Source organism: Fictibacillus aquaticus (assembly GCF_002245695.1).
In the GTDB taxonomy this organism is placed as follows: Bacteria; Bacillota; Bacilli; order Bacillales; family Fictibacillaceae; genus Fictibacillus; species Fictibacillus aquaticus.
In genome coordinates this window covers 1315180-1372850 of record NZ_NOII01000001.1, presented here as the reverse complement: position 1 = coordinate 1372850, position 57671 = coordinate 1315180, and the positions used below count along the sequence as shown (strand labels likewise).

Genomic DNA, 57671 nt, shown 5'->3' with positions numbered 1-57671 from the left:
GACCATTATTCATTATTTTAGGATTGATCCTGTTAGTGGCTGCGGCAGTCTTGGTGTCAGGGAAAGAAACGGATCTATCAAACGGGACAGAAAAGAACGTTAAGGATGATTCGTTTAAGATATCTCCAAAGACGGGGAAGACAGGGCTTGGTCCAGGTGACACAGCTCCTGATTTCTTGCTGGAAAACCTTGAAGGACAAACTGTAAGCTTGAAAGATTATCGCGGAAAGAAAGTGATTTTGAACTTCTGGGCAACATGGTGTCCGCCATGCAGGAAGGAAATGCCGGACATGCAGAAGTTCTACAATAAAAACCAAGACAGCGATATTGAAATATTGGCCGTCAACCTTACGCATTCCGAAAAGAATAAGAGCGACATTTCGGAGTTTACGGACGAATACGGAGTAACGTTTCCTATACTTCTTGACGAAAAAGGGGAAACAGTGAAACAATTCAAAGCTGCTGCGATCCCGACCACTTATTTTATAGACACAGAAGGAACGGTTCAAAAAGTGTATGTCGGACCGGTCAGTGAATCGTACTTAGAGCACATTGGCAGCAAATTGAAATAGCCCCAAGCCTTATACAGGCTTAGGGGCTTTTTTATGTAGATAGTACCTTTGTACTAAATGTTTTGTTATAAAAATAGGAAATTTTTAGATAGGAAAATGAATAAAGCCGCAGAATATTATCAGTATCGAATAAAGGAGTCTATTTCATATGCCGGCTACTACTTTTAATGGGGAATTAATGGAACTCAAGCGTGAAAATGAAATGCTGAGAAGAATTCTGATGCAGAGCGAAAAAGAGCTGTCTGACCGCCACTTTTACTTTTTGGAACAGACTCCCATCCATCTATTCAGATTGTGCCGTTTGAAGTACGGAGAGTACATATATACCTATTCGCATGGTAAGAGGACTGATTTAAGCGAAATTCAAACGGGCGATTACTTTATGGACAGTCTATCCACCATTTTTTCTGAGGATAAGCTCGATGACTGCACGATTTCACTGGAGCAGGCATTTAAAGGAAAAAAATGCACCGTCGATTTTCGGTCCCACGGGAGCTTATACACGGTCACTTTGATGCCGCTGCCTGGACTGAACGGCAGAATTTCAGAAGTCATCGGCAGTACGGTAGAGTTCAGCAGCAGAGAATATAAGAACAGCACAACAGAAGACCAGCATTCTGGACAGTTTCAGGAACTGTTCATGCATGCGATGGATGCTCTTGTTCTTTGCAATGAGAAGATGGAAATCATGGACGTCAATCCAGCGGGGTGCATCTTGCTGGGACTTGATAAAGAAGAGCTTTTATACGAGCGCGCTGACCGTTTTTTGTATGCATCTGAGGAATTTCGAGAATCGTTCAACTGGAATTCCTTTTTAGGGCTGCCCAAACACCATGGAGAAGTGAAAATTCTTTGCGGTCAGGGAGAAATCAAGGACATTTCGTATTTCTGCAAGCCAGATCTCCTGCCAGGACTTCATCTTGTCGTGCTTCAGGATGTGACAGAACGCCGTGTCACTGAACAGAAGCTGATTAAAGCGGAAACGCTGAACGTAGTCGGAGAGCTAGCTGCTGGCATCGCACACGAAATCCGAAACCCGCTTACTTCTTTAAAGGGCTTCATCCAGCTGATTCAAACAGATAAAAACCAGCGACCCGAATATTTTAAGATCATTCTTAATGAAGTGGACAGGATTGAATATATTATTAAAGAATTCTTGCTGCTTGCGAAAAATGATACTCAACAGATGAAGGTTCAGAACATTTCTGCGATGCTCTGGGATACGGTCGCGCTTTTGCAGACACAGTCCTTGTTAAAAGGAGTAGAGCTGAAGATGAAGCTGCAGGAAGGGCTGCCAGATATTTTTTGCGATCTGCACCAATTAAAGCAAGTATTTATTAATTATATAAAAAATGCGATTGAGGCAACGAATGCTGGCGGTACAGTCAGCGTAGAAGCTTATGTAATAGAGGGAACTCTCAAGGTGAAGATTTCAGATACGGGAGCAGGAATGGACCCAGAAACGCTCGCAAAGATCGGCAGCCCATTCTTTACAACCAAAGAAGAAGGGACAGGGCTTGGTCTGATGGTAAGCCACAAGATCATTAAAAATCATAACGGGACTTTTGTGGTTGAAAGTGAGAAGGGGACAGGGACAGTGTTCTGTTTGAGTTTTCCTGTTAATTAAGGGCTGTTTTCACATTCCATTTGAATTTATGTATTCAAAGAGGTTGTTGATCTCCGTTTCAGGCGCACGCTTCCCGCTCGTCCCGCTGGAGTCGGCGCCTTACACTCCGATCAACGTTAACAATGACGTATTCAAGATGATTAAGTGTATATGATTAGCATATCAGCCCCAGGCAATTGAGCCTAAACTCGCAACACCCGCCATGGATTAGGCACTGAAGGTTATACTCCAGCTGCAACTTCGCTGAACTTATAAAAACCATCCGTTCGAAACAATAACCTTTTTGATTAGAAAAGAAATTAGGACACAAAAAAAGCGCAGGAAGCCTGCGCTTTTTTGCGTTCTATAGTGAACGATTACCCTTTGAACATTTGTACGAACATCTTGCCATACTGGCCGCCGTCAACTACAGCGATACCTACAGAAGTGTACTCTGACTTAAGGATGTTCTCACGGTGACCTTGAGAGTTCATAAGGCTAGTGTGAGCACCTTCAACAGAAGAGTTACCTGCGATGTTTTCACCAGCAGTCTTGTACTCAATGCCATACTTGTTCATCATATCAAACGGAGAACCGTAAGTTGGCGAGTTGTGATCGAAATAGTTGTTGTCGATCATGTCTTTTGCTTTAACACGTGCTACTTTTGTAAGCTCTGCGTCTGCTTTAAGTGCAGGAACGCCAGCTTTCTCACGCTCTTGGTTTACAAGATCAAGCATTTGCTGCTCGTCTGCTGTAAGTCCAGCATCAGATTCAGTCTTTGGTGCTGCTTCTTGCTGCTCTGGAGCTGGTGCTGCCGGAGCTGCATTTTGTTGTGGTGCAGGTGCTGGAGCTGGTGCCTCAGCTTGTGGTGCTTGTTGCTGCTTATTCATAAAGTCCGTGATGCACGGAGCTGAGTTAGATTGCTGAGGTGTTGCTGCTTCAGATACTCCCGCGAATGAGCTAAAGATACAAGCTCCCAATACAGATGCTACAGCTAGTTTTTTCATAATGTAAAAACCTCCCCAATAATTTGTGCTACGTAAACAGGTTTCGGGACTTTTGTAGGAGAGGTGGGGGTCTGGATATAATTGGAATGTATTAGGCCCACAATCGGCGGACACGCTTTTCGGTCAAGTCGATCTCATAAACATCCGGGTTGGTCAGTGCCTGCCAAGTATGAAAGCCTGCAGAAGGATCAAACGCTTTTAATAATAGAGCTAAAAGATTTCCGTGAGTGACGAGTGCAATATGGTTTTCTTTGCGCTGCAGTAAATCATCAACTAGAGATAGTGCTCTTTTAGAAGCTTCATAAGAGGATTCACCACCAGGCAGAACAGCGTGCTCATCTTCAAACGACCTTTTCAGATGCTCGAGCCAGTCAGGCAGATCAGTACCTGCGAGGCGCCGTTCGCCAAGCCGGGCATCGACCTCAATCTTTAGTTTTTTTGATTCTGCGAGATGCCTGACCGTCTGTTTTGCCCTTACATATGGGCTTGATATTATGACATCGATTTCGAGTTCCTTCATATATAGGAAGAGATCAAGAGCCTGTTTTTCACCATCAGCTGTCAGAGCAGCATCAGGATGCTGTCCTTCTGCCGAGCAATGACGGATGCAGTATAATTTTTTCATTAAGATCCACCTGCTTTATGTGTTTTCTTATTAATTCGGGTCGATAAATCTTTATCCCTTCTCGAAAGGTATAAGGAAGCAAAAGAAAGGAGATTTAACGTGTACCCTGAATTACGACACTTTACCTCCATGCAGGAGATGTATAAAGAAAAAATAAAAGCAGCTGAACAGGCCTGGAGCCAATTACATAGACAAAAAGAACAGTCATCTGCCGTTTATGAGGATTTGCTGAACCAATACGGCAAGCGAAATTCAAAGGTTACGATGGAGAGGCTGACAGAAGCAAAAGATGTGTATTTGCGTAATCTTTCTAAAGAGAGAGATGCACTGGAAATACTGGACGACTTGAAAGAAAGCAGGCAGGACAGGCTTCAGGAATATTTGAAAACTCTCTATATGGCGAGAGACCGTGAAATGAACATGGCGAGCCAGCAGATGGAAACGAAGATACAGCAGCTGGAGCGGATGAAAGCAGAATATTTGATGATGATCCAGCAAATTCATCAGATCAATGAATATAGGAATACGACAGAACGGGAGACAATGGATGCCATTACTGACTTCGGACAGCAATACCGGACATTTTCGAATGACAGCTCCATTTATCCAAAACTAGGCATGCTTGAGATTTCATCGCGTGACATTCAACACGTCTTTACGAAGGGCGAACTGCCGCATCATCTTCAGCATTACATCTCTGGCGGCCAGCAAAAAACATTAAAAAGACCATAATCCACAAGGGATTATGGTAAAAACCGAACGCATGATGAAGAAATGGGGGGTAGGGAATTGCTTGACTGCCGGTGGGCCGGCAGGCGAGATATCTATCTCACACTTCTACTATATGCGTTCTTTTTATATTGGTATGGACAAGTGCCATAGGCATTCATGTATTTTTGTTAAAGAATGCCTAATTTTGAATATAAGTTTGAGCAGCTGCCCACTTTTCAAGCACTTGTTTTTCTTTTTGGGGATGCAGTCCAGCTTTCCAGTCTTCAGGTGAAAGATTGCGAAAATCAGACCAGGCAAGAGTATCGCGGATCGTTTCCGAAATTGGACGGTATGTCAGGCCATGTGCTTGAGCCTTAGTGTCTTCTGACCCTGTAAGCCCTTTGTATTGCGGACTTGCAATCCAAAGCGGGAGCTCCACCCACTCACCAACCTCGTTCTTCTTCAAAAATTCTGCATTCGCCCATACGAATTCAGCGTTGCTGCCAGATTCAGTACGGCACGCTCTAAATATCTCACCGATTGTAGTAGTAGCTCCTCCTGCCTGAAAGATTCCTGCTGTCCGGAGTTCTGTCATTTTCACGATCCATAAAGCCAGATCTCTTGCATCGATTATTTGTGCACGTTCAGATGGCGAGACAGGGGATAATACCTTGCCTCCGCGGGCGATACGATGAGGCCAGTACGTGAAACGGTCAGAGTAGTCATGCGGACCAACAATAAGCCCTGGCCGGATGATGAGCGATGCATTACTTCCATATACATCTAAAACCGAGCGTTCACAAGCTGCCTTCATTGGTCCATAGTGCTCCCCATTTGTTTGGTCGTCCTCATGAATATGCTCCCATTGTGCAACGGCGGATTCTTCGGTCAATCCTATTTGAGACTGGTCAGCATAAACCGATTTAGAAGATATGAACACGTAAAACGGAGTCTGGGGTTTAAGTGTCTGAGCCAGCATCGACACATGCTTTGGCAGGTAACCGCATGTGTCGATAACAGCATCATATTTCTTCCCTCGAAGCAAATGCAGATCTTTTGTACGGTCACCGTGAATTTTTTCGCACTGAGGAAACAGTTCAGGAGCAAACTGTCCTCTGTTAAACAGTGTTACCGTATGCCCTTTCTGCAGCAATGCTTCAGTAATATGCCTTCCAATAAACCGCGAACCGCCAATCATCAAAATCTTCATCCCTTGCACGCCCTTTCCGTTTTTATTATGGGGTACGGTACGATCTTTCAGGAAGTCCTGATTTTTGTAGGTTTTTCATGCGTGGTACCGTACCCCAAGCATGAAAAACTTACATCTTTCTGAGTGCGGGCAGCTTCCAGGCAATCATGAAGTTGACGAGAAGAAGGAAGCAGGCGCCGGCTGCCATGATGTGCTGTATCTGAACTCCAGATGATATGAGGAGTGATGTAACCGCAAAGGATACAGGAGCAAGGCCGAGGCTTGCCATCGTTAGAAGACTCATCAATCGGCCGATCAGCTTTTTATCGACTTTCTCCTGAACCGCTGAAATAAGCGGGATATTGGTTGCTGGAAACGTAATGCCCATCAGGAAGGCAAGAGCCATACTGGCAGCCATTGTTGTACTTTGGCTTAGCATAAAGAAGAATATATTCATTGCAAACAACGAAACAGTGACCATCATGCCTTTTCCTTTTTTGATGTTCATAATGCCGATCGCCACAGAGCTCATAAGCATGCCGGCAGCCATGGAGCCTTCAACATAACTGAATTCAAGCGCACTGCCGTTAAGGACGTTTTTTACGAAAACAGGAAGACCCATCATGAGCGGTCCGTTTACAAACAAGTTCAGGAAAATAGTGCTTAAGAAGAGGGCGATAAGAAAAGATGATTCTTTCACTACAGCAAGCCCTTCTTTTATAGACTGCCAGATGCCTTTTCGGTCTTTCTTTTTATCTGCAGAAGGAGGAAGGTTCAGTAGGTAGGCAAGAATAGCCGAGATCAATAGCATCACAGCAGGGACGCCAAAAGATAAATAATATCCTCCCTGGTGAACGAGGATGCCGCCGATCATTGGACCAAGAATGAGCGAAGATTGCTGAGTCATTTGTACGACCGAGTTCGCTCTTGTCAGCTGAGAGGAATCCACCACGTTTGGAAGCAGTGAACCGTTAGCAGGCCAGACAAATGCATCCATGATCCCGAACAAAAGACCGAAAAGGATGAAAGACGAAAGCGATAAATGTTCTGTCCAGAGCATGAGCAGCAGCCCTGAAAGAAGAATGGCTCTGAGGATGTTAGAAATGAATAAGATTTTTGTCCGGCTGACCCGGTCTGCGAGTACGCCGCCAAGTGCCATGAAAAGAAGGCGTGGAATGTTCGTCGCGATCAGCACAGCACCGAGGGCAGCCTCCTGATTGAGTGTTTTTACGACATACCAGGATTGCGAGAACAAAAAGATCGCAATAGAAAATGAGGCACAGAATGTCATGGCCCAAATATAAAGGAAAGACCTTTGCTTAAATAATGAGGCAGGCTGTTCTTGCTGCTGAGTGAACGCTGGCTCTGTCATACCGTGTTAACTCCCTTCGTTTTCAGAGTCTCCTACAGGAAATGCAACCATAAAGAGGTGATGCAATTCTCCATCAGGGTGGCTGCTGTTTTTGAAGCTTTGAATGAGATCAGACAGTTCTTTTGATTTTGACTGCAGCTGTTCCTGCTGCTCCTTGGAAAGCCTGACTTGGTTAAAGCCAAACTTCACCTGAGGCATTTCAGTGAAAATATGAGAATCCATCTTTTTAATCATCGATTTTGTTTTATCGAGCGAAATTAAAATGTTTTCCTTTAAAGCATCCGAAAGTTCCTCTTTGACTTCATCTTTATGGTGAAGGAGGATTTCGGCAGTAGAGAACACGCGGGCTATAGGGCGGTAAAATTTCTGTACGATCCCATTTTTTTCTTCTGTCCGCTCTACTTTTACCAATCCGACTCGCTCAAGCTCTTTAAGATGGTAGTGAATCTTAGGAGCAGGCGCCTCTAAAATATCTGCCACCATCTTACCCGTTTTCGCTTCATCAATGATTTCCCATATGACTTTTAGGCGCAGAGGATCACTGATCACCCGTAATTGTTCAAGTTCTTCAAGTTTATAAACATCTTGCATGTTTCACACTCCTTTAACGTTCAAATATTCCTGAACATAGTATATGAAAAATATGGAAATTAGTCAATTGATTAATATTTGCAGCTTCCTCTATGAAAGGGACTCTCTATTAATTCTGGAAAATGTATTCTACTTTCTCTATCAGATGAATACGTTGTAATAGAGAATGTAAAAGAAGGAGAGGGTCTTACATGTTCATCCCGCAGTTTTTATTGAGGAAGCTTCCTCTCTATATTATCGGTGCTATGGTTTTCATCGTGCTGTCCACCAGCTTTGTGACTTCCTTTGAAAGCAAATACAGGCTGTCATCTTCGTCACTGCATCACTGGCTGACAGAGTTTTCAGGAGAAGCACTCGTTTATGTTCTGGGATTTGAAAACCGCTACTTTTCTCAAGCGCTTCCAGAGAAGAGTGAGCCGCCATCTGTGTCTGCCGTGATGCTTGAGCTTGCGACAAGCATCAAGCCTGGGGACATAAGAAGCCTTCTTGGCAACGAACTTCCTGGGTTTGCACAGTTCGATTCCACGATCGTTGTTGCTGGGGAAGGGACAGACTATACAAACATCGCTCACGAATCCCCGCCGCCAATTGAATTTTTAATGGATGGAAAAGAGGCAGATGTACAGAACGTTGAACGGCTTCAAGATCCTGGCCAGACAGATGACCCTGGTAATCCACCGCCTTCTGCCGGGAAAAAAGTAGCGTACATTTACCACTCGCACAGCTGGGAATCATTCATTCCTCATCTAAAAGGAGTTAAGAATCCTGATGACGCCGTTCATTCAAAGGTGAACATTACTATGGTTGGAAAGAAGCTAGGGCAGGAACTGGAGAAAAGGGGTATTGGCACAGTTGTCGACACAACGAACATGACAGATCTTCTAAGAAAGAACAACACGGATTATAAAAAAAGCTATCCGATGGCAAGGACTCTCGTGCAGGAAGCTATGGCGGAAAACAATGGCATGAAACTGTTATTCGATCTTCACAGAGATTCACTCGGGAGAGCCAAAACAACGAGGGAAATTAACGGTAAATCGTATGCGAAAATATTGTTTGTTGTTGGAGCGAGCAATCCGAATTATGAGAAAAATGAACAGATGGCAAGAGAGCTTCACAGCTTGCTCGAAAAGAAGTATCCAGGTCTCAGCCGCGGAGTTATTAAGAAAAATAAACAAAAAGGAAACGGTGTATATAATCAAGATCTATCAAGCCAGGCCATGCTTATCGAGTTTGGAGGAGTAGGAAACAGCTTTGAAGAACTGGACCGTTCCGCTGAAGCAGTAGCTGACGCAATCGCCGAATATTATTTTAAAGATGCAAAGCAATAAAAGGATAGCCAAGGGGTGTCTCGTCAATTATTGGGGCACTCTTTTTCTTATGGTATCTGTTAAAAATGCTCGAAAGCGAAAGCATGAAACGGAATCGCTTTTTGTTTTCCTTTTATTAAAAACGTTCCTGCTATTTATGTTTTAGCTGAATGAATGGAATAAACGCTGTCGTTCATACTAACATCATCATCATAAAGGAGGAATGAAAATGCTGAAAAGAGAAGGACTGATTCCTGTTGTCTTAGGTGCTGTTGTTTCACTCAGTGCACTTCCGTTTCTAGGAATGGGAAGGAAGAAAAGCAGCAGCTCGCTGACGAGTCTTATCCTCGGATTTGGGCTAGCACATATCGTACTTGGCACGATAGACCTGTTTGAACATAGCATGGATGATGAAACGGACAACTGGTAAGAGACGGCATAGTCGTCTCTTATTTCTGTCATTGCGTTTTCCTGTAACGAAAGAGAGTTGAATGTTCGGCTTCAAGTCAAGTTCTTGGAGGAAACAGCAACTGGAAATAAAGCCAGCCGTTTAGATAGCGCAGTTTTGGGGAAAAATCGGGGAAATGAAAAGAGGGGAGCAAGTAAATGAAGCGGGTTTATGAGTTTTTATTGTCGCTGTTCTTAATTGGATCTTTATATGCTGTTTTGTTCGCTCACTATCCGTTTTATCTTAAAGTTGTGTTTGCGGTTTTGTATTTTGCTATTATCTTTCATACGATGTTTTCACTCATGCTTGAAAACCGCACGGCACAGCATACACTGCTCTGGATGTACGTCCTGCTGTTCTTCCCTGTGATCGGCTACATTTTTTATCTGTACTCGGGACAGCTTTATTTGAAGGGACATCTCTTTAAATCAAAGAGGAAAAATGACCGTGAAGAATGGATTCGTGTCACGAAGGAAGATGAAAAACCTGATTTTTCACATATGCAGGATCATCAAAAGTGTTTCGCCACCTATGCCCATCATGTGGCGCTGACTAGGATGAACAGCTATACAAAGACAAAGATATTAAAAAACGGCGATGAAAAATTTACAGAGCTGAAGAAACGTCTTCTTGAGGCACAGAAATATATTCATATTCAATATTACATATTTAGGTCTGACCGCCTCGGAAAAGAAATCATGGATATTTTAAAAGAAAAAGCAAAAGAGGGAGTAGAGGTGCGTTTTCTGTTTGATGGAATAGGAAGTCTTTCCCTGCAGCAGAGCGATATTGATGAAATGAAGCATGCAGGCGTAAAAGTACATGCTTTCCTGCCAGTCCGTTATGGATTTTTCAATCAAAAGCTGAATTTCAGGAATCACCGGAAAATTGTCGTGATCGACGGCAAAATCGGATTCACGGGCGGATTGAACGTTGGTGTTGAATATCTGGGGGAAGACGATTCTATTGGATTTTGGCGGGACACGCATATGATACTAGAAGGTGAAGCTGTACAGACACTGCACGCAATATTTCTCCTTGACTGGGAATACGTCTGTCATGAAGATCTTCTGGAAAATTCAGCGTATACGGCACCGGAAAAAGTGGAAGGTGACGGGAAAGTGCATGTAGTGGCCAGTGGACCAGACACACAGCAGGGGATCATGAGCGACTTTTATTATACGATGATCATGTGCGCTCAGAAATCCATTTGGATCGCGACCCCTTATTTTGTTCCTAACGAGGCGATACGCACCGCACTGAAAATAGCTAATCAAAAAGGTGTGCAAGTAAGAATCATGGTACCTGAAATAAATGACGGTTTTCTTACACAGTACGCCACGCGTTCCTACTTTCCTGAGCTGCTGAGGTGCGGTACGGAGATTTATTCGTATCAAAAAGGCTTCCTGCATCAAAAGGTTATCATCGTTGACGGTGATATGGCCTCAATTGGAACAGCTAACATGGATATGAGAAGCTTCCATTTGAATTTTGAAGTAAATGCGTTCTTGTTTGATTGTACTTCTGTACAGGACTTAATAAGACAGTACGAAGAGGATATGGAAGAATCGGTGCGAGTCGGTCCTGTTGAATTTTATAAAAGAGGCCTTTGGGAACGCACTAAAGAGTCGTTTTCCCGTCTGTTTTCCGGCGTACTGTAAAAGATTTCAAATTGTACTAACTGCTGCACCTTCAGAATAGTCTTTAACAAGACAAGCGTTCTGGAGGGAGAGCGGCATGGATATCATAGAAGCGCTCATTTTAGGGATAGTACAAGGGCTTACGGAGTTTCTTCCAATCAGTTCAACCGGCCACCTGCTGATCGGACGAAAGGTTTTTGGACTGGAAGAAGCAGGCCTTTTCTTGGATAGCATGCTGCATTTTGGCACATTAATTGCTGTTCTGACTGTTTATTGGAAAGAAGTCGCCTGCCTTTTGAAGAACCCATTCAGCCGTACTGGAATTTTAATTATCGCAGGTACTATTCCGACTGCAGCGATCGGACTGCTTTTTAAAGATTTTTTTGAGGAAATATCCAAAACGGGTGTAACGGCAGGGTGGGAGTTTCTTGCAACAGGCTGTCTTCTCTGGTGGGCAGAAATGTATAAAAAGCATGGCCGAAAGTCGCTAGAAGACATTACAATTGCAGATGCTGTTGTAATCGGTACTTTTCAGGGAGCTGCGATTCTTCCTGCTGTTTCGCGATCAGGACTTACGATTGCTGCAGCATTGTTCAGGAAAATTGATCCAAGAGCGGCAGCTTATTTTTCGTTCCTGCTGTCTATTCCATCAATTGCAGGAGGAATTGTCCTTCAATCAAAAGATTTATGGACAGCAGGAAGCCAGCATATCTCGTTCGGTGCATTGGCTGCGGGAACGGCAGCATCTGCTTTGTTCGGCTATCTGGCTGTCAAATGGATGATCAGTCTTTTGCAAAGAGGGACTTTGAAAGGTTTCGCCATCTATGTATGGGTAATTGGTGCGGCGGTCATTTTAGCACAGCTCACTAACAAATTTTAATGGATTGTAAATCCATCAGAAAATCCATTGACATTTTATAAAGAGAGGATTACATTAAATGTAATCTTAATAAGAATGACTTTAATCGCTGAATCTGCATGTGTTTTTCGTGCAGGGCGGGGGACCCAATTTTTCATGGGGTGAGTCTTGTACATTACGTACAAGAGGGGATACTCCAGTCCCTAATCCGTCAGCTAACCCCGTAAGCGTAGAAGTATTTAGGAGAGGTCGCAGACATTTTTGCGGACCATTTTTTGGTGGTCTTTTTTTGTTTGCTAAAAACAGCAAGTTAGGAGAGCGAAATTACATGAACAAGCAATATGCAGTTATTGGACTAGGCCGATTTGGGGGCAGCATTGTTAGAGAATTCTCTCAAATGGGGCACGATGTACTTGCGATCGACCGTGACATGGAAAAGGTTAACGAGTTTGCAAACATTGCAACACAGGCAGTACAGGCAAATTCAACAGATGAAAAAGTTCTTCAGTCACTTGGTATCCGAAACTTTAACCACGTTATCGTTTCAATCGGGGAGGATATTCAATCCAGCATTTTGACCACGCTTCTTTTAAAGGAATCTGGAGTAAAGAAAGTGTGGGTGAAAGCGCAAAATGATTATCACCATAAAGTATTGGAGAAACTAGGCGCAGACCGCATCATCCACCCAGAACGTGATATGGCACTGCGAGTAGCGCAGCTTATCACCTCTGAAAAAATTATTGACTTTATTGAACTTTCTCATGAACACAGCATTGTCGAGGTGGAAGTTACAGATAAAGTCATCGGGCGTACGCTTACAGAATTGGATGTACGGGCAAGGTTCGGGTGCAATATCGTAGCCATAAAGCGCGGTGATGATATTCATGTATCACCAATTGCCGATGTGACATTGCAAAGAAACGATATCCTTGTTGTTATCGGCAGAAATGAGGACCTGAACCGCTTTGAAGAAGAAGGAGTGTAAGAGGCGTGTTAAAAACCTCACAAAGGAAATCCTTTCTGTATAAGCCGATTAAATTAAACCCTCCTCAAATATTAGCGATTATCTTTTTGGTACTCGTCGCAATAGGCGGGCTGCTTCTTAAACTTCCAGCCGCTTCAGTTAATGGAGTGAGCTGGATTGATGCTTTTTTTACGGCTATTTCTGCTGCAACAGTAACCGGTCTTGTCACCATTGATCCAGGATCTACTTATACGCTTTTTGGCGAGATAGTTATACTGGTGCTTATACAAGTGGGCGGTCTTGGTATCATGTCATTTGCCGTACTCGTAGTTATTATGCTGAGAAAGCAGATCGGCATAAAACAGAGGCTTATCATGCAGGAAGCTTTAAATCAGCCTTCGATTGGCGGGGTTATCAGACTGGTCAGGAACTTGTTTGTTTTTTCAATCGTGATCGAGATTTTGGCTGTTTTTTTATTGTCGCTGCGATGGGTTCCAGATATGGGCTTCTCTAAAGGGGTGTATTACAGCATCTTTCACACGATCGCTGCCTATAACAACGCAGGATTTGGTTTATGGCCGGATAACCTCGTCCGCTATGTGGGAGATCCAGTCGTCAACTTGGTCATTACTATGCTTATTGTCATGGGCGGTCTCGGATTTACGGTTATCGTAGATTTGTGGATATCAAAAGAATGGCGCAACCTCTCGCTTCATTCGCGTATCATGATTTTTGGAACAATTGTCGTTAATATGATCGCGATTATTCTTTTTTACTTGTTTGAGCAAAACAATCCAGCAACGCTTGGCTCGCTTTCTGGCTCGGACAAGCTATGGGCTGCATATTTTCAAGGTATCACGCCAAGAACTGCGGGTTTTAATACAGTCAGTATCGGGGATATGGAAGACGGATCTCTGCTGTTGACTATTTTGCTCATGTTTATCGGAGCAGGAAGTGCTTCTACAGGCGGAGGAATTAAGCTTACAACGTTCCTGGTCATTGTTTTTGCCGTTATTACCTTCATAAAAGGTAAGGAAGAGACGGTCATGATGAAAAGGACGATCCGCAACGCCATCATCTACAGAGCTCTAGCCATCACAACCATCAGCATTTCATTTGTATTCTTAGGTGTTATGCTCCTGACTCTGACAGAGAAGGCTCCCTTTTTGGAAGTATTGTTTGAAGTAGTTTCTGCCTTTGGAACTGTAGGTCTTACAATGGGACTGACGTTTGAACTCACATTCCTTGGCAAGATCATCATCATGTTCATCATGTTCTTTGGCAAGCTGGGACCGCTGACGATGGCATTTACTCTGGCACGCCAATCAAAAGAAAATATACGTTATCCTGAAGGCGATGTTTTTACAGGGTAACTCAGAAGAAGAACCCTGGCAGGCAGCCAGGGTTCTTTTGTTTTATCTATTGGAGTTACTTTCTTGGGGCTCTTCTTGGGGGGTACGGTACTCAACACAAAAAAGACTTTGATATCAAGTGATTCAGTTGTGAGTACCGTACCCCAAAACCTCCAGATGGATAATTCTCTCACCAGCGGGAGAAAATAGGGGAGATATTAAAAGGGTGAGGTGGGAAAAGTGATGAAAATTAAAGAAAACTTCCTTGTATCGCCTTATCTGGTTTTTTTTCTTGTCCACTCGATTCAGGTTGGGGTGGGGGTGCTTGGCTATCAGCGCGTAGTTGCAAAGTTTGCAGGATATGACTCATGGATTTCAGTATTGTTTGCCGGGATGATTATTCATATTCTGATATACATGATCTATTATGTACTAAATACAGGCGGCGGTGACATTACGTCCATTCACACAAAGCTGTTTGGAAAATACATCGGCACTGTGTTTAATCTAGTATTGATTTTATACTTTGCTGTATGGACTATCACTGTCCTCAGGACTTATATAGAAGTGGTACAGGTCTGGATGTTTCCCACTTTGGAAACGTGGAAGATTGCATCCGTCTTTTTATTATTGACTTATTATGTGGTTTCAGCTGGTTTCAGGACGGTTACAGGAGTTTGCTTCTTAGGAGTCGTGCTCCCCTTCGGTCTAATTGTATTGCTTGTTTTTCCGCTCCAATATTCACATTTTACAAACCTGCTTCCTGTATTCGACGAATCCATCAAAGATTATATTATTTCGACAAAAAGCATGATGCTTAGTTATCTTGGATTTGAATCTCTGCTAGTGTTTTATCCTTTTGTAAAAAATGCTAAAACATCCGAAAAATATGCCCACTTCGGAAATTTTCTCACCGTTTTGATCTACTTGACTATAACCATCATTACCTTTTCATTTTTCAGCGAGGAGCAGTTAGCAAGAAATGTGTGGGCTACGCTGTCCATGGTAAAGGTTGTGCAAGTATCTTTTGTTGAACGGTTTGATTATTTTTTTGTATCCTTTTGGTGCCTTGTCATCCTGACAAATATCGCGCTGTCGATATGGGCTTCCAGCCGGTTAGCTAAGGTGGTTTTCAAGGTAAGGCACCACCAGATGCTCATTCTCATTTCAGGAGTTGTCCTTGTTGTCTGCGTTCTGCTGAAAACACGATTTTTGATTAACTTGCTGAACAATTATACGAACATACTCGGGTTTTATATGGCCGCGATTTACATTCCCTTGCTTTTTATCGCATCAGTCATAAAAAACAAAAAGAAGAAGCATGACCAAATGGAAAACAGCTCTGCGCAATGACAGAGCTGTTTTTTGTCTTTCAAGTTGTTATTGTCTTATTCATTTAAAAGCATCGTCAGCTGTTCTTTACACTTTTTCTTTTCTGTTTCATCCTCAGATTGATGCCATTTTTCAAGCGCCATCTTGATCAGCTCCTGCAGCATGCTCTGCGTCCAGGAAACATACGAAATGTAAGCATCGCTTTTTAAGAATCGAGCGAGCATATTATGATCTGGCCCAAAAAAGAATTCAAGCTGATCATGAAAAAGAAGAAAATCGTCAAGCCGTCTTGGTTGGATTACACTGCTTAAAGAAAATGCATAAGCATTTTCCTGCTTTGCTTCAAAGGGGATGGTGAACAGTGCCCCTTCATGCAGGAGTCCTTTCGCTGTAGGCAATAGAAGATGAGGAGTATGAGTGCTATCATAGGCTACAAAAAAATCTAGTGGGGCGTTCTCTTCCGTCAAAGGAGTCCGAAGCATCGACGCCAAAATAATTTCCCTCTGAACATCTAGCATTCTATCACTCTTTTCTGATTTTAATATTTACAGGATGGACAGCAAGGCCGATAAATATACTCTTAAAAGAGTGTTCTGAAGTTTTCTAAAAGATTGTTGCTTTTGAACAGTTTGTTTTAATAGGAAGTTCAGCGAAGTTGTCGCTGAGGCGTAATTTAATCTTCAAAGCCTATACGTAAAGAGTGTTTCCATTCTTCGTTTCAATTGCTTTGATTTCACTATTACTCGGTCATCTTGAATCCAGCATTGATAAGTTGATCGGAGTGTAAGGTGCCGACTCCTCGAAAATGAACTTCACATTTTCTTCGTGCGATGTCTTGCTGCGTAGCCTTCCTTATCCAGCGGGACGAGTGGGACAGGTGAGACCCATTAGGGCGCGTAGCGGCAAAGGGGCTCACCTGTCCAGCAGAAAACGGCTAGCCCCTCGAGGTCAAAAGGGCAAGTGTCCAATAAGTCAAAGACCGACTTACCGGCCCCTTTCCCTTTTGCTTGTCGGGGCTGAACGAGCCGTTTCTGCTTTTCGCCACGCCCCGCGGAAAGCGTGCGCCTGAAACGGAGATCAACGACTTCTCTGAATTCTGTCAATCTCTTATGTGACAGGGGAGCTTTACATTCTTTATTTAAGCACCGTGATAAGTTGTTGAAAGGGAATTGACGGACCATTTGTAAACGCATACACTTAAGGTAGTTGATAAGTCGTTAGCAGAAAGTGAGCAATAACATGAGTCTTGCGAATGAGAAACTGCTTGGCAAGATTGCCATGCTGAGCTGTTTAGATGACAGCTATGTACAGAAAATAGAAGATCTGGGCTGGCGTTTTTGCAAAGGGAAAGTCGGTTCGATGGAGTCCAATAAAGTGGTGGCCGCGATTGAAACAGCGGCTAAGAAAGAAGGAGTCATCAACGGCAGTATCTACCGTGAAACGCACGCTTTGTATCATGCCATCATGGAAGCGATATATGGCGTGACACGCGGGCATGTCCAGCTTGGCACCGTATTGCGGACAGTTGGCTTGAGATTTATTGTCGTACGCGGGAATCCATATGACCAGGCAGAAGAAGGCGACTGGATCGCTGTTGCCTTGTATGGAACGATCGGCGCTCCTGTAAAAGGACTGGAGCATGAGGCGGTCGGTTTAGGAATCAATCATATATAATAGCCCATAGTCATGAGCTGTGAGGGGGCTGTGTTCAAAAGCGTTTGCTTTTGGATGCGGCCCCCTTTTGCTTTTTTTAGGGCTTATTAGAAAAGAGGAGCATAAAAATGGTGACGTTAACAGGCCATAGTTTAACGATCGAGCAAGTAAAACAAATTCTATGGAAACAAGAGAGAGTGGAAGCGAGTCCGGAGGCCATGGCGAAAGTGGCGGAAAGCCGCCGTGCGGTTGAGGAAATCGTAGCTTCTGAAAAAGTGGTGTACGGCATCACGACAGGCTTCGGAAAATTCAGCGATGTTCTTATCGCACAGGAAGATGTCGAAACTCTTCAGCTGAACTTGATCCGCAGCCATGCGTGCGGGATAGGAGAACCTTTTCCGGAAGATGTGAGCCGTCTCATGCTTATTTTCAGGGCGAATGCATTGCTGAAAGGATTATCGGGTGTCCGTCCTGTCGTTGTTGAGCGGCTGCTCGACCTCGTAAACCATCGCATCCACCCTGTCGTTCCGCAGCAGGGTTCATTGGGAGCGAGCGGCGACCTTGCTCCACTTTCTCATCTCGTGCTTGTTTTGTTAGGAGAAGGAGAAGCGTTCTATCAAGGTGAGAAAATGAGCGGCGGTGACGCGCTCAAAAAGACGGGACTGGAGCCTTTAACCCTGACAGCAAAAGAAGGCCTTGCGCTCATAAACGGCACACAGGCAATGACCGCCCAAGGTGTAATCAACTACCTTCACGCTGAGCAGCTGGGATACGCTGCTGACGGGATCGCTGCACTTACAATGGAAGGACTTAGAGGAATAACAGACGCTTTTGAAGAAGAGATTCACATTGCCCGCGGTTATAAGGAGCAGACAGAAGTAGCGAAACGGATTCGCGCCTACTTGGAAAACAGCCAGCTTACTACAAGACAGGGTGAGCTGCGTGTACAGGATGCTTACTCGCTGCGCTGTATCCCGCAGGTTCACGGTGCATCTTGGCAGGTTCTAGGCTATGTGAAAGAGAAGCTGGAGATTGAGATGAACGCTGCGACTGACAACCCGCTCATTTTTGACGGCGGAAAAAAAGTCATCTCAGGAGGCAACTTTCATGGGCAGCCGATCGCCTTTGCGATGGACTTCTTAAAAATAGCTGCTGCGGAATGGGCTAACATTTCAGAACGCAGGATCGAGCGGATGGTAAACCCGCAGCTGAACGATCTTCCGCCTTTCTTAAGCAGCAACCCAGGGCTCGAATCAGGTGCGATGATCATGCAGTATGCGGCCGCAGCACTTGTATCAGAAAACAAGACACTGGCCCATCCAGCAAGCGTTGATTCCATCCCATCCTCCGCGAACCAGGAGGATCACGTGAGCATGGGGACGATTGGTTCGCGCCACTGTGCGCAAATTATCGCGAATACAAGGCGCGTTCTAGCAACCGAATGGATATGTGCGATGCAGGCTGCTGACTTTAGAGGAGTGGAAAGGCTCGCTCCACGAACAAAAAAAATCTACGAACTTGGCAGAACGTCTTGCGCTTCAATCATGGCGGACCGTGTTTTCCATTATGACATGGAACGCACAACAGAATTAATAGAGAACTTGTGCTATAACGATACGTTTTTAGGACTACAAAAAAATACATTAATGGAAGCTTAATTAAGAGGAGGAAAATTAAAATGTCAAACGTTAAAAGCGATATTCAGGCAGCACGCGGAACACAGCTTCAGGCGAAAGGTTGGGTGCAGGAAGCGGCGCTTCGCATGCTCATGAACAACCTGGACCGCGATGTAGCTGAAAATCCAGATGATCTCGTTGTGTATGGGGGAATAGGTAAAGCGGCAAGAAACTGGGAGAGTTATGAAAAAATCGTAGAGACATTAAAGAAGCTTGAAAACGATGAAACGCTGCTTGTGCAGTCGGGAAAGCCAGTCGCCGTTTTCAAATCACACCCTGACGCCCCACGAGTATTGCTCGCTAACTCTAACCTTGTTCCAGCATGGGCAAACTGGGAAACGTTCCGTGATTTGGAAAAGCGCGGCTTGATTATGTACGGACAGATGACAGCGGGAAGCTGGATTTATATCGGAACGCAAGGCATTCTGCAAGGAACGTATGAAACATTTGCTGAGGCAGGCCGCAAGCACTTTGGCGGCAGCTTAAAGGGGACACTGACTATTACGGCAGGACTCGGAGGAATGGGCGGTGCTCAGCCGCTGGCCGTTACGATGAATGAAGGTGTTGTTATCGCTGTAGAATGTGACGAGACACGTATCGACCGCAGGATTGAGACACGTTATTTGGACGTGAAATGCAAAACAATCGAAGAGGCGCTGACAATTGCGAAACAAGCGATGCAGGACGGCAAGCCGCTTTCCATCGGACTTCTCGGAAACGCTGCTGAAATTTTGCCAAAGCTTGTTGAAATGAACGAGATCCCTCATATGGTGACAGATCAGACGAGTGCACACGATCCTCTTAACGGATACCTGCCAATAGGGTTTACGATGGAGGAAGGAGCAGAGCTTAGAAAGAGAGATCCTGAAACTTACATTGCCAAAGCGAAGCAATCCATGGCGATCCATGTTCAGGCGATGCTTGATATGCAAAAGGCAGGAGCGGTAGCGTTTGATTACGGCAACAACATCCGCCAAGTCGCACTGGACGAGGGTGTGGAAAATGCTTTCGATTTCCCGGGATTCGTCCCTGCTTTTATCCGTCCGCTGTTCTGCGAAGGCAAAGGACCGTTCCGCTGGGTGGCACTGTCGGGAGACCCTGAGGATATCCGCAAAACTGACGAAGTGATTCTGCGTGAGTTCAGCGATAACGAGCATTTATGCCGCTGGATCAAGATGGCGCAGGAAAAAGTCCAGTTTCAGGGGCTTCCATCACGTATCTGCTGGCTCGGATACGGCGAACGTGCAAAATTCGGACGCATCATCAATGATATGGTTGCATCGGGTGAGCTGTCGGCACCGATCGTCATCGGCCGTGACCACTTAGACTGCGGATCTGTTGCGTCACCGAACCGTGAGACAGAAAGCATGAAAGACGGCAGCGACGCAATCGCAGACTGGCCGATTTTAAACGCGATGGTCAACGCGGTGAACGGGGCGAGCTGGGTGTCGCTTCATCACGGAGGCGGAGTCGGAATGGGCTATTCTCTTCACAGCGGCATGGTCATTGTAGCTGACGGAACAGATGAGGCAGCACGCCGTCTAGAACGTGTTCTCACTTCAGATCCTGGAATGGGTATCGTCCGCCACGCGGATGCAGGGTACGACCTTGCTATTCAAAATGCGAAAGAAAAAGGCGTAAACATGCCAATGCTAGAAAACTAAGGAGGCGATATTAATGCTCGATATACTGATACACTCTTGCCAAGTGATTGCACCTCAAAGCAGCAGAGGACCGCTCAAAGGTGAGGAGATGGCTGAACTTCACGTTATCGAAAATGGAGCTGTCGGGATAAAGGATGGAAAAATCGCATTCGTCGGAACAGCTGAGGAAGCAGCAGGACTTCAAGCGGCAGAAAAAATAGACGCATCAGGCAAGCTGCTCTCGCCAGGTCTTGTTGACCCGCACACGCACTTAGTGTTCGGCGGATCTAGAGAGCATGAGATGGCGCTTAAACAGCAAGGAGTGCCCTATCTGGATATTCTGGCTCAAGGAGGCGGGATCCACTCTACGGTTCGTTCAACGAAACAAGCATCACATGAAGATTTATATGAAAAAGGCTTCTTCCATTTAAACAGATGTTTAAGTTATGGTGTGACAACTATGGAAGTGAAAAGCGGCTACGGGCTTGACCGGGAAACGGAACTGAAGCAGCTAGAAACAGCGGTAAAGCTGAATGAAAACCATCCGATCGACATTGTCTCAACATTCCTTGGTGCCCATGCTATACCTGAGGAATACCGCGGGCGCCCTGAAGCATTTTTAGAAGAGATGCTGACATTGCTGCCAGAGATTAAACAGAGAAATCTTGCTGAATTTGTGGATATTTTCTGCGAGACAGGTGTTTTCACGGTCGAGCAGTCCAAGCGGTATCTTGAAAAGGCGAAAGCATACGGTTTTGGCGTTAAAATACACGCGGACGAGATCGATCCGCTCGGCGGAACAGAGATGGCTTGCGAAATCGGAGCTGTAAGTGCTGATCACCTAGTCGGTGCGAGTGAGGAAGGAGTCCGTATGCTGGGAGAGACAGATACGATTGCTGTCCTTCTGCCTGGCACGACGTTCTATTTAAACAAAGACAGTTTCGCGCCTGCACGGTCTATTATCGAAAGCGGCGGTGCAGTGGCTCTTTCCACTGATTTCAACCCAGGGAGCTCGCCGACTGAAAACATTCAGTTTATCATGACACTCGCTGCACTGAAACTGAAGCTGAAGCCGGAAGAAATTTGGAACGCCGTTACCGTTAATGCAGCACACGCGATTGGACGCGGGGAAACAGCAGGATCGCTTGAGATCGGGCGGGATGCTGACCTTGTTTTATGGGATGCTCCTAACTATCACTACATTCCTTATCATTACGGTGTGAACCATGTGAATACAGTATGGAAAAAAGGGAAAAAAGCGGCGGAGAGGAAAGAAACATATGCCATCCATTCCATTTCTTAAACCAGCTAACGGAGCAAAATTTGCCGACCGCGGCATTAAAAAAACCGGTGAGCTGCTCACTCCGTGGGATGGCACGGCGGTATCAGGAATCGGTGTGCTCGGCATTCCGTTATCTAAAACTTCTATCTCACATTCTGGCGCACACCTGGCGCCAGAAACGATACGCTTTATGATGCATTCACTCACTACTTATCATATTGGAAGCGGCCAAGACTTGTGGGATGAGAGGATAATAGATTTCGGCGACATAAACATGCATGTTACCGACTTGTTTGAGAGTCAGATGAGAATACATGATACGGTGACACACGTGCTTCACAAATGCCCTGACCTTGTTCCAGTCTTTCTGGGCGGCGACCACTCCATATCTGCCGGAGCGATCTCTGCTTTTTCACAAGCGAAAGGAAGAGTAGGAATCATTCAGTTTGATGCTCATCATGATCTGCGGAACTTGGAGGATGGGGGTCCTTCCAACGGAACGCCATTCCGCCAGCTCATCGAAAAGGGAAGCATCGAAGGAAACCAGCTCGTCCAGATTGGCATTCGGGATTTTGCAAACGGCAAGATGTATCATGACTATGCTGTTGAGCATGGCGTGACCGTCTATACAATGGATGACGTGAGGAAAACAGGACTTATTGCAATATTAGAAGAAAGTGTGGAAAAACTGAAAATGTCATGCGTTACATTGTACGTGTCGCTTGATATGGACGTCCTCGATCAGGCATATGCACCTGGATGTCCGGCTATTGGTCCGGGAGGCATGGACAGTGGCGTGCTTATAGAAGGAATGGTCTGGCTCGCTAAAAATGGAAGTGTGAAAGGGATGGATATAGTAGAGATCGATCCGACCCTTGATTTCAGGCATATGACGAGCCGGCTTGCTGCCTACATCCTTATGCAGTTTTATACGCACTATAACAATGAGAGCTTTCCTATATAGTTACTATTAAAGAAGTCAGAGAAGAAGTTGATCTCCGTTTCAGGCGCACGCTTTCCGCGGGGCAGGCGGTGAGCCACTCGCCGCTACGCACCATTGAGTGTCTCACCTGACCGCTTGTCCCGCCGGAGTCGGCACCTTACACTCCAATCAACTTTATCAATGATGGATTCAAGATGAATAAGTAAAAGTGATGAAAGAATCAGCTAAAGCATTTGACGGAAGAAGGGAAACATTTCTCATAGTTTTGACGTTGAAAATAAATTTTTAAGAGTAAGTGAAATTCAAGGCCTTCGCATGTAATTATTCATGCAAAGCCTTTTTTTTTGCCTTTTTTGCGATTTGTTTCTATTCATTTATTATGAAGGGGGCGAAACTCTCGAAAATGAAAATCGCATTTTTTTGTGCTATGTCTTGCTGCCGTAGCTTTCCTTGTCCTGAGGGACGAGCGGTCAGGTGAGATCCTTTAGGGCGCAAAGCTGCAAAGGGGCTCACCGAACGCCTCGCGGAAAGCGAAGCACTTTGGAGCGGAGATCACCGATCCAACTTTTTTTGAACTATAAAGCTTAAAATCAGCCAAGTTTTCTTTATTGTCCAAATGAACTATGCATCATGTGAATATCAATGCTCTTAAAGTTTAATAGGGAAGACGTACTAATATTGTTGGGAAAATGTTTTACATAAACGTGTACTTATTTCGATATGTAGATATTTTATATATTTTACTAGAGTGAAAGTCATGATTTGGAAAATAATGATTTGTCCTCATCACAATGCACCAAGCGGAACTTATGATGGAGTTAACACCAAGAAATGACAAAAAACGCAGCTTATATTCTAAAGGAGGCATTTTAGGTGAATAAAAAGAAAATCGCAGCATCTATGCTTGCAGGTACTCTTTTGATTACTCCATTCTCGGTTATGGCAGAAAGTCCAAATTATGCAGGAGACAAAGCGTTAGCAGGTGTAATGACGGACAGCAACTCAAATAAAATGCTCGACAATCTTGAACAGAAGATAAAAGGATTGAAAAATGAAGAAAAGGTCCCGGTCATCATTCAGTTTAATGAGGAGTTTGCAGGCGGAAAAGCATACGAAAAGCTGGCACAGAAGCTAGGGGCATTCAAAAAGAACTTTGATTATAAAGTGTTCAATGGCATGGCTGCTACAATGACAGTAAAGCAGATCGAACTTATGAAGCTTCTGCCTTTCGTCAAACAAGTAGAGTACGATGCCCCTGTAAAAATAAACCTTAGCACAGCAAATGCTTCGTTCGGTACCGAAAAAGCACGCTCCGATTTTGGGCTGACAGGTGACATGGACGGCAATGAGCGCAGCTATACAAAAAATGATGCCGTTGTTGCGGTCATTGATACAGGTATTGATGCCGCACACGCTGACCTTGACGGCGGCAAGGTAATTGGATGGAAAGACTTAGTAAATAACCGCGCAACCGCATATGACGACCAAGGTCACGGTACACACTGTGCCAGCATAGTGGCTGGAGAAGGTGATGCGAACTCAGCCAATAAAGGTGTAGCGCCGGGAGCGGCATTGGTCGGTGTAAAAGTGCTTGATTCTCAAGGGTCAGGAAGCATGAGTACGGTTGCGGCCGGGATAGACTGGGCTGTTCAGAATAAAGACGTTTATGGAATTGAAGTTCTTTCATTAAGCTTAGGCTCATCTGGCAGTTCAGATGGGAAGGACGCGACATCTGTTGCTGTAAATAATGCGTCAGCAGCGGGACTGGCTGTAGCAGTTGCAGCAGGTAACGAAGGACCGCAATCGAAAACGATTGGTTCTCCTGGAGCAGCAGAAAAAGCTATCACGGTCGGTGCAGGCGCTGATCTGGGTGAGAACGGTTTTAACCTTACCTATTTCTCAAGCCGCGGACCGACTGCTGACGGACGCGTGAAGCCGGATATTTTCGCTCCGGGATATAATATTACCGCAGCAAAAGCCAATTCAGGGAATCAATACGTCACGTACAGCGGTACAAGTATGGCGACTCCATTCACGGCAGGAACGATAGCCCTAATGGAAGATGCAAACCCTGGCATCACAGAGCCTGAAATCAAAAATGCTTTATATTCAACAGCGATAGATTTTGGACCAGCAGGAAAAGACAGCGAATATGGCTATGGACGCCTTGACGGCTATGCAGCGGTCAAAGCAGCGGGAGGCTTGAGCGGCGTTGGTCCAGCTGTACCGAACCATTTTTATAAAGGTACAAGCATTAGCTCAGGAGCAAGCCATACTTACACACTGAATGTTGATAATACAGCGTTTCCTATCTCATTGACACTAATCACGCCAAACTGGTCGCCAGGGTTCTTGATCTTCGGACCTTCCCACAGCTATAAAGTGTCGCTTGTTGATCCAACAGGAGCAACTGTAGCAAGCTCGACACAAAATGAGCGCCAAGATCACACGGCATATAAACCAACGAAGACTGGCGCCTATAAAGTAGTCGTCTCTTCAAGCAAAGGAAGCGGCGCTTATTATTTGGATGTAAGTGCTGGTGCAGCATCACTTAACTAATAAATAAAACGAGACTGGACTCCTTTGGGAAAAGGAGTCCAGTTATTTTCGTTTTGAAAAGTTTTTGGTGATCAGTATCAGATTAAGAAAAATCCTGAACAGGAGAACAATTCTTTAACGGAAGCAGAATGGAGCGAATGGAATGATGATGATTCTTTCTCATAATGATGGAATAATATTTAGGAACGTAACCAGGTATCATTAAGATGACCATATATTTTCCTTTTGGAAGAGAAATGGATAAAGAGTTGCTAAATAGTGTTTGAAATCTTTGCTGACCGATGAAATCACCATTAATACCTCTTATTTCCAGTGTGATGAATTGGGCAGGTATTTTGACGTTAACCACATTAATGGTTAATACACCATGATCGGCTTTTAGACTGCCAGCTTTTTTAATAAATTCAGCCATAAAGCACCACTCCGTTTCAATAATAACAATCATATGCCAGAGCAGTGAAATAGGTGTTGTACTGAATTAAAGAAAACCGGTGATTTGCAACCGGTTTTCAGTCTCTTTTATTAGGCTCGTCCTTATTCTTCTATCGTTCCTGTGTTTTACGGCGGTTAGCCAGCAAATTCGTCAGTTTCGTCCAGCGGAGCTCAATGAATGGCTGTGCGAGGGCGATTACCGGTTTGCTCGCTAAGAAAAGGGTGACGATCAGTGCCAGGAACAAAATCATAATATACCATCCGTTCTGCTCAATTGACTTGAACAGGTCAGTTGTAAACAGCCATTTAACGACAAAACCGTGGAGAAGGTAAATATACAACGTGCGTTCTCCAAGCTCAGTAAAGAACATTTTTCTTCTTGGTATGATAGCCAGGATGCTGAATGTTGCTAAGAACATTACCGCGTACATGCCAAGCCTGATAAACCCTCCTGCCCAGCTGTAGATTCCGAGTATGTCAGCATAAGAGGACGACGAGAGAAGCCATTCCTTCGTTCCATTAGGAAAAATGAAATGATAGGTGACAAATAGCACGATCAGAAAAGCTGCTGCGGCAGCTTTTTTAGCAGGTTCTAGTATTTTCTTGAAATCTCTCTTCTCGAGCAGGTGGCCGAGAAGAAAGACAGGGAAGAATACAAACGTCCTTAAAAGGCTGAGAAACGTTCCGATATCATGTACATATCCTGCAAGCACCCCTATGACAATGGCGATTGCAAGAGGGTACTTGAATTTTACAAAAAGCTTCAGCAGTATGTTCCAAAATACAAGGCTGAGGAGGAACCATAATGTCCAATGAGGATCAAAGAAATCGAGTTTTACCTCATCCTTGCTGTACAGGTCATAATAGAAAAACGTATACACAATTTGAAATACGACGTAAGGAACGAGCACCTTGCGGAATATTTTGGGCAGGTACCCATCCTTTTTGACGCTTTTTGTGAAAAATCCGGCAATCAAGATAAATGCAGGCATGTGAAAGGTGTAAATAAAATTATAAATCGTATAAAGCCATTCGTTCTGATTTTTGATAGGAGAGATAAAATGTCCGAACACGACTAGAAAAATTAAAATGAATTTCGCATTGTCAAAGTAATATTCTCTCTCTTTTTCTTTTGGTGCGGCTGCTGCGTTGTTCATGACTATTCCTCCAACCCCAATATCGCATCCATACTTTTCGAAGCGTGAGACTAATTTGCTTCCTTCTCTTTATTATTCCCAATGCAAAAATGTTGAAAACTATAGAAATAACAAAAAAACCGCTCCTCTGAGGAAACGGCTTTTTAAAAGTCAATTTTAATTTTAAGAAAACCAGCGCTTCGCAATGCCTCATAAACAATGACACATGCAGGGCCGACGATAAGGCCGATAAAACCAAGCAGCTGAAACCCGATGTAAAGCGAAGCAAGAGCGGCAAGCGCAGAAATACCAAGGCTTGACCCTAGTATCTTTGGTTCAATGATGCGACGGATGACGGTAATGACACCGAACATGATAAGCAGACCAATAGCCAGATGATCATTATTGGAGATGAAGAAGTTATACAAAGCCCATGGAACAAGGAAAGAACCGGTTCCTAATATAGGCAGGATGTCAACGATAACGATCAAGAGCGCGATAATCACAGAATAGTCCACGTCCAGAATGACCAGTCCGATAAAAGCGAGAACATAAGTGATAAAGCTGAGAATGATCTGAGCCCGGAAAAAGCCGACTGTCGCTTTTGACAGCTGTGAGAAAACAATCTCTACCTTTTCTCTAGCGGAAGTCGTAAATAGATTTAGAAACTCTGCATATAGCTTTGGAAGGTCCAGTGAGAACAAGAACACCGCCACAAGGTAAATAATGATATAAATGAGCAGCTGCGGTATATACGTTACAATACCGATAATTGCGTCTGTTAAGCCTTTTGCAGAATCCACACCGTATGTCTGCAGTCCATCAAGGCCTTTTTCAATAGTAGAAACAATTTCAGGAGGCAGGGTACTGTAAAAATTTTCCCACTCGTAAAACGTACTTTCAGCAATGTTAAAAATATGAACGGAATAAGAAGGAATCAATTGCGAAAACTCAATGATTTGAACGACTAGATTCGTTGTCAGCCACCATGACAGCAGCCCGAACGCAGCCATAAAAAGAACAAACACGATCGACACGGATAACAGCCGCTTCATTTTGAAACGTTTGATCAGAAACTGCACTACATTTTCAAGCATAATGGCCGTAATAAGGGCAAGCAGAAGCGGTATGCTATAGAATACAAAGATGAAAATACCGGCAAGCAGAAGCACGAGCAAAATTAAGTTTTTTAACGTCATGAGATAGTTCCCAACCCCTTACATTCGTTGCAAGCCTTATGAAAGGAAAAGCGACCGTCCAAAGGTTCTTACTTCATCATTATACGGAGCAAACAAAAAGTCAATCATTCTGCGTAAATGTTATGAAAATTGTTGTTTCTTAGATTTTAAATTAGGCTGTTAACGTAAAATCTTTTTTAGAATTCAGAGAGGCGGTTGATCTCCGTTTCAGGCGCACGCTCATTTTCGAGGAGTCGGCACCTTACACTACGATCAACTTTATCAATGATGGAATCGTGAAGATAAAGCAAGTTTCAGCCAAGGTGAACGAAGCGAAGGCTAATTAAACCTCAAAAGCAAATCTACAGAGCTTTCTTACCAAACATTTAAAAGTGATAACCTTATTAGAAAAGCCTTTAGTTATTATCGCGGCCAAGTGTCAGGATGGCGTTTAGCTGGCCGCCTGTAATTAGAATCATAGCTGACAGGTAGAACCAGATCATGAGAGTGAGCAAGGCTCCGAGATTTCCGTAGATTTGGCTGTAATCGAAATAAGACACGTATCTTGAAAAAATATAAGAGATGCCATGCCATCCGAGCGCTGAATATAAAGAGCCAGGCCAAACGTTCGCAAGAGACAGCTTCTTGTATGGTGCAAACTTGTACAGTGCGGAGAACATCGTAAAAAGAACTAAAAAACTAATAAAATACCGTGCAATCTGCCATGCATCCCAAAATGGATGTGACCATCCTGTGCGGGAAAAGACGTACTCGCCTAACAGGCGGCCATAGACAGGCAGCAGGAGGGCGGTAAATACGGCAAAGACTAGTCCAAGCGTCAATAAGACACCAAGAGCAAGCTCTCTTAAGAAAGGACGGGTCTCTTCAATCTGGTAGGCATGATTGAATGCGCGGATGATAGCATGAATGCCGATGGATGAAAGCCATATCATAATAATAAGAGAAACTGACAGGACATCGCCGCGCTGTTCATCGAGAAGACGGATAAGGCTGTACTCCATGAGGCGGTAGGCATCCTCAGGGGCTACGGATTGAAAGAGGGTCAGCGCATATTCAGTTGAAATAGGAAGATAGCCCAGCAGTGTAAATACCAGGAAACTAAAGGGGAACAGGGAAACGAGAAAATAGTAGGCGAGCTGGGCGGAAAGATCAAACACGTTATCTTCCAAAAAACGCTTCCCCCATTTTCGAAACAGCTGCATATCTTTTCCCCCTGCAAAACTTTTATTAGAAGTATAGACAGATTTATAAAAAAAGAGACTTAAGTATGAAACCTAAGTTCTCTTTGTTCGTATACTAGTTGTCAGCGAGTTATACAGCTCGTCCTAAATAAGAGCAAAGTTCGTTTTATCTGCAGCAATTATTTTTGGCAGCACACTTGCAGGAGCACAAGATAACGAACGGAGGTTCAACGGCCGGCGGGTTAATACCAGGACAGCAGCAGGAGTGAATAGGAGTGCAGAAAAGCGGCACGTTGCAGAACATCACGCATTTTTTACAGCAAAGCGCTCGTGAAGCACAGTGGTTGCAAGCACACATAGGAAGCACCTCCTTTATTTATATTATGAAAGGTGAGGATAAGCTGGCAGGGCATCATAGAGCCTTTTTTATTTAAATGACGGAGTTTAGCAGTTTCATTACCTATAAGTAAAAATTAAGGTATAATACGTAACAGCATGTTTTGAGGAGGAAATTGAAAAAATGGAATTATTCTCGGCAGAATTTTTTTCGGCGTTACTAGCAATTGTAGTCATCGATCTTGTACTAGCGGGTGACAACGCCATCGTAATCGGTCTGGCAGCAAGAAACCTGCCAAAAGATCAGCAAAAAAAGGTAATCCTTTGGGGAACAGTCGGTGCGATCGCCATCCGTGCAGCAGCAACACTTGCTGTTGTCTGGCTGCTTGATATTCCAGGCTTATTGCTCGCAGGCGGAATCGTCCTCGTTTATATTGCATACAAATTGCTTGTTGAAGAGAAAGAGCATGATATTCAAGCGAAAGATAATATCTTTGCAGCAATCCGTACGATCATTATCGCAGATGCGGCAATGGGACTCGACAACGTTATCGCGGTAGGCGGAGCGGCACACGGGAACTTCTTGCTCGTCGTTATTGGACTCTTAATCTCTGTTCCTATCGTTGTATGGGGAAGCACACTATTCTTGAAGCTGATGGACAAATACCCATGGATCATCACAGTCGGTTCTGCCATCCTTGCATGGACAGCAGCAAAAATGATCGTAGACGATCAATTTACAAAAGCATACTTCGATAATCCAATTTTGAAATACGGCTTTGAAATTCTAATTATTGTCGCAGTACTTGCTGCTGGACGCCTTAAGAAGAACAGCTTGAAAAAGCAGAAAGTGAATATCGAGCAATAATTAAGAGAACCCCGGCCTGGGAAGCAGGCTGGGGTTTTTTCAATTTCTAAAAGGATAACATTTTACAAGGAATATATAGAAGTTGACAGTTCTGTACTGTTTAGAACCTGTGCAAAAAAAAGAGACCGACAAAAGTCAGGCTCTCTTAAACGTCTTAATATACATCCCTCTTCGTAAAGACAACAAAAGATATAACTAATGCAGCGATTGTCCATACGGCAAGAACGGCCATGGAGAAGCCGAGGGACATGCCTTCTATCGGGAGTGCCATACCGCTTACATAGTTGGTCAGCTGCAGGTTAACCATGAAGAAATATTTGGCGCTTTCCCAGCTGGACACCATGTTAACAAGAATGGCACCGGCGATGAGAGAAGCGAGCATGATTCCCATAACTGCCGCTGTGCTCCGCAAAAGGACAGAAAGCATAAAGGTGAGTGTACCGACCGCGACACACACGAACCAGACGAGGCCGAATTCCATCAGGATATACTGCCACTGCGGCACCATGTGGACGCTGTTTGTTACAAGTTCATCGCCTTGGACGCTGAATCCGGTGAGCAGCGGAAGGTTCCAGCCGCCATATCCGAAGACAATCCCTGATATTAGATAAGAAAGGATACCGACCATAAGCACGATAAACGATACACTGAGCAGCAGGGCTAAATATTTACTTAACAGTATGCGCCAGCGTTGAACCGGCCGTGTGAGCAGCAGCTTGATGGTACCGCCGCTTGCTTCGGATGACACAAGATCGGCAGCGACTACCATGACAAGAAGCGGCAGCAGCAAGTCGATCGAGTTTTCAGCGAAAACACGCATGAACGTCGGTGCGCCTGGCGCCTGCGGGTTGATATCGTTATCCAGGTAATATTGCTGCTGGGTGAGCCGCACTTTTAAGAACTTACGCCATTCATCCTGAATCCGGCTCGAACTGAGACGGTTTTGCGTGTCAACGATTTCCTGCTGCAGCCTTGTGCGCCAGTCGTCAGTACCTAGCTTTTCGGCTGCTGTCTGAATCTGCTTGAACTGCGCATATGTAAAGAGCGGCACAAGGAAGGCGATGATCAGGATGATTACATAAAGCCGCTTTTTCCTAAGCAGCTTCAGCATTTCGTTGTGTACGAGACTAGTCAATGGTTTCGCCTCCTGTCAGTTCAAGGAATAAGTCTTCAAGAGATGGAAGCTGAGTTTTCATTTCTGATACAGAGATACCAGCCTCAATTAGCTTTTTATTCCAAACTGGAACCTGCTCTGAGTCATAAAGGGTTATCAACGTTCCATCAAGCCCTTCCTTAACCGAAGTTTCTTCGCTCAGCAGCTGCATCGCACGGTCAACTGGCGAAACGCGCCAAATTACCCGCTCCTGCTCAGCCAGCAGTTTGTCCACTGTATCTGTCCGGATGACGCTTCCTTTGGAGATGATGGCTACTCGGTCACAAAGCAGCTGGATCTCGCTTAGCAGGTGAGAGGAGACGAGGACGCTCAAGCCTTCTTCACGTGCTAGACGGCGGATGAATTCACGCATCTCTCGTATTCCCGCAGGATCAAGTCCGTTTGTAGGTTCATCGAGAATCAAAACTTTTGGCTTTCCAAGCAATGCCTGGGCAATGCCGAGACGCTGCCTCATACCGAGAGAATAGGTGCTGACCTTATCATGAATACGGCGGTCCATCCCCACTAGCTCTATGACTTCATTAAGTCTTGTTTTTGGGATGGACTTGTCCATCCGTGCAAAATGTTCAAGGTTTTCCCATCCGGTCAAATATGGATACAGCTCTGGGTTCTCTACGATACAGCCAAGGTGCTTCATCGCCTCTGTGAACTGTGACGTTACACTTTTGCCGCCGATCGTGATCGTGCCAGAAGTAGGCTTGATGAGTCCTACGATCATACGGATGGTCGTTGTCTTGCCGGCGCCGTTCGGTCCGAGAAAGCCAAACACCTCACCGGGGTATAGAGAGAAGGAGATCCCCTTAATGATTTCCTTGCGCTTGATGGTCTTTCGAAGATCTTTTACTTGCAGTGCCGGAATCATCGTCATTTTGTTTTGCCCTCCTCCTGAACAGTGATAAGTGATGCGACACGTTCGGCAATCAGCTTGTAGCCCTCTGCGTTCGGATGGAACTGATCGCTGTATAAGTAGTCTTCAGCACGGAGCTGAAATAAATCGAATGTCGGGATATAAACGACTTTTTCAAACTTAGCTGCTGATTCCGCTGCTGCAAAGTTCCAGTCTCGGACGATCGCTGTTGTCAGTTCTGATTCCTGCATATTAATGAACGGGTTGTAAAGACCGACATGAAATACTTCTGCTTTAGGATTTTGCTTTCTGATGGCACCATAAATGATTTCAAGGTTCTTGATGTATTGAATTCTGCTATCCTCGATGCTGTTTGTATCCAGACTCTGCAGCGCTTCACCGCCGCGGAAAAGGTCATTTCCGCCTATTGTCATGACGATAACATCAGCGTTTGCAATCTGACGCTGAATCTGCGGCTGCTTCAGCTGCTCCACCAGCCCTTCAGAACGCTCCCCTTTTATGGCCGAATTGGCAACCGCGATACTGCTACCTGACTTTTTCTTCAGCTGTTCGATCAAATAACCGACGTAGCCTTTGCCGTTGTCATCACCGGTACCCCTCGTCAACGAATCACCGATGGCAGCTACTGTAATTTTGTTGTCCTTTTTAGCACTTGGTTCAGTATTGCCTGCGGTTTCTTTCGTGGATGGCTGAAGTTCTGAGTGAGTATCAACTAGCTGGTCCTTCACTGCCCATCCAAGGCCGAACAGGAAAAGCAGGACAGAGAATGAGGAAATAGCAATAATGACAGGAAGGGTTCTTTTCTTCAAATCAGATGGCACGTCCTTTCAAGATGCTTGCACTTTAATCAAATATAACAAATTGTTAAGACTTTTCTAACTAATTTGCACTATTAAGGTAAAATAAACCATGTGGATACTTGTCTTTATCGCCATTAATCTATTGAAAAAAACGAGGTGTTTTGTAGTGAGAGTTAAAAATAGCGTTCTGCCGGTGGGTGAAGGGGAGCGGATAGAAGTGCTGGATGTGATGAGAGGCATAGCTCTCCTAGGCATACTGCTAGTGAACATGAAATCTTTTGCAGGGCCGGACACTCCGATCAGCTATCTAAGCTATGCATACTGGAATGAATCCTATAATGTTGCCGCGACTATATTGCTTGATTTCTTTGTACAAGGCAATTTTATCACCATGTTCAGCTTCTTGTTCGGATTTGGCATCATTATAATGAAAGAGAGGGCGGAGGCGAAAGAAAGAAGAATTCTACCTATATTTGCACGCCGCCAGATTGTACTGTTCCTGTTCGGTGTGCTTCATGTGGTGCTGTTTTGGCATGGTGACATTTTGATCAACTATGCAGGCATAGGAATGATTGCCCTTCTTTTTATTAGAAGAAAACCGAAAACATTATTTTTGACAGGTATCATTATTTTGACGCTTTATTCGGCGCTCATGACAGCGGGCAATGCCCTATACTGGGCAACTGGCGAACCGGTAAAGACTCAAAAACAGGATGATGCCAAGTATGAAGCCGAAATTGAGGAGATGATCAACGTATACAGTGATGGAACGTTTACGGAGATCATGGCTGTAAGAATATCAGAATGGCAAGAACTTAATGCATTTTTTATTATCACAGCAATTGCTTTGCTTCCGATGTTTTTGTTCGGCATGTATTCGGCAAAAAAGAGGAACTTATATACTCCCAAAAATCTTTGGCGTATTTTAGCAGCCACCTTCATCTTAGGAGCCGGAAGCAAACTTCTGCCTGTGCTCTTTTATTCTGAAAAAGGAAAAAGCGGAGTTTATGAAACTACGTGGATATGGGGATACGAATTCGGCGGGGCCATGATGAGCCTGTTTTATCTGTCCTTAATCGTTCTCCTATACAAGACTGTAAACGGAAAGAAACTTCTCAGTGCTTTTGCAGCCCCAGGAAGAATGGCATTTACCATCTATTTAATGCAATCAGTTATATGTACAACGATCTTTAACAGCTACGGACTTGGCCTTTACGGTTCGATCGGTCCAATGACTGGTGCATTTCTAGCTGCAGTCATTTTTTCAGTACAGCTGATTTTCGCAAAATGGTGGATTAAGCGCTATACCATGGGTCCGCTGGAATGGGTATGGAGAACATTAACGTATGGAAAAGTACTGAAGCTGAAAAGAGATGTTTCAGAGAAGTCATCGATCTAAATAGAAATTTTTTAAGCCGTACATATACAGGCATTAAAAACCAATTTACTAAAAAGTTTGGTATGGTGATCTCCGCTCTAGGGTGCGCCTGAAACGGAGATCAGCCTCTTCTCTGATTTCTTTCATAGCAACATAGTATACACGATAAAATTCGAACGGTTTTTCAGTGCCCTCTGCATATGTATGGCTTTTTATTTTTGCACCCGTTATGATGGTCAATAGAGAAAAGAAACCCCAGGAGGGTATGCAAATGACAGAACAATTGTTTTCACTTTTGGCCGATTTTCCGCAGGGAGCGCTGGCCATAAGCTTGTTGTTAAGTATAACTGTAGCAGTACTAGGCCTAGTGCCGAGTGTGTTCATAACCGCAGCCAACATATTATTTTTTGGATTCTGGAAAGGGACAGCAATTTCGTTTGCCGGGGAAGCACTCGGGGCAGCTGTTTCATTCTGGCTGTACAGGAAGGGGTTTAAAGCAGCCATTCAGCAAAAGCTTTGCACATACCCTCGGCTGCAAAAGCTTGTGAACACCGATGGAAAAGAGGCGTTCCTGATGATCGTTTCTTTGAGGCTGCTTCCGTTCGTACCGTCAGGTGTTGTCACTTTTGCCGCGGCGGCAGGAAAAGTTTCAGCAGCTTTATTTATTGTGGCTTCGACCATTGGAAAAGCGCCTGCACTGCTTTTGGAAGCATACTCGGTCAATGCCGTGACAGAGTGGGGAACAGAAGGAAAGATCGTACTGACAGTCTTAGCTGTAGCAGGCATTTATCTATTTTTGGTAAAAGGTGAGAAATAGTTATTGCATACTATAGGGGGGTATAGTATATTATGAAGTATAACAAGTAAACACCCTGAATAAAGGAAGTGATCAATCAATTGGATAAATTCACACATCGCTGCGGCGAAGATAAAGAAGTCCTTGTTAAAAGACTGAAACGAATCGAAGGACAGGTGCGCGGCATTCAAAAAATGATCGAGGAAGACCGCTATTGCGTAGATATACTCGTTCAAATTTCAGCGATAAACGCTGCCATGAAAAAGGTAGGATTCGAGCTTTTAGAAGATCATACACAGCATTGTGTAGCTGACGCAATTAACTCGGGGAAAGGCCAAGAATCGATTGAAGAGCTTATGAAGGTGTTTCAGCAGTTTTCTAAATCTTAAAAGAAGGTGAACGCCATGAGTCAAAAAGAAGCGACTATCGGCATTACGGGCATGACGTGCTCAGCCTGCGCCATCCGCATCGAAAAAGTGCTCAATAAAATGGACGGCGTAGAAGCAAATGTAAACCTTGCGATGGAAAAAGCGTCAATAAGCTACGACGCAGAGAAAACAGACCTCCCGCAGATCGAAGAAAAGATTGAAAAACTGGGGTACGGTACCGTAAAGGAAAAAGTTGAACTGGATATACACGGAATGACGTGCTCGGCATGCGCCACCCGGATCGAAAAGGGCTTATCAAGAATGGATGGGGTATCAAAAGCAGCAGTGAACCTTGCCAGCGAAACAGGCACTATTGAATATACCCCCTCTCAGGTATCTGTAGAAGATATTCTCGGAAAGATTCAAAAACTTGGCTATGAAGGCAATGTGAAACAAAATAGGGAAGAGAAGAAGTCGCTCAAAGAAGAAGAATTAAGGAGCAAAAAATTCAAACTGCTTCTTTCGATCATTTTGTCGCTGCCTCTTCTTTATACGATGCTTGCTCATATGCCATGGGATCTTGGAATACCGGTTCCAGAATTTTTAATGAATCCGTGGGTGCAGCTTGCATTCGCTACACCAGTCCAGTTTTATATTGGCGGTCCGTTCTATATGGGGGCTTACAGGGCGCTTCGAAACAAAAGTGCAAATATGGATGTACTGGTTGCACTCGGCACATCAGCGGCTTATTTTTACAGTTTGGCGGAGGCGATAAGAACGCTTGGTGCTGCTCATTACCATCCTCAGATTTACTTTGAAACAAGTGCCGTTCTGATCACCCTTATTCTTGTAGGGAAGTATTTTGAAGCGCTGGCAAAAGGCCGTACGACTGAAGCAATCTCGAAGCTGCTCAGTCTTCAGGCGAAAGAAGCGACAGTAATACGTAACGGAGAAGAAATCAAGATTCCGCTTGACCAAGTGGCGGTTTCAGATATCTTAATCGTCAAGCCAGGCGAAAAAATACCGGTTGATGGCATCGTTATCTCAGGCACATCGTCAGTTGATGAAAGCATGATAACTGGTGAATCACTCCCTGTTGAAAAACAAGCAGGCGATCAAATCATCGGAGCCACGATCAATAAAAACGGCATTTTAAAAATGGAAGCTCAAAGGGTCGGCAAGGAAACAGCGCTGGCAGGAATCATCAAGATCGTAGAAGAAGCACAAGGTTCCAAAGCGCCTATTCAACGAATGGCCGATACGATATCAGGTATCTTTGTACCTATCGTTGTTGGCATTGCAATACTCGCTTTTCTTATCTGGTACTTTTTCATTGACCCAGGCAGCTTGCCGCAGGCTTTGGAAGTTTCCATCGCAATTCTAGTCATTGCCTGCCCATGCGCGCTAGGTTTGGCAACACCTACTTCGATTATGGTCGGTACTGGCAAGGGAGCTGAACAGGGGATATTGTTTAAAGGCGGTGAGTACCTTGAAGGAGCTCACAAGATTGATGCCGTTCTGCTTGATAAAACTGGAACGGTTACGAAAGGAAAGCCTGAAGTTACCGATGTAATTGAGCTTAAAGAGGGATTTATTCCTTCTATTGTCGCTGCAGAAAGGGCGTCTGAACACCCGCTTGCAGAAGCTATCGCGGAATACGGCAAGAATGAAGAAAGAATAGAAGCAGAATCGTTTTCTGCTATACCCGGTCATGGTATAGAAGCTGTTATCGGCGGAAAGACCATACTTGTTGGGACAAGGAAATTGATGAAGGAAAAGTCAGTACCTTTTGAGGGGTATGAGAACCAGCTGCTCCAGCTTGAGGAGCAAGGGAAAACAGCTATGCTGGCGGCCGCGGACGGCGAATTAGCTGCAATTATCGCTGTAGCGGATACTGTGAAGGAAACATCGAAAAAAGCTGTTGTCACCCTGAAAGAAATGGGTATAGATGTTTATATGATCACAGGAGACAATGAACGGACAGCTAATGCTATCGCCAAAGAAGTTGGTATTGACGGTGTGTTTGCACAGGTGCTTCCAGAAGAAAAAGCAGATAAAGTAAAAGAGCTGCAGGCAAAAGGCATGAAAGTCGCAATGGTCGGTGACGGCATTAACGATGCTCCTGCCCTTGCGATGGCAGACATTGGAATGGCGATCGGTTCAGGAACAGACGTAGCGATTGAGGCGGCAGATGTCACACTTGTCGGAGGCGATTTAAACCACATACCAAAAGCCATTTTGCTAAGCCGCAAGACGATGAGAAATATCAGGCAAAACTTATTTTGGGCATTGTTTTATAACGCAGCAGGCATCCCGGTAGCCGCGCTGGGACTTCTAGAGCCATGGGTTGCAGGGGCAGCGATGGCATTCAGTTCGGTATCAGTTGTAACAAACGCTCTGCGATTAAAGCGGGCGCAAATTTAATAATTTGAGAGGAAGATACAAATGGAAAAGAAGACACTTACAGTAGAAGGCATGACATGCAATCATTGCAAAATGGCAGTAACGAAAGCGCTCGAGGAAATTGGCGTGGACCAAGTTGAAGTCAAGCTGAATGAGGGAACAGTGCATGTAGAATATCGTGATGCTTCCATCACAGAAAACTCCCTGACTGAAGCCATCGAAGAACAAGGATATGATGTGAAGAACGTTCAATAAAAAGGGCAATAGATTGTTAATAAAATAAAGGGGGTCCGGTACTTGAGTACCGGACCCCCTTTATTTTATATGTTCCCTTTTAATGCAGATGCTACCTTTGCTACACGTACACCAAGTCGGGATGCCATCTTTAATTCTCCATCCTGTGGCTGGAGGCTCCCGTCACCGCCTGCGATGGTAGAGGCAGAATAGGGAGAGCCGCCGATTGATTCAGCGGTATTCATCTCTGAGTTCTCGCCATAAGGAAGTCCAACGAATATCATCCCAAAGTGCATGAGCGGAACAAAGGTTGTGATTGCTGTTGATTCCTGACCTCCGTGGATGGTAGCGGTGCTTGAGAATACGGCAGTCGCTTTCCCTTCAAGCGCACCCTTCGCCCATAGTCCTCCGGCAGCGTCAAGAAACTGTTTCATTTGTGCAGGCATCATTCCATATCGGGTTGGTATTCCCCATATAATTCCGTCTGCCCACTCCAAATCATCAGTTGTTGCTTCAGGAATATCAGATTGATCTTCCTGAGCTTTTACGTAAGCATCCTGCGAGCTCATAAATTTTTTAGTTGCTTCAAATTCAGGTATCTTCACGACTTTTACTTCACAGCCATCCACACCGCGTGCACCCTCTGCGACAGCTAATGCCATTTTGTATATGTGGCCGTATGAACTGTAATAAGGGATCAGTATATTTGCCATTTTTTTTCTGCCTCCTTGGTATAGTCAGGTCATTTCCCATTATTCCCGTCCAAGGAAGAAGAAAACGTTCAAATAAAAAAAGCCTGGTTTCCCAGGCTAAACATCAATAATACGGATATGGATATGGATAAGGGTAAGGATACGGATACGGATAAGGCGGATATGGGGGATAATATGGCAGAAGTGACAGTGCGGTAAGCGCAGCTAAAGGGTAGACACGCGGATACCAGCGCCGGTACAATGGTCCGTAAATTGGACGCTCGTCGCGTGATGACTGCCCTTGAGATTGATTTTGAGGTTCCATGTTCTGCGGGACAAGAATGTGGACATTTTTCTTGTCTACGTTAGTCACGATTCCTTCAACATGTTGTCCGTCTTTTGTTTTCACCATTACTTGATATGATATGTGCTGTTTGCAAAGAGAATGCATCTGTCCTGCTCGTTCAATATCCTCTTCAGTATATTCAGGTTCAATATGTTCAGACATTAGTAACAGCTCCTTCCACATTCATTTTATTGCCAGCATGTCAGCAATATGTCTGTCCATAGAAAGTTGTCATATCTAGGATGCTGATGGAAACAGACTGCAGAATTACACAACTGCAAAGGTACATGCATTTGAAGTATTTTTTCTGTTGACACCATACTGAAGGCTCTTCGAAAGAGGTATCAGTTACTCTAAGGAATATCATGTGAAACATTTCACATAAAAGTGTTGCGTTTTAGAATCAAGGGGAATATAATGATATCGAGAAGTATGTGAAATGTTTCACAAATAAATATGCCATATTTCTCTTATGAAAATTAGTCTCCACAGGAGGTATTCGTGATGAAAGTAGCCGTAATTGGATGCACACATGCTGGTACAGCAGCTGTCTTAAATATAGTGAAAGAGTACCCAGAAGCAGAAGTAACAGTTTATGAAAAGAATAATAACATTTCCTTTCTGTCATGCGGTATTGCCTTGTATGTTGGCGGTACAGTTAAAAACGCAGAGGAGTTGTTCTATTCTTCACCAGAGCAGCTCGCTGAAAAAGGTGTAAAAATGAATATGCGCCATGAAGTGCTGAACATCGATACAGCTGCGAAAAAGTTAACAGCTAAAAACATAAGCACTGGTGAAGTAAAACAGGATTCATATGACAAACTGATTCTTACAACTGGTTCATGGCCAGTGATTCCTCCATTAGAAGGCATCAACCTGAACAATGTGGAGCTTTGCAAAAACTATGATCATGCGAAGAAGATTATCGAAAAAGCAAAAAACGCAGAAAATATTACTGTCATTGGTGCTGGGTATATCGGCATCGAGCTTGTTGAAGCGTTTAGTGAAGCTGGTAAAAACGTGACATTGGTGGACAGCTCTGACCGTATCCTTAATAAATATCTGGACGAAGAGTTTACAGGGAAAATCGAGGGTGAGCTCAATAATAAAGGGGTTAAACTCGCACTGAATGAAATGGTCACCCATTTTTCTGGAAGTGAAGGAAACGTTCAAGCAGTTCATACCTCTGAATGTGAGCATGCCGCAGACCTTGTCATCCTTTGTGTCGGTTTCCGCCCGAACACTTGCCTAGTGAAAGGGCAGGTTGATATGCTTTCAAACGGTGCCATCATCGTAAACGAGTATATGGAAACAAGTGTGAAAGATGTTTTTGCAGCAGGAGACAGCTGTGCAGTAATCTATAATCCATCACACTCACATGAGTACATTCCACTTGCGACAAATGCAGTGAGGATGGGTACACTAGCTGCCAAAAACTTAAAACAAAAAAGGGTCAAATATAGAGGTACACAAGGAACTTCAGGTTTGAAGCTATACGATCTTAATATTTCTTCTACAGGGATGACAGAAACTGCTGCTCTTGCTGCGGAAATGAATGTGAAAAGTATCACAATCAATGATCAGTACCGGCCAGGCTTCATGCCTGAAAATGAAGATGTTCTGCTAAAGGTCGTTTATGAAGAAGAAAGCGGAAGAATTGTCGGTGCACAGATTATGTCCAAAGCGGATCTGACACAGTGCATGAACACACTGTCGGTCTGCATTCAGAATGAAATGACGATGGAGGACCTCGGCTACGTGGATTTCTTTTTTCAGCCGCACTATAATAAACCTTGGCACTTCCTGAACCAGGCAGGCTTGCAGGCTGCAGAATAACTATTATATGAAGGAGAGACTGAACTAGACGTTCAGTTTCTTTTTTGGTGTTCAAAAATCTTCAGCCATGAAAGAGGATATCGGCACGAATGGTTATAATAATTGCTGAGGTAAACGACTGTCAATCACATCCATAGTATTTTTATAAGAATAGTCTTATAATTATGTGTATTTAACATAGAGAGGGGTTCGGAGAGATGAATTTTGAGATAGAGCCGCTGGGCGACTCAGTCGTCCTTTTGCGCTTTGGAGAAGAAATCAGCAGGAGCACGAACGAGCTGGTGCAGCGGGCTGCTTACGAACTGGAGGCGAACCCTTTTAAAGGAATGAAAGAACTGATTCCCGCATTTTCAACACTTGCTGTAGAATATTCCCCAGTAGAGATGGGGGGAGAATTTCCTTACGAAACGGCGGAGTCATGCATTCGTGATATTCTGCAAAAAGTGGAGAACTTACATAACAGCAACTCAAAAATCGTTAAAATACCCGTTTGTTACGAAGCACCACATGCGCTGGATATTGAAGAACTTGGGGCGTATACGGGATTAACAGTGGAAGAAGTGATCTCTTTACATACAACCACAGATTATTATGTTTACTTTCTCGGATTCGCACCAGGTTTTCCGTTTCTGGGAGGAATGCCGGAACAGATCGCGATGCCTCGCAAATCATCTCCGAGAGAAAAAATTCCTGCTGGATCAGTAGGAATTGCGGGGAGACAGACAGGCGTCTATCCGATTGAAACACCAGGAGGGTGGCAGATAATCGGACGCACGCCAAAAACATTTTTTTCTCCCGATAGTGAAAATCCTGTTCTTGTGAGTCCTGGTGATACGGTTCAGTTCTATCAGATAAGCATTGATGAATATAACGGATGGGAAAGAGGAGGCGAGTTATGAGCATTCTAGTTAAAAAGGGAGGAATGCTCACTTCCGTTCAGGATCTTGGCAGACAAGGCTTTCAAAGATACGGGGTAATTGTGAGCGGTGTAATGGACTCGTTTTCGGCAAAAATGGCGAACATTCTGCTTAACAATGATGAGAAGGAAGCTGTGTTGGAGATGACTGTCCTTGGACCGCAGTTAACCTTTCAGACAAGTGCGGTCGTCTGTATAACTGGAGGAGATCTTCATCCTGTACTTGAGGGTAAGCCTTTGGAAATGTGGAAGCCAGTATATGTTCCAGAAGGGTCAGAGCTGTCATTTAAAGGGCTGAGGAAGGGATGCAGGGCTTATTTGGCTGTTAAAGGCGGTTTTAAAATAAAAGAACAGATGAATAGCCGAAGTACTTACCTGCGTGCAGGATTTGGCGGATATAAAGGAAGAAAACTTGAAAATGGCGATGTACTCGAGTTTCGGGATCAGACAGCAGAAGATATCGGAGCTGCAAACTGGGGCATGATGCCGCTGTCTCATCAGCTTCCCGACAAGCATGCACTCATACGTTATATTAAAGGTCCCCAATACAGCTGGTTTACTGATAACTCACAGGCTGTTTTTCAGGAAGAAGAATATACCGTACTGCCAAACTCAGACAGAATGGGCTACAGGCTTAGTGGAGAAATGCTCATTAAGAAAGAAGAAAAAGAGCTGATCACAGAGCCGGCTGCAATGGGAACAATTCAAGTGCCGCCAGATGGCCAGCCGATTATTTTAATGGCTGACAGGCAGACAACAGGCGGATATCCAAAAATCGGCCAAGTAATAACTGCTGATCTCCCGCTTGTAGCACAGCTTCCTCCGCATACAAAGATAAAATTTGAGGAAATCACAATAAGAGAAGCGCAGCGATTGCTGATTGAAGAGGGCAGCTTTTTAAAACAAGTTAAAACAGCAGCGGCGATGAAATGGAGGGAACTGCAGCGATGAGCAAGAGTGTTGACATTAACTGTGATCTAGGCGAAAGCTTTGGACAATATTCGATTGGCAGTGATAAAGAAATTATGGATTTTATCACTTCAGCCAACATTGCATGCGGATTCCACGCGGGGGATTATTCGACCATGAAGAAAACAGTCGCCTTAGCTGCAGAAAAAAAGGTGAATATCGGAGCGCATCCGGGCCTCCCTGACCTTCAAGGCTTCGGAAGGCGGAATATAGCACTGGTTAAAGGAGAGGCTTATGAAATTACCCTTTATCAGCTCGGTGCACTTGAAGCTTTTGTACGTGCAGAAGGTACTAAGATTTCACATGTAAAGCCGCATGGTGCTCTTTATAATATGGCGGCAGCTGATCCGCAGCTTGCAGAAGAGATTGTCCGAGCGATTTGTGATTTTGATCCGTCACTCATGCTATTCGGACTTTCTGGTTCTGAACTGATAAAAGCAGGCGAAAAGGCGGGTCTTTCCGTCAAAAATGAAGTGTTCGCGGACAGGACATATCAAGATAATGGCACACTTACTCCAAGAACGATGGAAGGTTCTTTAATAGTAGAGGATTCTTTAGCAGTGAAGCAGGTAGCCGAGATGGTGAAGCACGGAACAGTTACCGCTCTTTCTGGAAATAAGATTGCGATAAAAGCAGATACTGTTTGTATACACGGAGATGGCAAACATGCCTTGCTTTTTGCCCAAAAACTAAACGAATCACTACAGAAAGAAGGCGTTAAAACAGCTGCAGCTCAATCCAAATAAAAGAGGTGTTACAACATGAAGGATAACCAGCAAAAAAACAGGTGGTCTGTGCTGCTTGGCGCGGCGTTTCTGATGGCCACTTCAGCAATTGGACCAGGATTCCTGACACAAACCACTGTATTTACGGAACAGCTTTTAGCGAGCTTTGGGTTTATTATATTAATTTCAATCTTATTGGATATCGGTGTTCAGCTTAATGTATGGCGGATCATTGCCGTATCTGAAAAACGTGCACAAGATATCGCAAATATCCTGCTCCCAGGGCTAGGCACACTGCTTGCAATACTAATTGTAATCGGAGGTTTGGCATTTAACATAGCGAACATCGGAGGAGCAGGGCTTGGAGTTAACGTTCTGTTCCCGGGAATGAGTCCGATTATGGGAGCAGTTGCGAGCGCAGTAATCGCGATTGGAATCTTCCTCGTTAAAGAAGCAGGAAAGCTTATGGATAAGTTCACACAAATCCTTGGCTTTTTAATGATCGCACTCACTCTTTATGTAGCATTTGCTTCAAGCCCGCCGGTCGGTGAGGCGGCGTACAGGACATTTGTTCCAGAGAAGATTGATATGATCGCTATTGTGACGCTTGTAGGCGGAACCGTCGGCGGCTATATTACATTTGCAGGTGGACACCGATTGCTTGAAGCGGGAGTCACGGGGAGATCTGCATTGCGTGAAGTGACAAATGGTGCAGTTTCCGGTATTTTGATCGCTTCTCTCATGAGAATTATGCTTTTCTTGGCTGCACTAGGAGTCGTTTCTCAAGGGATTCAGCTAAACCCCGATAACCCGCCGGCTTCTGTCTTTCAGCTTGCTGCAGGCAACATCGGGTACAAGCTGTTCGGCCTTGTCATGTGGGCAGCAGCCATCACATCTGTTGTCGGATCAGCTTACACGTCAGTTTCTTTCATAAAGACTCTTCATCCTGTCATCAAAAAGTATGAAAAGACGATAATTGTCATCTTTATCATCCTGTCAACTGCCGTATTTGCGGCTATTGGCAAGCCGGTAAAACTGCTTATTCTAGTTGGTGCACTAAACGGATTTATCTTGCCGCTCAGCTTAGGAGTAATGCTTCTGGCTGCTCATAAAAAATCCATTATCGGCGACTATCGCCATCCAAAATGGCTCACCATTTTCGGAATTATCATCCTTGCCGTGATGGCATATATGAGCGTTTATACAATTATGAACATCACCTTATAAAAAAACGTCCTTTTCAGCAAAACATGCAGCTGAAAAGGACGTTTTTTATGATTCTGTTGCTTTCTTTCTTTTAGAGAACCGTTTTAAGAATGCTGTACCCATAGCTGGCTCCAGGTAATAGAAAAGCTTGAACAGCAGGTTCCCGAGTAAAACGCCGGCTACAACATCAAGTACTACATGCTGTTTAACGAACAATGTAGACAGGATGATCGAATAAGAGATGAGAGAGATGATGATCTCTCTTTTTAGTGTCCATAATTTGCTGTGCCGGATGGCGGTAATCATCAAGTAGCTGCTCAGCACATGTATGCTTGGAAAACAGTTAAACGGCTGATCAGCACCATACACATATAATACAAGGGAGGTTAAGATCCCTTCATTAATAACTTCAGGTCTAGGGACGGTTGTCTGAAAAAAGAAATAAACCGTATAGCAGACGAGCATGCCAGTTGTAAAACTCAGCAGTGTTCTGTAATAGATGCGTCTGTCGAAAAGGCAGAAGATGACAAGCATCACAAAAATAAAGGCGTACCATAGCAAGTAGGGCAAGACGAAAATCTCTAAAAATGGAATGTTATGGTCGATTGTCGTGATTAGCTGCTGTGCTCCCCGTTCTCCATGATTCAGCGCTTCATAAATTAAATTCAGCAAAGGAATAGAGAGCAGGAGGCACAGCGGCAGGAAATGTTGTTTAATGTATCTCATTTTAACTACTCCTTTGTTTGCTCTTTTTTAACTTATACCCTATATAAACTCAGCAACACGCGAATTTAAATAACTACTGTATGATACCATAAAATGTAAGGAGTTTATATGGAAATTTAATAATATCTTTACACAAAAATATCTATTGTTGGGGATTGATTGATCTGCATCAGAACTTGTAAATGGCCTTAGCCTTAGTATTCATTTCAGCCTATGCTGTATGCGGTAATTTCGAATCCCCTTGCCTGCAAATATTGGGGTCTCTGTTATTATGTTGGGAAAATAGCGGAATAAATTATTTGACTTTTCTGACAAAATAATTCATAATGTGGTTGTACGTTGTTATCCTTATTGCTGAAAACGACCTCTAGAAGGGAGTAATGGCGATGAATACAGGAAACATTGTAAAAGTTGACCGCTTTGACGGCGAATATTTTGAAATCAGCCATTATTGGCTGATGGACGTCATCTGGGAAAAGTACAACATGCCTCTAGAAGAATTTATGCAGTCGTATGACAGAAAAGACAGCGAATATATCTACTCGCTGGCATTAAGCTCGGCTGTAGATATGGAAATGAAATATGATGAAGACTACCTGATGATCGGGTAGTCTTTTTTTGAGTTTATCTCCAAAGACTGTTTCTGCAAGTTATGTTAGAACTCTGAAAAGCGGTTGTTGCCGTTCAAGGCGCACGTTTTCATGGGTTTAGGAAAAATGCCCTTTCAAAAAGAAAACATTAAATAAAAACAACTACTTCGTTTGTTTCTTTAAGTTTTGTAATAATTATATGTCAAAAGCCCAATTCCGTTCATATGATGTGGGGAACAGAATGGAGGGCTGGAGATGGCTAAGAAAAATGCTAAAAAGAACAAGCACAGCATGAAAGACAGCGGGTTCAATAAATATCAGCACACTCTTAAGATGGTTACGAGCGAAACGTGCATTGCATGCAAGACGCAATGTGCCAGAGGTATCGCCTATATTGAAAAAATGAGCGAGCCGGGTGCTACAGGTAAAGGAGTCGCGTGCCACCTGACTAAAGGAAAAGGAATGAAGTAAGCGCCTCGTCATATGAGGTGCTTTTTTCTTTTTTAAAATAATGAAAACGGTTTCAAATTGGGACTTTCAGGGAAAAGACATTTCATTGAAAACAATAAGCCACCGGGAGGAAAAGGGATGAAAAACAAAAGTATGTTTGCTGCGTTTTGTCTGCTGCTAGTCTTCGCCTTAATCGCCGGATGTTCAAATGATGACACAGGTTCTGGCAGGACGAAGGATGGAGAAGTGCAGCTCGTAATGTGGGCGCATCAGGGCCAGCCAAAAGAAGTGGATTTTTACAAAAAGAGAATTGATGACTTTAATACAGCGTACAAAGGTAAAATTCACGTGAAGCTTAAGATTATACCAAGTGGAGCTGGACATGCCTATGAAGACAAGATAAACGCGGCGGCAACCTCCAACGGTTTGCCAGACGTTTTGGACATGGACGGGCCGTTTGTTGGAAACTATGCGGCGACTGGTTTGCTTGCACCGATTGATTCGTACATTCCTGACAAAGATAAGAAGGATTTTGCAGACTCGATCATACAGCAAGGTACATACGACAAAAAACTTTATGCCCTTGGAGCAATGGAATCTTCTGTTGTTTTGTTTTATAACAAAAAGTTGCTGAAGGAAGCAGGTATTCAGGCACCGGAGAAAATAGATGATGCGTGGGACTGGAATGAGTTTCTCGAAGTCTCCAAAAAACTGACAACCGAAAAAACAAAAGGCCTGACTATGCATATGGATCTTGGAGTAGGAGAATGGTTTACTTACATGGGTTCCGTGTTTGTCTGGTCAAATGGCGGAGATTTACTGAATGAGGATCGAACGAAGGCTGATGGCTATTTGAACGGCAAGGAAAGTGTTGAGGCTCTTGAGTATGTGCAAAAGCTTTTCAAGGAAAAGGTCGTGTCTATGTCCAACGGACCGACTGACTTTGAAGAAGGCCGAGCTGCGATGATGCTCGGTGGTGTCTGGCTTATTCCAGGCTTTGAGGAATATAAGGATCTTGACTGGGGTATCACGTATTTCCCTTATGCGAAAGAAAAGGCGTCTCCTTCTGGCTCTTGGGCATTCGGTGTTTCGAGCCAGTCTAAATTTCCAAAAGAGGCAGCTGAAGTCGTGAAATGGATGAGCAATAAAGACTCAGTGGTGGAAATTTCTAAAATTACAGGAATGCCGCCGGCACGTGCTTCCGCATTTGACGAACTGAAGGAATATGACGAGATGCCGAAAAAGGCGATCAAGGATCAGGTTCTTGAATCGGCAACTGCAAGACCTTCTACACCAGCATATCCAGTATTGACGGCTAAATTCGCCGAAGCTTTTCAGGCAGCTGCGCTTGGACAGGATGTAAAGAAAGCACTGGATAAAGCAACAGAGGATACCGAGCGCGAACTTGAACGATTTAATAAGTAAGAGGAACAGGAGTGCGGACAGCCACTCCTTTTCTCTATTTCTTTCTAAAAGGAGCTGCAGTTATGGAACCTTCACCGATACTTAGGCCAAATAGAAATGAGAAGAAGGTCACAGCTTATTCCAATAAGGGAGTAAGGCAGTTCTGGCTGGGGATGGGATTTGCCGGGCCTGCCGTTGTGCTGCTGTTTGTCTTTTTGATCATGCCAGCTCTTCTCGCGCTTTATTACAGCTTCACTAACTATTATCTTCTCACTCCTCAGCTGAGTGAATTTGTCGGGTTTGAAAACTACCAGCGTCTGGCGGGTGACACGCTGTTTTTGAAATCATTAAAGAACACAGCGATATTTACAGCGATTGTTGTACCGCTTCAAACATTGACGGCTCTCGCGCTAGCGCTGCTTGTTAATCAAAAGCTAAAAGGAATAAAATTTTTCAGGGTTGCCTTTTTCGCGCCGGTCGTTACTTCTATGGTCATCGTATCTATTCTCTGGACCTTTATTTATAACCCAGATACAGGGCTGGCAAATTCTATTCTGAGCATTGTCGGTATCGGCCCTTATCAGTATTTGATGGATAAAGATCAAGCACTGTATTCGATAATCTTCATGAGCGTATGGCAGGGAGCGGGTTACCAGATGATGATCTTCCTTGCCGGACTTCAGGATATTCCAGACCACCAGTATGAAGCGGCTTCTATCGACGGTGCGAACAGCTGGCAGAAGCTGATTCATATTACTATACCTGGAATCCGCAACATCTTGGTATTTATCGCTCTTGTGACGATGATTGCGGCGACTAAGCTGTTCATCCAGCCGTTTGTAATGACCCAGGGCGGACCTCTGGATTCAACGAAAACACTAGTCTATATGGTCTATGAAACGGGCTTTAAATTCCGAGATGTCGGCTATTCGTCTGCTCTGGCCGTATTGTTCTTTATGATCGTGCTCGTGATTTCGGTCGTACAGCGTAAATGGCTGCGCGATACGAGCCAATAGGAGGTGCCTTTATTGAAAAAAACTGTGTGGAAAGATGTCCTGCTTTATATGGTTTTAATTATTCTTGCTTGTCTGTTTTTGTTCCCTTTAGTATGGATGGTGATCTCTTCATTCAAAACAGAGTCGCGAATCTTTATGGATTTAACGTCATTTAACGCCTTCCTGCCAACTGATTTTACTTTCGCAAATTATTCGGCAGTGTTTGAGCGAATCCCATTTTTCAGGTATATCATTACGAGCACTCTTTATGTAAGTGTTATAGTTGTGCTCGGCTTATTCGTTAATTCACTCGCTGCATATGCATTTGCGAGAATGACGTTTAAGGGAAGGGACGTGCTTTTTGCTGCTGTTGTTGCCCTGATCATCATTCCATTTGAGAGCATCCTGCTTCCTCTTTATTTGATCGTCGACGAACTGGACTGGCTGAACACGTATCAAGCACTGATCGTTCCTTTTATTGCAAACGCCTTTAATATTTTCATGTTTCGGCAGTTCTTTTTAAATCTCCCTAAGGAACTTGAAGAATCCGCACGAATGGACGGCGCTTCGACGCTTAGAATTTTTTTTCAGATTGTCATCCCTCTCTCTAAGCCTGTGTTTATTACAGTAGCTTTGCTTACATTTATTACTCATTGGGGAGACTTTATGTGGCCGCTTATCGCAACCACGGATGAGAGTGTACGTCCTCTGCAGGTCGGCATGCAGTTTTTCTTCCACCAGCCGCCCGTAAAATACGGACATATCATGGCTGCACTTACGATGGGAACTATACCGCTTCTGCTGATTTTCTTGTTCTTCCAGAAGTATTATGTGAGAGGAATCGCTTCAGCAGGCATGAAAAACTGATTGTTCTCAATAAAGTTCATTGTTTGTTTTATATGGGGTCCGGTACCATTTCTACTAGGATCGTTCTATGCGCTGAGAAGATAGAAATGGTACCGGACCCCCGTCATGAATTTGGGACATTTCCCTAGTAATGGCGGAATCAAACATGTTCTTTATTGGGAAAATGTTTTGTCTCAATCCTCGCTTATCGGCTGTCATGTATGCCTATTTTCCCAATACACACCAGTCTTTTGTACTGCTACAATTTGATTACGCCTATTTTTTTTAGAAGGCGGAGGAAAATAGTCATTGTTGAAATGGGTGAAAGTTGAATGAAAAAAAGGGTCCTCGTTTACCTATATCCACTGTTTAGGGAAGTGGAAATAACGACAACGCTATCGATTCTTAGCAAGCGGTATGAAGTGCTTCCGTTTTCAATTCTTCCGGGAACTGTTACAAGTGAATGCGGATTGCAAGTACAGCCGCTTCTCAAGCTGAAGAATATCAATCCCCGTGACTACGAAATGCTTGTCATACCAGGGGGAAAACAGGCATTTGTTCAAAATCACCCAAGGCTGCTGCATCTCATTCAGTTGTTTGATAAAGAAGGTATTCGAATCGCGGCGATTGGAAATGGGGCATTGATTCTTGGCCGTGCAGGAGTCCTGCTCAACCGGCAGTTTTCGGCCACTATTTCAGAAGAAGAGATGGATAAATCTGGTTCTTTTATGAATGGGAAAATGCTGAACAAATCGTTTGTTGAAGATCGCAGAATCTTGACTGCTAAAAGTCATGCTTATATTGACTTTGGCCTTATCATCGGTGAACGGCTGCAATGCTTCAGCGGTCTTGATGAGTATAATTTTTATAAAGGAACAAGTTCTTTCTGATTTAAGCCTGCCAGTACCGGCGGGCTTTTTTAGTTTGAACAGCGTAAGAAAAATCAGATCGAAATAAACAGTGTAAAATTCTTTGGAAAACACTAACAATTAAGAGATAAATTATTTTTAGTTAATCGCTTGACAAAAGTAAGTGAGTTTTATATTCTAATATACGAAAGCACTAACTAAAAGAAAGTAAGTGCTGAAAAGTTGGTTATTTACATTTTTTACTAAAGGAGAGAAATACAGATGAAAAAACTGCTTTATATTAATTCAAATCCAAAGGCAATCGATCAATCTTTCGGGCTGCAGCTCGGACGTCACTTCTTAGAAGAACTTCTTGCTCAAAACCCTGGTCTTGAAATCGAAACGATTAATCTATACGACGAGAACATTCCTCTAATTGATGGTGAAGTACTTGATGCATGGGGCAAACTTGCGGCGGGAGAAGAACTATCGGCTTCTCAAAGTGAAAAAGTTACGCGAATGAATGAAATTCTTGAACAGTTCCTTGCTGCTGATACGTATGTATTCGCTACACCAATGTGGAACTTAAGCTATCCTCCAATGCTGAAAGCTTATATCGATAACATCGTGATGGCAGGCAGAACATTTAAGTATACAGAATCAGGTCCTCAAGGATTGCTAGGCGGAAGAACAGCTGTACATGTTCAGTCTAGAGGCGGTGTTTATTCAGAAGGTCCCGCACAAGCGTTCGAATTTACGAACAGCTATCTGCAAGGTGTGATGGGCTTTATCGGGATTACTGATTATCATCATGTATTCGTAGAGGGTATCGCGGCAGCTCCGGATCGTGCGGAAGAGATTCTTGCCTCTGCAAAAGAAAAAGCTTCTGAACTGGCTGGCCAGCTTACGAACGTAAACCAAAACGTTTAAACATAACATGACGAACATAGCGGAATAATAAAAAAAGATGCCAAATGAACGGCATCTTTTTTTCTACAGCAAAAGGGGAGAACGTAATGAATGAAGCGATAAAAGTAATGAGCGAACGGGCATCTGTGCGCAATTATGAAAAAGGAAGACAACTTCCTGATGAAACACTGCAACAGATCCTAGAACTTGCTGGAAAGGCTCCATCCGCTTGGAACCTGCAGCACTGGCGTTTTATTGTAATAAAAACTGAAGAGCAAAAAGAGAAAATTTTCCCGATTGCCTATAATCAGCAGCAAGTACTGGATGCTTCTGCTGTCATTCTCGTTATCGGTGATGCAGAAGCTGATAAATCAGCTGCAGAAGTATTTGCTGGTGTACCTGCAGAAGCTCGCGACACTCTATTGTCTAACATTTACGGTGCTTATAAGAGAGGCCGCGATTTCGGTGAGAGGGAAGCATTGAAAAACGCATCACTTGGCGCAATGCAGCTGATGCTTGCTGCTAAAGCACTAGGAGTGGATTCTTGTCCGATGTCAGGTTTTGACCATGAGCGGATTACTGGTGTATTGGACATTCCGGATCGATTCATTCCAGTCATGATGATCACACTTGGGTATGCTGCAGCACCAATAGAACAACACGGGCGTTTTGCGATTGAAACCCTTGTAATGAAAGAAAAATTTGAAGAAAAATAAAAAAGGCCAGTGTTCACTGGCCCTTAATCCGGCAGACTTTTTATCTGCCGGTTTTTTTTATAAGTTAAACTTTCAGCAAATCAAGATCGAGCAGTGCCTTGCTTAAAGAAGATTTTACAACTATCCGCTTAAAGTCAAGGTTTAAAGTTGTTGCTGTCATTGCAATTTCTGGCCGGATACCAGTCAATATAGCTTCAATCCCAAGCAGTTGAAGTGTCTCAATCACTTTAAAAATATGGTGTGCAACCATCGTATCGATGTAATTGACTCCGGAAAGGTCGATGATCAATGCAGACAGCTGTAATTCTTTACTGCGGTTAAGCGCGACTTCCATAATGTAATTGGCACGGTGTGTATCGATCTCGCCGATAAGAGGAAGTACCCCGACACCTTTGGAAAGAGGGACAACCGGAACAGAGAGTTCCTGCAGACTGTCATTGAACTTTCTCATCATATCCTTATGGTTTTTAACGTAAGCAGCACTGAAACCATGGACTGCTTGATCAAGCAGCGGATCGATTCTCGATGCTACAAGCAAAAGGCTGTCTATCGGCATCTGCAATAATTTTGCTTTTTCTCCTACAAAAGTCCAAATGCCGTTTCGGAAATTCGGCGTTCCTTTTATCGCATCATCCAAATCTGCGCCCATTTTCACAGCCAAGTTGCCAAGGCTCTCTCCATAAGCTCTCATCTTAGATGCGGAAGATTCCAAGTCATCATCAAGCATTAAGTCTGCGATCTGGTTCAAGAATGAAATCGTATAAGCCAAGCCCATCTCTCTCTGTTCTGGACTGATTGGCTCGCTATGATTAGCTTCACCTTGTTTTTGAAGATAAATAGCAATATCTTGAACGTTTTCTTTTAAATATTGACTGATGATTATTACATCTTCACTTACAGTAAGCACTTCAAAAGCCCCCTTGGTATATTTTTACTACATAAATAACAAGAATCCTTTTCCCGCTATTCTCGACAAATAAACCTATATTTTTGAAGAAATTTAATTTTTTTGGCTACTCAACCATTATGATGTAAAAATGAGAATTTGTGAATGCTGTAAATTTTGCTATGTTAAAATGTGTGTATATATGATTTGGAAAGGATTTTATAAATGAGTACTCTTATGATTTCACTGATTATTTCCTTTGTCATCATTATTTTTATACTTATCATCTTTGTAGCTGCCATTTCAAAAGGCTATTCTTATAAGCATACAGTAGACCGTTTGGAAGATAATCCTCATATTAACAAAGAAATAAAACCTGAAAATAAAGAATAGGGAGGCAGTTCATGAAGCTCACCATTACACCTCAAATGCCGTTTAATTTTAAAAAAATGATGAACAGGCTGATCGGTGCGCAAAAAACGCAGCTTGTTCATATTTCAGATGATTTATTGTGTTATGAACGGATCGTCCGTTTTAATGAAGCTGTTTTTTATTTAAAAGTGAGCTGTAAGGACAAAGTCAGCAAACAGCAGTTAATATGCGATATCCAAGTGCTGCGGGGCGATCTTGCTCCAGAAGAGGCAGAGCAGGCAGTGTACCGTATATTTTCGCTGAATGTAAATTTAGAGGAGTTCTATGAAGCTGCTGGCAAGGACAAGCGTCTAGATGCATTATGCCGGCAGTTCAACGGGCTGAGGCTTGTAACGGATACAGACCTTTTCGAATCTATCGTAAAGATTATTATCGGACAGCAGGTGAATTTGACTTTTGCGGGAACTCTGATTAACAGGCTGACAGAGCTTGCGGGAAAAACAATCCAAATCGAGGGGAGAGAGCTTCAAATTTTTCCGGAGGTTTCTGAAATCGCAGCTCTAGATTATTCACAGTTAAGAGAGCTTCAATTCAGCCAGCGAAAAGCGGAATATATTATTGATCTGGCACGATTAATAGCAGATGGAACTGTAAAGCTGGACGATCTGTGGGAAAAGACCGATGAAGAAATCATTCAAACTCTCCTTCCATTGCGTGGCATAGGCAGATGGACAATTGAGTGCCTCCTCATTTTTGGAATGGGCCGGCCAGATGTATTGCCTGCAGCAGATATTGGGTTACGAAACGGAATAAAAAAGACGTGGGAACTCGACAGCCAGCCTTCAGAGGAAGAAGTGCGAGAGCTGGCTAAACACTGGTTACCATGGCGTACGTATGTGACATATTACTTATGGGAAAGCCTTGCGAAAGAACCTGCAGTCCCTCAAAATCCATAAAACAAAGCAGCAGCCGTTCGTGGCTGCTGCTTTGTCGTTAGTTAAGCTCTTTGGCAAGGAAACGGGCGATTTCAAGCATGCCGAACGTTCCTGCCGCATCTTCGGCATCAGGGTTGTAGTTTGTGTTCGTGTTCACATCATATGTGTAAGCATTTCCGTCTCTATCCTCTATCATCTCAATACCGGCGAAAGTGATGCCGTTAGCTTGCAAAAACTGTTCATATTTCGGGAGAAGAGGATGATTAAAATCTTTTATAATCTGAAATTTTGGAGACGGATCTTCTCCAACAGGACAGAAGGTATCCCCAATTTGGCAGGCATCAGCCGGACAAAGCTCAAATCCTTCCGAAGTGTCTACCTTTACAGCGTATAAAAATTTCCCCCCGATAAATTCACACCGGATGATATAAGGTTCAGCAGATTGAATGTAATCTTGAATCAGTGTGATGCCATCAACAGAGTCCTCAAATTGAGGGCTGTTCAAATAAGAAGATAACGCTTCTTGCTGCTGAAAAAGCTGAACACCTAGACCTTTGCCTGCACGGTTATGCTTTGTGATAAATGCCCCTTGAAACGCTTTTGATGCAGCAAGGATGTCTTCTTTTCCTACTGCCGCTGCTGTGCGCGGAACGGGAATATTGAATGCTTTAAGCGCGGAATATTGGGTTACTTTACTTAACTCCAGCTGCAGTGCCCTCGAATTGTTGAATACTTTACGGCCCCAGCTCTCAAGCCAAGCAAGGACAGCACCTGTATATTCAGGAGCAAATCGATGTCCACGAGTGTGTGATGAAGCACTCATCCGGTTATAAAATATACCATCAGGCGGTTCTTCAGAAAGATTAATATTTCCACTGCTCAAATGCCATTCTTCATAAGGAACGCCAATCTCTTCAAATCGCTGAAACAGCGGAATTGTCCATTCACTGTTTTCATGGATAACATACACCTTTTTCATAATCATATTACCTCCGCAAATCCAACTTAACTGATAGTCTTAGTGTATAATAACCCCCGCTTATAAACAAATAAGCGAGTTGGGGGTACGGTACCTTATTGTTCACTCCCGCGTTGCACGCCGGTCCAACTTAAATAGTACCGTACCCCATCATGAAAAAACAGCCTCCAAGTGAAGGCTGCAAGTCGATTGCTATGCATTTTGGCTGCGGTCTTTTTTTAGCTTTTCACGAATAATCTTAAGCGAATGTTTGAACTTTTTTCTTTCATCGTCGGTTTCGAGGGTTTCACCGTATCGGACTTTTTCGTAAATATCTTGAATAATACCGGCTTCGCTGGTGTTCAGCTTCAGCCTGTCAAACCATTGATTGATCGATTCACCGGGATACCGGCTTTGTCCGTTTTTGTGCATCTCTTTTTCTAGCATAGCCATTTGCTTACGAATAATATTTTCTGATTGAAACCATCTTCTTTTCTTATCAGTTATGTTATAAGAAGCTTGATAAGAAGATGCTGCGGCATTAATAGGACGTGAGGAGGCAGCCTGCCAGTTCATTTTCTTCTTATAAAGAATGAACAGCGCAATGCAAAGCAAAGCTGCTGCTATAGTCCATGCGAGCCACTCAAGATCTGCAAATCCATCAGAAAGATTAAGTTTTTGCAGTTTCTCGTCCGGTTTTTTCTGATCATCCATTTTATTCTGCATCTCTTCGAGCCCTAATAGCCAGTCTTCAGGCAAAGGCAAAATGGAAACCAGCTTGTAAAGAGGCATGATGACGAGAAAATTCAAAGCGTGAAATATGGCTGTGAGCGCTCCGGTAAAGATCAGTTTAAAGGCCGCGACAAGACTTCCTGCAACAGCAGCAGCACCTATGATGATTCCGGCAAGCTTCAGTTCTTTTGAAGCAAATGTTCTTCCCGAAGAGCCCCATTGATTTGACAGCTTCAGCAGTAAAAGCAAAAAGGCCTGAAAACAGCCAGCAGCAAGGAGTACAGAGGCGCGTTCCTCACTGTATACAAAAGATAAAATCAGTACAGCAATTAAAGTCATGATAAATATGATTTCGGCATCGCTTTTAATCGGCTCAATCCAATTAACTGAACAGCGCCATACGAGGGCAATTCCAAGTATGACTGCAGCCAGCGGCGGGATCTCTGCGCCAAAATGGAACAATAGAAGAGACAAAGGCATAAAGAGAAACAGAATCCACCCTGAAGGTCTGTCTGTACGCAAAAAAAGCAGAAGCGGCAGGGAAACAGCAGCTAGGTAAACGAGTGTAAATGTAACAGAAAATGAAACGGTGCTTACTCCCCCTAGAAGAACAGCAGCGATAAAAAATGTCATACTTTCAAATATCATGTTAGTGAGATAAAAGAGGGTCCTCTTACTTTTGCCGATCATGACGATGCCCTCCTGTCGTAGTAAAGCGGCTGCAGGTATGCACCGGAATCAGTATGATGAATTTTCTGAAGCTGTGCGCCTCTTTTCTTCCAGCGCTGAATATACAGTAAGCAACCTGTGTCATCAGGCTGCATTCCTCCAAAGATAATAAAAGGCTTTACAGTTAAAAGAGCAGCGTCAGCTTTCGCGAGTAAAACATCCTGCTTTACCGTCATGCTTGCAATATCAATGCGTGCAAGTGATTCTAGCACTTTTACAAGATGCTCTTTGCCGTCACCCGGTTCCATGTGGATAAGCTGTGAAGGGCCAGGCACCCGAATATTAATGAAAAGTTCAAAAGGGATTTTTTTTAATGCGGCAAATTGGCACATGTACGCCAAAAAACTGATTTCCTTTTCTAAATCCTCTGTACTCATA

General features: G+C 43.9%; 58 protein-coding genes and 1 riboswitch (2 of these 59 only partly in view). Of the genes, 38 read left to right on the top strand and 20 right to left on the bottom strand.

The features are described 5' to 3' along the window. Together CGZ90_RS07135 and CGZ90_RS07130 are read left to right on the top strand one after the other, a co-directional pair. Nucleotides 1-572 carry the 3' portion of a peroxiredoxin family protein gene (locus tag CGZ90_RS07135; protein WP_094251613.1) on the top strand. It extends 10 nt beyond the left edge of the window, so 572 of the gene's 582 nt are visible here — the last part of the coding sequence; its start codon lies off the left edge, out of view; the stop codon is at nt 570-572. A 148-nt stretch (nt 573-720) separates the two neighbouring features. After that, entirely contained in the window at nt 721-2199 is a 1479-nt protein-coding gene (locus CGZ90_RS07130) for an ATP-binding protein (RefSeq protein ID WP_094251612.1), read from the top strand. Nucleotides 2200-2555: 356 nt separating this feature from the next. Here CGZ90_RS07130 and CGZ90_RS07125 read toward each other — a convergent pair whose 3' ends face one another. Together CGZ90_RS07125 and CGZ90_RS07120 are read right to left on the bottom strand one after the other, a co-directional pair. Further along, nucleotides 2556-3185 carry a CAP domain-containing protein gene (locus CGZ90_RS07125; RefSeq protein ID WP_094251611.1) on the bottom strand — a complete coding sequence of 210 codons (630 nt, stop codon included), beginning with the start codon at nt 3183-3185 and terminating at the stop codon, nt 2556-2558. 91 nt (nt 3186-3276) lie between these two features. Beyond that, complete coding sequence (locus CGZ90_RS07120) at nt 3277-3810, bottom strand: histidine phosphatase family protein (RefSeq protein WP_094251610.1); 534 nt, start codon at nt 3808-3810, stop codon at nt 3277-3279. Nucleotides 3811-3909: 99 nt separating this feature from the next. Between CGZ90_RS07120 and CGZ90_RS07115 the strand changes: the two genes are divergently transcribed. Beyond that, nucleotides 3910-4542, top strand: a complete 633-nt coding sequence (locus tag CGZ90_RS07115; protein ID WP_094251609.1) for a hypothetical protein — start codon at nt 3910-3912, stop codon at nt 4540-4542. 178 nt (nt 4543-4720) lie between these two features. Here CGZ90_RS07115 and CGZ90_RS07110 read toward each other — a convergent pair whose 3' ends face one another. From CGZ90_RS07110 to CGZ90_RS07100, 3 genes are all read right to left on the bottom strand, one after another. Continuing rightward, entirely contained in the window at nt 4721-5731 is a 1011-nt protein-coding gene (locus CGZ90_RS07110; RefSeq protein WP_094251608.1) for an NAD-dependent epimerase/dehydratase family protein, read from the bottom strand. Between the two features lie 109 nt (nt 5732-5840). Beyond that, nucleotides 5841-7082 carry an MFS transporter gene (locus tag CGZ90_RS07105; protein ID WP_094251607.1) on the bottom strand — a complete coding sequence of 414 codons (1242 nt, stop codon included), beginning with the start codon at nt 7080-7082 and terminating at the stop codon, nt 5841-5843. 6 nt (nt 7083-7088) lie between these two features. Further along, entirely contained in the window at nt 7089-7673 is a 585-nt protein-coding gene (locus CGZ90_RS07100; protein ID WP_094251606.1) for an ArsR/SmtB family transcription factor, read from the bottom strand. Between the two features lie 191 nt (nt 7674-7864). On the opposite strand from CGZ90_RS07100, the gene spoIIP reads away from it, so the two are divergent. The 7 genes from spoIIP to CGZ90_RS07065 all read left to right on the top strand — a co-directional run bounded on the left by spoIIP (nt 7865) and on the right by CGZ90_RS07065 (nt 15599). Beyond that, complete coding sequence (spoIIP, locus tag CGZ90_RS07095; RefSeq protein ID WP_094251605.1) at nt 7865-9004, top strand: stage II sporulation protein P; 1140 nt, start codon at nt 7865-7867, stop codon at nt 9002-9004. A 208-nt stretch (nt 9005-9212) separates the two neighbouring features. Beyond that, nucleotides 9213-9413 (top strand): hypothetical protein, encoded by a 201-nt coding sequence (locus CGZ90_RS07090; protein WP_094251604.1) that lies wholly within the window; start codon nt 9213-9215, stop codon nt 9411-9413. 176 nt (nt 9414-9589) lie between these two features. Next, nucleotides 9590-11092 carry a cardiolipin synthase gene (gene cls, locus CGZ90_RS07085; protein ID WP_094251603.1) on the top strand — a complete coding sequence of 501 codons (1503 nt, stop codon included), beginning with the start codon at nt 9590-9592 and terminating at the stop codon, nt 11090-11092. A 76-nt stretch (nt 11093-11168) separates the two neighbouring features. Then, nucleotides 11169-11951 carry an undecaprenyl-diphosphate phosphatase gene (locus CGZ90_RS07080; RefSeq protein WP_094251602.1) on the top strand — a complete coding sequence of 261 codons (783 nt, stop codon included), beginning with the start codon at nt 11169-11171 and terminating at the stop codon, nt 11949-11951. A gap of 76 nt (nt 11952-12027) precedes the next feature. Next, nucleotides 12028-12175, top strand: a riboswitch (cyclic di-AMP (ydaO/yuaA leader). Nucleotides 12176-12258: 83 nt separating this feature from the next. Then, complete coding sequence (locus CGZ90_RS07075; RefSeq protein ID WP_094251601.1) at nt 12259-12915, top strand: potassium channel family protein; 657 nt, start codon at nt 12259-12261, stop codon at nt 12913-12915. 5 nt (nt 12916-12920) lie between these two features. Further along, nucleotides 12921-14267 carry a TrkH family potassium uptake protein gene (locus CGZ90_RS07070; RefSeq protein ID WP_094251600.1) on the top strand — a complete coding sequence of 449 codons (1347 nt, stop codon included), beginning with the start codon at nt 12921-12923 and terminating at the stop codon, nt 14265-14267. 222 nt (nt 14268-14489) lie between these two features. Further along, entirely contained in the window at nt 14490-15599 is a 1110-nt protein-coding gene (locus CGZ90_RS07065; RefSeq protein ID WP_240515364.1) for a GerAB/ArcD/ProY family transporter, read from the top strand. Nucleotides 15600-15634: 35 nt separating this feature from the next. Here CGZ90_RS07065 and CGZ90_RS07060 read toward each other — a convergent pair whose 3' ends face one another. After that, nucleotides 15635-16096, bottom strand: coding sequence for a hypothetical protein (locus CGZ90_RS07060; RefSeq protein ID WP_094251598.1), 462 nt, complete (start codon nt 16094-16096; stop codon nt 15635-15637). Nucleotides 16097-16817: 721 nt separating this feature from the next. Here CGZ90_RS07060 and hutP point away from each other — a divergent pair. The 6 genes from hutP (at nt 16818) to CGZ90_RS07030 (ending at nt 25334) form a co-directional block, all read left to right on the top strand. Beyond that, nucleotides 16818-17252, top strand: a complete 435-nt coding sequence (gene hutP / locus CGZ90_RS07055) for a histidine utilization transcription antiterminator HutP (protein ID WP_094251597.1) — start codon at nt 16818-16820, stop codon at nt 17250-17252. 107 nt (nt 17253-17359) lie between these two features. After that, complete coding sequence (hutH, locus tag CGZ90_RS07050) at nt 17360-18889, top strand: histidine ammonia-lyase (protein WP_094251596.1); 1530 nt, start codon at nt 17360-17362, stop codon at nt 18887-18889. A gap of 20 nt (nt 18890-18909) precedes the next feature. Then, nucleotides 18910-20571: a urocanate hydratase gene (gene hutU, locus CGZ90_RS07045; protein WP_094251595.1), complete on the top strand. Its 1662-nt coding sequence runs from the start codon at nt 18910-18912 to the stop codon at nt 20569-20571. 13 nt (nt 20572-20584) lie between these two features. Beyond that, nucleotides 20585-21853, top strand: coding sequence for an imidazolonepropionase (gene hutI, locus CGZ90_RS07040; RefSeq protein ID WP_094251594.1), 1269 nt, complete (start codon nt 20585-20587; stop codon nt 21851-21853). Further along, nucleotides 21831-22796, top strand: coding sequence for a formimidoylglutamase (gene hutG, locus CGZ90_RS07035; RefSeq protein WP_094251593.1), 966 nt, complete (start codon nt 21831-21833; stop codon nt 22794-22796). The genes hutI and hutG overlap by 23 nt, the downstream gene beginning before the upstream one ends. Before the next feature lie 852 nt (nt 22797-23648). Further along, a complete protein-coding gene (locus tag CGZ90_RS07030; protein ID WP_240515363.1) occupies nt 23649-25334 on the top strand; it encodes a S8 family serine peptidase in 1686 nt (561 codons plus the stop codon). Nucleotides 25335-25416: 82 nt separating this feature from the next. On the opposite strand, the gene CGZ90_RS07025 is transcribed toward CGZ90_RS07030, so the two are convergent. From CGZ90_RS07025 to CGZ90_RS07010, 4 genes are all read right to left on the bottom strand, one after another. Then, nucleotides 25417-25746, bottom strand: a complete 330-nt coding sequence (locus CGZ90_RS07025; RefSeq protein WP_094251592.1) for a hypothetical protein — start codon at nt 25744-25746, stop codon at nt 25417-25419. 130 nt (nt 25747-25876) lie between these two features. Next, complete coding sequence (locus tag CGZ90_RS07020; protein WP_094251591.1) at nt 25877-26923, bottom strand: acyltransferase family protein; 1047 nt, start codon at nt 26921-26923, stop codon at nt 25877-25879. A 143-nt stretch (nt 26924-27066) separates the two neighbouring features. After that, a complete protein-coding gene (gene ytvI, locus CGZ90_RS07015; RefSeq protein ID WP_094251590.1) occupies nt 27067-28101 on the bottom strand; it encodes a sporulation integral membrane protein YtvI in 1035 nt (344 codons plus the stop codon). A gap of 395 nt (nt 28102-28496) precedes the next feature. Beyond that, a complete protein-coding gene (locus CGZ90_RS07010) occupies nt 28497-29303 on the bottom strand; it encodes a YihY/virulence factor BrkB family protein (protein WP_094251589.1) in 807 nt (268 codons plus the stop codon). Nucleotides 29304-29557: 254 nt separating this feature from the next. Between CGZ90_RS07010 and CGZ90_RS20670 the strand changes: the two genes are divergently transcribed. Together CGZ90_RS20670 and CGZ90_RS07005 are read left to right on the top strand one after the other, a co-directional pair. Beyond that, nucleotides 29558-29716, top strand: a complete 159-nt coding sequence (locus CGZ90_RS20670) for a hypothetical protein (protein ID WP_165766794.1) — start codon at nt 29558-29560, stop codon at nt 29714-29716. 86 nt (nt 29717-29802) lie between these two features. Next, complete coding sequence (locus tag CGZ90_RS07005; protein ID WP_094251588.1) at nt 29803-30486, top strand: TerC family protein; 684 nt, start codon at nt 29803-29805, stop codon at nt 30484-30486. A 154-nt stretch (nt 30487-30640) separates the two neighbouring features. Here the strand turns inward: CGZ90_RS07005 and CGZ90_RS07000 are convergent, their stop codons facing one another. From CGZ90_RS07000 to CGZ90_RS06990, 3 genes are read right to left on the bottom strand one after another with little or no spacing between them, the layout of a single operon-like run. Further along, nucleotides 30641-31621 (bottom strand): ABC transporter permease, encoded by a 981-nt coding sequence (locus CGZ90_RS07000; protein WP_094251587.1) that lies wholly within the window; start codon nt 31619-31621, stop codon nt 30641-30643. Further along, entirely contained in the window at nt 31614-32528 is a 915-nt protein-coding gene (locus CGZ90_RS06995; protein WP_094251586.1) for an ABC transporter ATP-binding protein, read from the bottom strand. Before CGZ90_RS06995 ends, CGZ90_RS07000 begins: the two co-directional genes overlap by 8 nt. After that, nucleotides 32525-33337 (bottom strand): SGNH/GDSL hydrolase family protein, encoded by an 813-nt coding sequence (locus CGZ90_RS06990; protein WP_094251585.1) that lies wholly within the window; start codon nt 33335-33337, stop codon nt 32525-32527. The genes CGZ90_RS06995 and CGZ90_RS06990 overlap by 4 nt, the downstream gene beginning before the upstream one ends. 157 nt (nt 33338-33494) lie before the next feature. Here CGZ90_RS06990 and CGZ90_RS06985 point away from each other — a divergent pair, with 157 nt between their 5' ends. The 5 genes from CGZ90_RS06985 (at nt 33495) to CGZ90_RS06965 (ending at nt 38528) form a co-directional block, all read left to right on the top strand. After that, the gene (locus CGZ90_RS06985) at nt 33495-34727 is read left to right on the top strand and encodes a DUF418 domain-containing protein (protein ID WP_165766793.1); all 1233 of its coding nucleotides are present in this window, start codon (nt 33495-33497) and stop codon (nt 34725-34727) included. A gap of 250 nt (nt 34728-34977) precedes the next feature. Then, the gene (locus tag CGZ90_RS06980; protein WP_094251583.1) at nt 34978-35523 is read left to right on the top strand and encodes a TVP38/TMEM64 family protein; all 546 of its coding nucleotides are present in this window, start codon (nt 34978-34980) and stop codon (nt 35521-35523) included. Nucleotides 35524-35603: 80 nt separating this feature from the next. Further along, nucleotides 35604-35891: a metal-sensing transcriptional repressor gene (locus CGZ90_RS06975; RefSeq protein WP_379675162.1), complete on the top strand. Its 288-nt coding sequence runs from the start codon at nt 35604-35606 to the stop codon at nt 35889-35891. Nucleotides 35892-35906: 15 nt separating this feature from the next. After that, nucleotides 35907-38294, top strand: a complete 2388-nt coding sequence (locus tag CGZ90_RS06970) for a heavy metal translocating P-type ATPase (RefSeq protein WP_094251581.1) — start codon at nt 35907-35909, stop codon at nt 38292-38294. Nucleotides 38295-38315: 21 nt separating this feature from the next. Then, entirely contained in the window at nt 38316-38528 is a 213-nt protein-coding gene (locus CGZ90_RS06965; protein WP_094251580.1) for a copper ion binding protein, read from the top strand. 65 nt (nt 38529-38593) lie between these two features. Here CGZ90_RS06965 and wrbA read toward each other — a convergent pair whose 3' ends face one another. Next, nucleotides 38594-39220 carry an NAD(P)H:quinone oxidoreductase gene (gene wrbA, locus CGZ90_RS06960; RefSeq protein ID WP_094251579.1) on the bottom strand — a complete coding sequence of 209 codons (627 nt, stop codon included), beginning with the start codon at nt 39218-39220 and terminating at the stop codon, nt 38594-38596. Nucleotides 39221-39323: 103 nt separating this feature from the next. Beyond that, nucleotides 39324-39707, bottom strand: coding sequence for a hypothetical protein (locus CGZ90_RS06955; RefSeq protein ID WP_094251578.1), 384 nt, complete (start codon nt 39705-39707; stop codon nt 39324-39326). A gap of 342 nt (nt 39708-40049) precedes the next feature. On the opposite strand from CGZ90_RS06955, the gene CGZ90_RS06950 reads away from it, so the two are divergent. The 5 genes from CGZ90_RS06950 (at nt 40050) to CGZ90_RS06930 (ending at nt 45218) form a co-directional block, all read left to right on the top strand. After that, nucleotides 40050-41381, top strand: a complete 1332-nt coding sequence (locus CGZ90_RS06950; RefSeq protein WP_094251577.1) for an FAD-dependent oxidoreductase — start codon at nt 40050-40052, stop codon at nt 41379-41381. 197 nt (nt 41382-41578) lie between these two features. Next, nucleotides 41579-42280, top strand: coding sequence for a 5-oxoprolinase subunit PxpB (gene pxpB, locus CGZ90_RS06945; protein ID WP_094251576.1), 702 nt, complete (start codon nt 41579-41581; stop codon nt 42278-42280). After that, nucleotides 42277-43248 (top strand): 5-oxoprolinase subunit C family protein, encoded by a 972-nt coding sequence (locus tag CGZ90_RS06940; protein ID WP_094251575.1) that lies wholly within the window; start codon nt 42277-42279, stop codon nt 43246-43248. Before pxpB ends, CGZ90_RS06940 begins: the two co-directional genes overlap by 4 nt. After that, nucleotides 43245-44012, top strand: a complete 768-nt coding sequence (locus CGZ90_RS06935; protein WP_094251574.1) for a 5-oxoprolinase subunit PxpA — start codon at nt 43245-43247, stop codon at nt 44010-44012. The genes CGZ90_RS06940 and CGZ90_RS06935 overlap by 4 nt, the downstream gene beginning before the upstream one ends. A gap of 15 nt (nt 44013-44027) precedes the next feature. Next, entirely contained in the window at nt 44028-45218 is a 1191-nt protein-coding gene (locus tag CGZ90_RS06930; RefSeq protein ID WP_094251573.1) for an NRAMP family divalent metal transporter, read from the top strand. A 45-nt stretch (nt 45219-45263) separates the two neighbouring features. Here CGZ90_RS06930 and CGZ90_RS06925 read toward each other — a convergent pair whose 3' ends face one another. Further along, nucleotides 45264-45923, bottom strand: a complete 660-nt coding sequence (locus CGZ90_RS06925; protein WP_094251572.1) for a phosphatase PAP2 family protein — start codon at nt 45921-45923, stop codon at nt 45264-45266. 386 nt (nt 45924-46309) lie between these two features. Here CGZ90_RS06925 and CGZ90_RS06920 point away from each other — a divergent pair, with 386 nt between their 5' ends. The 8 genes from CGZ90_RS06920 (at nt 46310) to CGZ90_RS06885 (ending at nt 52681) form a co-directional block, all read left to right on the top strand. Continuing rightward, nucleotides 46310-46534, top strand: a complete 225-nt coding sequence (locus tag CGZ90_RS06920) for a hypothetical protein (RefSeq protein ID WP_094251571.1) — start codon at nt 46310-46312, stop codon at nt 46532-46534. Nucleotides 46535-46768: 234 nt separating this feature from the next. Continuing rightward, nucleotides 46769-46984, top strand: a complete 216-nt coding sequence (locus tag CGZ90_RS06915) for a hypothetical protein (RefSeq protein ID WP_379675161.1) — start codon at nt 46769-46771, stop codon at nt 46982-46984. 117 nt (nt 46985-47101) lie between these two features. After that, on the top strand, nt 47102-48388 hold the full coding sequence (locus tag CGZ90_RS06910; RefSeq protein ID WP_094251570.1) for an ABC transporter substrate-binding protein: 1287 nt from the start codon (nt 47102-47104) through the stop codon (nt 48386-48388). A 62-nt stretch (nt 48389-48450) separates the two neighbouring features. Next, a complete protein-coding gene (locus tag CGZ90_RS06905) occupies nt 48451-49383 on the top strand; it encodes a carbohydrate ABC transporter permease (RefSeq protein WP_094251815.1) in 933 nt (310 codons plus the stop codon). A gap of 12 nt (nt 49384-49395) precedes the next feature. Then, nucleotides 49396-50229, top strand: a complete 834-nt coding sequence (locus CGZ90_RS06900) for a carbohydrate ABC transporter permease (protein ID WP_240515362.1) — start codon at nt 49396-49398, stop codon at nt 50227-50229. Nucleotides 50230-50540: 311 nt separating this feature from the next. Beyond that, complete coding sequence (locus CGZ90_RS06895; protein ID WP_094251569.1) at nt 50541-51098, top strand: DJ-1/PfpI family protein; 558 nt, start codon at nt 50541-50543, stop codon at nt 51096-51098. A 240-nt stretch (nt 51099-51338) separates the two neighbouring features. Beyond that, nucleotides 51339-51986, top strand: coding sequence for an FMN-dependent NADH-azoreductase (locus tag CGZ90_RS06890; RefSeq protein WP_094251568.1), 648 nt, complete (start codon nt 51339-51341; stop codon nt 51984-51986). 86 nt (nt 51987-52072) lie between these two features. Beyond that, the gene (locus CGZ90_RS06885; RefSeq protein ID WP_094251813.1) at nt 52073-52681 is read left to right on the top strand and encodes a nitroreductase family protein; all 609 of its coding nucleotides are present in this window, start codon (nt 52073-52075) and stop codon (nt 52679-52681) included. 64 nt (nt 52682-52745) lie between these two features. Here the strand turns inward: CGZ90_RS06885 and CGZ90_RS06880 are convergent, their stop codons facing one another. Next, nucleotides 52746-53588 carry an STAS domain-containing protein gene (locus CGZ90_RS06880; protein ID WP_094251567.1) on the bottom strand — a complete coding sequence of 281 codons (843 nt, stop codon included), beginning with the start codon at nt 53586-53588 and terminating at the stop codon, nt 52746-52748. A gap of 204 nt (nt 53589-53792) precedes the next feature. Here CGZ90_RS06880 and ytzI point away from each other — a divergent pair, with 204 nt between their 5' ends. Together ytzI and CGZ90_RS06870 are read left to right on the top strand one after the other, a co-directional pair. Next, nucleotides 53793-53960 (top strand): YtzI protein, encoded by a 168-nt coding sequence (ytzI, locus tag CGZ90_RS06875; RefSeq protein WP_094251566.1) that lies wholly within the window; start codon nt 53793-53795, stop codon nt 53958-53960. Between the two features lie 11 nt (nt 53961-53971). Continuing rightward, nucleotides 53972-54895: a DNA-3-methyladenine glycosylase family protein gene (locus CGZ90_RS06870; RefSeq protein WP_094251565.1), complete on the top strand. Its 924-nt coding sequence runs from the start codon at nt 53972-53974 to the stop codon at nt 54893-54895. Between the two features lie 37 nt (nt 54896-54932). On the opposite strand, the gene CGZ90_RS06865 is transcribed toward CGZ90_RS06870, so the two are convergent. The 3 genes from CGZ90_RS06865 to CGZ90_RS06855 form a co-directional block, all read right to left on the bottom strand. Next, the gene (locus tag CGZ90_RS06865) at nt 54933-55853 is read right to left on the bottom strand and encodes an ATP-grasp domain-containing protein (RefSeq protein ID WP_094251564.1); all 921 of its coding nucleotides are present in this window, start codon (nt 55851-55853) and stop codon (nt 54933-54935) included. Between the two features lie 192 nt (nt 55854-56045). Beyond that, complete coding sequence (locus CGZ90_RS06860; RefSeq protein ID WP_094251563.1) at nt 56046-57254, bottom strand: hypothetical protein; 1209 nt, start codon at nt 57252-57254, stop codon at nt 56046-56048. Then, on the bottom strand, nt 57251-57671 hold the final stretch of the coding sequence (locus CGZ90_RS06855) for a DUF58 domain-containing protein (protein ID WP_094251562.1). 800 nt of this gene lie beyond the right edge of the window; the window shows 421 of its 1221 coding nt (coding positions 801-1221); its start codon lies off the right edge, out of view; the stop codon is at nt 57251-57253. Before CGZ90_RS06855 ends, CGZ90_RS06860 begins: the two co-directional genes overlap by 4 nt.

Excerpts from the sequence above, each read along its gene's own strand:
- CGZ90_RS06910 (WP_094251570.1), top strand. The coding sequence starts at position 47,102 with ATGAAAAACAAAAGTATGTTTGCTGCGTTTTGTCTGCTGCTAGTCTTC.
- ytvI (WP_094251590.1), bottom strand. The coding sequence starts at position 28,101 with ATGACGTTAAAAAACTTAATTTTGCTCGTGCTTCTGCTTGCCGGTATT.
- CGZ90_RS06940 (WP_094251575.1), top strand. The coding sequence starts at position 42,277 with ATGAGCATTCTAGTTAAAAAGGGAGGAATGCTCACTTCCGTTCAGGAT.
- hutI (WP_094251594.1), top strand. The coding sequence starts at position 20,585 with ATGCTCGATATACTGATACACTCTTGCCAAGTGATTGCACCTCAAAGC.
- CGZ90_RS07120 (WP_094251610.1), bottom strand. The coding sequence starts at position 3,810 with ATGAAAAAATTATACTGCATCCGTCATTGCTCGGCAGAAGGACAGCAT.
- hutH (WP_094251596.1), top strand. The coding sequence starts at position 17,360 with ATGGTGACGTTAACAGGCCATAGTTTAACGATCGAGCAAGTAAAACAA.
- CGZ90_RS07125 (WP_094251611.1), bottom strand. The coding sequence starts at position 3,185 with ATGAAAAAACTAGCTGTAGCATCTGTATTGGGAGCTTGTATCTTTAGC.
- CGZ90_RS07065 (WP_240515364.1), top strand. The coding sequence starts at position 14,490 with ATGAAAATTAAAGAAAACTTCCTTGTATCGCCTTATCTGGTTTTTTTT.
- CGZ90_RS07075 (WP_094251601.1), top strand. The coding sequence starts at position 12,259 with ATGAACAAGCAATATGCAGTTATTGGACTAGGCCGATTTGGGGGCAGC.
- CGZ90_RS06890 (WP_094251568.1), top strand. The coding sequence starts at position 51,339 with ATGAAAAAACTGCTTTATATTAATTCAAATCCAAAGGCAATCGATCAA.
- CGZ90_RS07025 (WP_094251592.1), bottom strand. The coding sequence starts at position 25,746 with ATGGCTGAATTTATTAAAAAAGCTGGCAGTCTAAAAGCCGATCATGGT.
- CGZ90_RS06865 (WP_094251564.1), bottom strand. The coding sequence starts at position 55,853 with ATGAAAAAGGTGTATGTTATCCATGAAAACAGTGAATGGACAATTCCG.
- CGZ90_RS06870 (WP_094251565.1), top strand. The coding sequence starts at position 53,972 with ATGAAGCTCACCATTACACCTCAAATGCCGTTTAATTTTAAAAAAATG.
- CGZ90_RS06915 (WP_379675161.1), top strand. The coding sequence starts at position 46,769 with ATGGCTAAGAAAAATGCTAAAAAGAACAAGCACAGCATGAAAGACAGC.
- pxpB (WP_094251576.1), top strand. The coding sequence starts at position 41,579 with ATGAATTTTGAGATAGAGCCGCTGGGCGACTCAGTCGTCCTTTTGCGC.
- CGZ90_RS06895 (WP_094251569.1), top strand. The coding sequence starts at position 50,541 with ATGAAAAAAAGGGTCCTCGTTTACCTATATCCACTGTTTAGGGAAGTG.
- CGZ90_RS06965 (WP_094251580.1), top strand. The coding sequence starts at position 38,316 with ATGGAAAAGAAGACACTTACAGTAGAAGGCATGACATGCAATCATTGC.
- CGZ90_RS07080 (WP_094251602.1), top strand. The coding sequence starts at position 11,169 with ATGGATATCATAGAAGCGCTCATTTTAGGGATAGTACAAGGGCTTACG.
- spoIIP (WP_094251605.1), top strand. The coding sequence starts at position 7,865 with ATGTTCATCCCGCAGTTTTTATTGAGGAAGCTTCCTCTCTATATTATC.
- ytzI (WP_094251566.1), top strand. The coding sequence starts at position 53,793 with ATGAGTACTCTTATGATTTCACTGATTATTTCCTTTGTCATCATTATT.
- CGZ90_RS06935 (WP_094251574.1), top strand. The coding sequence starts at position 43,245 with ATGAGCAAGAGTGTTGACATTAACTGTGATCTAGGCGAAAGCTTTGGA.
- CGZ90_RS07110 (WP_094251608.1), bottom strand. The coding sequence starts at position 5,731 with ATGAAGATTTTGATGATTGGCGGTTCGCGGTTTATTGGAAGGCATATT.
- wrbA (WP_094251579.1), bottom strand. The coding sequence starts at position 39,220 with ATGGCAAATATACTGATCCCTTATTACAGTTCATACGGCCACATATAC.
- CGZ90_RS07130 (WP_094251612.1), top strand. The coding sequence starts at position 721 with ATGCCGGCTACTACTTTTAATGGGGAATTAATGGAACTCAAGCGTGAA.
- CGZ90_RS06930 (WP_094251573.1), top strand. The coding sequence starts at position 44,028 with ATGAAGGATAACCAGCAAAAAAACAGGTGGTCTGTGCTGCTTGGCGCG.
- CGZ90_RS07060 (WP_094251598.1), bottom strand. The coding sequence starts at position 16,096 with ATGCTAGATGTTCAGAGGGAAATTATTTTGGCGTCGATGCTTCGGACT.
- CGZ90_RS06970 (WP_094251581.1), top strand. The coding sequence starts at position 35,907 with ATGAGTCAAAAAGAAGCGACTATCGGCATTACGGGCATGACGTGCTCA.
- CGZ90_RS06925 (WP_094251572.1), bottom strand. The coding sequence starts at position 45,923 with ATGAGATACATTAAACAACATTTCCTGCCGCTGTGCCTCCTGCTCTCT.
- CGZ90_RS06905 (WP_094251815.1), top strand. The coding sequence starts at position 48,451 with ATGGAACCTTCACCGATACTTAGGCCAAATAGAAATGAGAAGAAGGTC.
- hutG (WP_094251593.1), top strand. The coding sequence starts at position 21,831 with ATGCCATCCATTCCATTTCTTAAACCAGCTAACGGAGCAAAATTTGCC.
- CGZ90_RS06885 (WP_094251813.1), top strand. The coding sequence starts at position 52,073 with ATGAATGAAGCGATAAAAGTAATGAGCGAACGGGCATCTGTGCGCAAT.
- CGZ90_RS07090 (WP_094251604.1), top strand. The coding sequence starts at position 9,213 with ATGCTGAAAAGAGAAGGACTGATTCCTGTTGTCTTAGGTGCTGTTGTT.
- CGZ90_RS07105 (WP_094251607.1), bottom strand. The coding sequence starts at position 7,082 with ATGACAGAGCCAGCGTTCACTCAGCAGCAAGAACAGCCTGCCTCATTA.
- cls (WP_094251603.1), top strand. The coding sequence starts at position 9,590 with ATGAAGCGGGTTTATGAGTTTTTATTGTCGCTGTTCTTAATTGGATCT.
- CGZ90_RS06980 (WP_094251583.1), top strand. The coding sequence starts at position 34,978 with ATGACAGAACAATTGTTTTCACTTTTGGCCGATTTTCCGCAGGGAGCG.
- CGZ90_RS07100 (WP_094251606.1), bottom strand. The coding sequence starts at position 7,673 with ATGCAAGATGTTTATAAACTTGAAGAACTTGAACAATTACGGGTGATC.
- CGZ90_RS06920 (WP_094251571.1), top strand. The coding sequence starts at position 46,310 with ATGAATACAGGAAACATTGTAAAAGTTGACCGCTTTGACGGCGAATAT.
- hutU (WP_094251595.1), top strand. The coding sequence starts at position 18,910 with ATGTCAAACGTTAAAAGCGATATTCAGGCAGCACGCGGAACACAGCTT.
- CGZ90_RS06955 (WP_094251578.1), bottom strand. The coding sequence starts at position 39,707 with ATGTCTGAACATATTGAACCTGAATATACTGAAGAGGATATTGAACGA.
- CGZ90_RS06950 (WP_094251577.1), top strand. The coding sequence starts at position 40,050 with ATGAAAGTAGCCGTAATTGGATGCACACATGCTGGTACAGCAGCTGTC.
- CGZ90_RS07020 (WP_094251591.1), bottom strand. The coding sequence starts at position 26,923 with ATGAACAACGCAGCAGCCGCACCAAAAGAAAAAGAGAGAGAATATTAC.
- CGZ90_RS06860 (WP_094251563.1), bottom strand. The coding sequence starts at position 57,254 with ATGATCGGCAAAAGTAAGAGGACCCTCTTTTATCTCACTAACATGATA.
- hutP (WP_094251597.1), top strand. The coding sequence starts at position 16,818 with ATGAGTCTTGCGAATGAGAAACTGCTTGGCAAGATTGCCATGCTGAGC.
- CGZ90_RS07005 (WP_094251588.1), top strand. The coding sequence starts at position 29,803 with ATGGAATTATTCTCGGCAGAATTTTTTTCGGCGTTACTAGCAATTGTA.
- CGZ90_RS06995 (WP_094251586.1), bottom strand. The coding sequence starts at position 32,528 with ATGACGATGATTCCGGCACTGCAAGTAAAAGATCTTCGAAAGACCATC.
- CGZ90_RS07010 (WP_094251589.1), bottom strand. The coding sequence starts at position 29,303 with ATGCAGCTGTTTCGAAAATGGGGGAAGCGTTTTTTGGAAGATAACGTG.